The sequence below is a fragment of the Psychrobacter sp. ANT_H56B genome (assembly GCF_008369245.1).
GTDB lineage: Bacteria > Pseudomonadota > Gammaproteobacteria > Pseudomonadales > Moraxellaceae > Psychrobacter > Psychrobacter cryohalolentis.
This window is the reverse complement of sequence record NZ_VOBF01000003.1, coordinates 346,029-403,699: the sequence shown is the minus strand read 5'-3', so window position 1 is coordinate 403,699 and position 57,671 is coordinate 346,029. Positions and strand designations below refer to the sequence as shown.

Genomic DNA, 57,671 nt, shown 5'->3' with positions numbered 1-57,671 from the left:
TAGATAGTAAAGCCGTTGTTACTATTAATGGCACACAAGTTGAGATTGGCGATGCGCCTATTGAGATTGTTTTATCGCGTCAAATCGCAACCATTACTAAGGACACTTACGTCGTCCAAGAAATAGCCATTGAAAAAACCACACACACGCATACTGACAGCATTGAAGTCGAACTCAAACATGAAGAACTCGATGTTACTGAAGAAGGGTTTTTGGCACATGAGCAAAATACGGCTCATAAGAGATAAGCTGTCGAGTTTCGAATTTTGTGGAAATCAAAAGCAAAAAAGCAACGCGAACGTTGCTTTTTTTATATTAACTTATCTATCAACGTTATAATTATTATTGGGTCTTTTTACATTCATAAGTAGTGACATTACTGGTGTCAGTGCCAGCAGTACGCATCACACCCGTTTCACGATCTTGATGGGCAACGCGCCACTGTACAAAGCCTGTCGTACCATCGCTAGCCGTTGCGCCCTCAAATACTTCAGGATTGCTGGCTTCATTGGTTTTTGTCAAAGTGACGGTGCCTTTAGCAGTCGCAAGTACCACCTGGTTGTTGTCTTTATAGGTGGCTTCGACTTCTAGTTCAGGAGAGCATAAGTACGTCATTTGATTGACGCCAGTATTTACTGTAGCTACGGTATCGTCTGCGACTTCGCTAGCGGGGGCATCTACGACCACATCACTTGGCTCTGCAGGTTCAGCAGACATAGGCACTGCCTGCTCTTCACTGATACTCTCTTCTAGACTTGGCTCTGTTTCTTGCTTTGGCTGACAGGCTGTTATAGACAAGGCTCCTGCCAATAATGCCGTAACAACCAAAGAGTGATGCCACTGTTTTAATAATGCTACATTCATCATGCTCTCCCAAATAATTATGCTAGACACTATAGCCTGTCCACAAATGCGCGCCTACATTGAATTTGTAAGTAATCAATACAATGTAGATGATATTTTTATTCAACCATCACTCCTCAGGGCATAAAAAAAGTCACTATCTATTCGATAAGGACTTTTTAATCAAGGAATATTAGCTAGGTTTAGATTTTGCCATGACATTGTTTATACTTAAGTGCTGAACCACATGGGCATGGGGCGTTACGGCTGATATTCATACCAGCATATGGGTCTGTGTCATTACCACTTCCAGCCATAGCACCTGCTACGCTAGTACTCGTATTACCACCAACGACATTGCGGCTTTGCACTGCAGCTATTTCAACGCCACCATCCATATTATCGATATCACTATGCTCAAACTGCATTTGCATATGGGCGGCATTTTCACGTTGCTGAATCTCTAATGCTTCTAGCTCTTCTTTGGTCGGGATATGTACACGTGATAAGTCTTGAACCGTCTCAGACTTGATCGCGCCTAGCATCATCTGAAACAGCTCAAATGACTCACGCTTATATTCCTGCTCAGGGTTTTTCTGTGCATAACCACGTAGATGAATACCTTTACGCAGCTGATCCATTTGGGTTAAATGCTCTTTCCAGTGCTTATCTAAACTTTGCAGCATAAAATGACGCTCAAGCTGGGCAGCATCTTTTTCGCCCATTTGCTCTCGGCGACTGTGATAACGGTCTAAGGCTGTTTCGATGATCTTAGCTCGTAAGCCTTCTTCATCTAGGCGGCGATCTTCATCAAGCCAATCGTTAATGGGCATTGCAATCTTAAATTCGTTCTCGAGCTCATCCTCTAACCCATCAATATTCCACTGGTCATCGATAGAGCCTGGCGGAATAAACTGGTTAATCATGGCATTATAAACTTCTTGATGCATGATTTTAATGGCCTCTAACAAATCCATCTCTGCCAGTAAATCATCACGCTGACCATAGATGACTTTACGTTGGTCATTGGCCACATCATCGTATTTCAGTAGGTTTTTACGCGCATCAAAATCGCGACTTTCTACTTTACCTTGGGCGTTTTCAATCGACTTTGAAACCATTTTATGTTCAATGGCTTCATCTTCTTTGAGACCCATGGCGCGCATCATGTTTACGACGCGATCACCAGCAAAGATACGCATCAAGTCATCTTCAAGCGATAAGAAGAAACGTGACATCCCAGGGTCACCTTGACGACCCGCGCGACCACGCAGCTGATTATCAATACGGCGTGATTCATGACGCTCAGAACCAATAATATGTAAACCACCAGCCGCAACGACTTGGTCATGCTTAATTTGCCACTCGGCTTTTAGACGCGCCATTTCTTCGGGACTAACCGAATCAATATCTTCGATAAATGACTGCCAGTTACCACCCAAGATAATATCGGTACCACGACCTGCCATGTTAGTCGCGATAGTAACTGATTTTGGGCTACCTGCTTGAGCGATAATTTCTGCTTCACGCTCATGCTGCTTAGCGTTTAGCACATTATGCTTAACGCCTTCTTGATCGAGCAGATAAGACAATTCTTCACTGGCTTCAATCGTTGCCGTACCAACCAATACTGGCGCGCCTTTTGCCTGAATCTCTTGAATCTCGCGGATAATGCCTTTATATTTTCCTAACTTGGTTAAGAAAATTTGGTCATCCATATCGACACGAGCAATCGGCTCATGCGTTGGAATCACAATGACGTCTAAATCATAAGTTGATTTAAATTCTGCCGCTTCAGTATCAGCGGTACCCGTCATACCAGACAGTTTGTCATACAGACGGAAAAAATTCTGGAATGTGGTGGTTGCAAGGGTTTGGTTTTCGGCTTGGATCTCAACATTTTCTTTGGCTTCAACGGCTTGATGCAGACCTTCTGACCAACGACGACCCGGCATAGTACGACCGGTGTTTTCATCAACGATAACCACTTCGCCATCATCAACAATATAATGGATATTTTTGACAAAGACATGGTGGGCACGAATCGCCGCTTGTACGTGAGCCAATAATGGCAAACGGCTTGGGCTATAAAGACTTTCGTTTTCGCCAAGCTCACCGACTTGGATTAAGAAGCGCTCAATCTTCTCATAGCCTTTTTCACTAATCTCAATCTGGCGATTTTTCTCATCAATCCAAAAATCTTCTTCTTCATTATTTTTATTGGCTTCTTCGTCTTTTGAGCGAATAAGCACGGGAATAATGGTATTAATCAGCGCATACATGCGTGATGAATCTTCAGCTTGACCCGAGATAATCAACGGCGTACGAGCTTCATCGATCAAAATAGAGTCAATTTCATCGATAATACAGAAGTTTAGCGGGCGCTGCTTTTTCTCTTTTAAACTAAAGACCATGTTATCGCGCAAATAATCAAAACCGTACTCGTTATTGGTACCGTAAGTGATATCCGCTTGATAAGCATCGACTTTTTCTTGTGGTGGTTGCTGCGAGTAAATCACGCCGACCGTCATGCCCAAAAAGCCAAATAAGGGACGGTTTAATTCCGCATCACGTGCCGCCAAATAATCGTTGACCGTCACCAAATGTACGCCTTTGCCACTGATGGCATTGAGGTACATGGCCAAGGTGCCCATCAATGTTTTACCCTCACCGGTCTTCATCTCAGCGATTTTACCTTCGTGCAAGGTAATACCACCGATCAGCTGCACGTCATAGTGGCGCATACCGTTAACCCGTAAAGACGCTTCACGACAAACCGCAAACGCTTCTGGCAATAAGGCATCTAGACTTTCGCCGCCTTGGTGTCTTACTTTAAATTCTTCAGTTTTTTGTTGTAATTGCTCATCAGACAGGGCTTGTATCGCAGCCTCGTATGCGTTGATTTTGCTGACCACTTTGCGCATGCGTTTAAGCTCACGCTCATTTTTGGTGCCAACGACACTGCCTATAATCTTTGATAACATAATTTTTTGACCTATGGAAATATTCGATAATTAGTGCGCATGACAACGCTTTACTCGCTGTTTTTTTAATTATTTGGCTGGTTACTGTCCAATTTAAGACAGTCCAATAAAATATCGCCCAATTAAGTGTGACGTCATTATATATGGTTATGACGGCGATGGATACAAGGGCAGTTAGCAGATATTTGCCGACGTAAAAAGGTGATAGGACGTGTTAAAATAACACTTATAAACCTATGTTTTTCAATTTTTTTGCTTATTGCCAGCACACTTTTTAGATGATCTATTTTATTTTGAACCGATTATTATTAGCCTTTATATCTAAAGCCTTTATATCTAAAGCCTTCTATCTAGCCAAACTTATTTAAACACCCCTATTTAATAAATAAAAAAGACAACTTAAGAGATTCTGCATGCCAGTTAAACCTTCTGCTCAAAATAACAATCTTATTAAACCCACTTCAAAATCTGTGCCAGTTGACTCTGACTCATTGGTCATAGGCGATACAACCTACCACTTGGCAGATCATACGCCAATGATGGTGCAATATCTCAATATGAAGGTTAACTATCCTCAAGCTTTGCTGTTATATCGGATGGGTGATTTTTACGAGTTATTTTTTGATGATGCCAAACGCGCGGCACAGATATTGGACATTACTTTAACCCGTCGAGGTACCGATAAAGCAGGTAATACGATTGCGATGGCAGGTGTCCCTTTTCATGCTGCAGATAGTTATATGGCAAGATTGATAGCTGCTGGGCAAACCGTCGTTGTCTGTGAACAAATCGATGAATCAGCTACTGGCACTGACAATGCAAATAACCCGTCCAATGCTCCGACGATGGGCGATAAGCAGAAGAAAGATAAGAGCAAATCTACTGCTGGCACTATTATGCGCCGTGAAGTGGTCAAAACGCTGACCGCAGGGACTATTACTGACGATGCACTCATTGCGCCCAATCACACCCCGACTGTCGTCGCTATTGATATCGAGATTCCTAAATCGAACAGCAAACAACCTGTGCAAGCTGCCGTTAGCCAAATGGATTTAGCCGCTGGGACTTTGACGACGCAAACGATCAGCGCTAATCAAGATGATATTGAAGCTTTACAAACCCAAATGCTCACGGTGCTGGCACGTTTTGCGCCTAGCGAATGTATCGTTAGCGAAGCACTTAACGACCGTATCGGTGAAGATTGGACGCTATGGCTAAGGCAAAATCTCGACTGCCCTATTGTTGAAGTTGCGGGCAATGATTTCCACCGTGAGCATGCCAGCGAAACTCTATGCCAACAGTTTGAGGTTCAGCGTCTTGATGGGCTTGGTATTAGCGATGCACCACTTGCCCAGTCTAGCTGTGCGGCGCTAATACATTATGCGCGGCAAACTCAGCAGCGTCATGTGCCACAACTTAATCAGCTGATCGTTGAATATAATGATGACTATTTAATCATTGATGCCAATAGTCAGCAAAACCTTGAGCTATTTACGCCTGTTAGCAGTAATGGTACGTCATTGATATCTGTCCTCAATCATTGTCAAACGCCGATGGGTCGACGCTTACTCGTGCAGCAGATGAAACGCCCACTGCGTCAGCATTCGCGTATTAATTTGCGTTTAGATGCGATAACCAGTTTGTTAAATATAGATAATTACTTTGTCGAAAACAAAAATATTAATCGAAATCTAGAAAATGACTCATTAATTACAAGCTTACGTGAGACTTTAAATGCTATCGGCGATATTGAGCGTATTAGTAGCCGTATCGGTCTGTTAAGCGCCAAGCCACGCGATTTACGTAAGCTTGCAGACGGTATTGCAAGTAGCACCCAGCTTACTAGTTTGCTAACTGAATCAGGTATCAGCCATGAGGATACTGGCTTATTACCCATGCTCATGCAGCAATTGCCTGCGCAGTTACCTGCCGTACAATCCGTCGCCGAGCTTATTGAGCGAGCTATTATCGTAGAGCCACCGGCGCATATTCGTGATGGTGGCATGTTAGCCGCAGGCTATGATGCAGAGTTTGATCGCCTGACTCATCTGCATGACAATATCCAAGTGACATTGGATGAAATGGTAGAGCGTGCGCGTCAAGAGAGCCAATTACCCAGTCTAAAAGTAGGCTTTAATAAAGTGAGCGGCTTTTATTTCGAGTTGCCTAAAATGCAGGCAAAAAATGCACCAGCGCATTTTATCCGTCGGCAAACGCTGAAAAGTAGCGAGCGATTCATCACTGACGAGCTAAAAACAGTCGAAACTGAATATCTAAGCGCGCAAAGCTTAGCATTGACTCGCGAAAAGCAGCTGTATCACGAAATCTTAACTGAACTCAGCGACCATCTAGCCGAACTGCAACAACTGAGTGCTGCTATCGCCCAGATAGATGTACTCAGTAATTGGGCGCAACTTGCAACCATTTATAACTGGCAGCGTCCAGTCATGAGTAACGGCTCAAAAGAGAGCAGCATCTTAGATAATAGCTTAGAAAACAGTCACTCAGAAAATGGCTTGAATAATAACAGTCAAACCAGTATTGATATCAAAGCAGGTCGTCATGTTGTTGTAGAAGCTGTACTAAATCCTATTCACACTCATCAAAATAATCCTGCCAAACACAGCAGTCATTTTGTCGCCAATGATTGTGCATTGGGCAGTCATGCAAACCCTGAGCGATTATTAATGATTACTGGCCCTAATATGGGTGGCAAATCGACCTATATGCGTCAAACCGCGCTGATTGTTCTACTGGCGCATTGTGGTAGCTTTGTGCCAGCAGCTAGCGCTCATATTGGTGATATCGACCGTATCTTTACCCGTATTGGTTCGGCTGATGATTTGGCAGGTGGCAAATCAACCTTTATGGTGGAGATGATTGAAACCGCTAATATTCTCAACGAAGCAACCAATAAATCGTTGGTGCTTATGGATGAAGTCGGACGCGGTACAGCCACCACTGATGGCTTGGCAATCGCTCATGCTTGCGTTAATCGATTGGTAGAGATTGGCTGCCTGACATTATTTGCCACCCATTATTTTGAGCTGACAAAATTGGCGCAAAATAACACAGAAAACAACATAGAAAATAATTCAAGCAATCATGCCAATATTCGTAATGTTCATGTCGCTGCTAGCGAAATCGACGGTCAACTGCTACTACTGCATCAAATTAAAGATGGTGCAGCAAGCTCCAGCTTTGGATTACATGTGGCAAAAATGGCGGGTATCCCAACTCAAGTGCTTAATGATGCCAAGCGTTATTTAGTAGATAACTTAAGCATAGACAATCTAAAACCAGATAACGAAAGTATTAATGATGACAAAAATGAATTAGCTAAGTCGGTAAAGGATAAACGCCAACAGACTTATGATAGTAATATAGAGAAATCAAACATCAGGAATCTTGATAAAAAACAAAGAAATACATATATTCCCCAACAAAATCAGCTATTTATCTTACAAGATGAGCTACAGGCTATCGACCCTGACAGCCTAACGCCAAAGCAGGCACATGATTTACTATATCATCTAAAGGAAATCATTAGTTATTAAAGGGAATTGTCAATTTGTCGTAAAGGCGCTAAAATACGCCTTATTTTCCAACTATTCTAGTTAGCCCTTCAAGCTAGACCAATAACAGGTAGACAGTACTATGACTTTTGTCGTTACAGAGAACTGCATTCTTTGCAAATACACCGACTGTGTGGAAGTCTGTCCTGTAGACTGCTTTTATGAAGGGCCGAATTTCCTTGTCATTGACCCTGATGAGTGCATCGACTGCGCGCTATGCGAGCCTGAATGTCCTGCTAATGCTATCTTCTCAGAAGATGAAGTACCGAAAGGGCAAGAGGTGTTTACCCAGCTAAACGAAGAGCTGGCGCAAAAGTGGCCCAACATCACTGAGATGAAAGGTCAATTGCCAGAAGCTGAAAAGTGGGATGGTGTCGAAGGTAAGATTCAGTATTTAGAGAAGTAACTGTTTAAATAAAGTTAACTTGAGTTGTCAAAAGAGCTAAACTTCATGTTTGGCTCTTTTAGTATTTATTGTCAGGTAAAATAATATTAATATATCTAGGGACACTATTTCAAATTTATTCCCAAGGACGTAAATCGACTATTTGTAACGGTGTTCCCGAATTGTCTAATAAAATAACCATATCTACCTTTTGAGCTCTTAGAGGAATATAACCATGAGCATCAGGATAAGAAGCTATTACTTTATCTACTTTAGATATTTCATTATATTTACTTAATTCTGCTAAGCTTTGTTGTTCTTTTAGCATTCTATCTTTCATTATATCTATACCAACGTATTGCTCTGGTCTTTGGGCTATCGATATTCCACCCAGCACTTCCTCTAATAGATGCTTTGAGCGGACCTCAGCATCTTCAGACAGCGTTGTTCCCACAAACTGAGGACCTGTCCAAGTAGGCGACTTAAAATCAGAATTTACACTATCTAAATCCGCAATGACAATTTCATTAGCTTTTACAAGCTCAAAGCGTTCAAACGTATATGCAACCCAGGCAGGTCGACCTTGTGCTAATCCATACAGACTAAACATCCAAAACCCCAGTTGCACTATAACAATAGATATTAAATCAAATCGCAAAGATTTTTTATTTTCTTTATATACAAATAAGCTTAACAAAGGCCAAAGCACGACCTGCACAATGATTATCGCTATAAAAATAGGTAGCACACCGGTAGCTTTAAAAAGTGATGAAGGATACCATTGTGTTTTTATAAATACAGCGATTGTTAAGGCTAGAAATAGCGATAATATAAAATGTACAAATGAATACTTAGTACGCTTTTTCATCTTCGCATAACCTTCATAATATTTGGCTGTATATAGTTTTTAGCAACCTAGACGTAAAAAAACCAAACATAATGTTTGGTTTTTTTATATGAGGCATTAGATAAAACATCAGTACTTATCTAGCACCCCTTACTTCAGCTGCAGTGATAGCAGCTTGACATGTACCTGGTAAGAACTTTTTAGGCATACCGTTATTACCATTTATAGGACCACATTTCCATTCGCTAATGGCAGTACCTGGTATCGCAGCTATACCAGGATCACCAGCTGTAACTGGTGCAGCCAAAGGTACCATTGCAATAGCTTTACTTGCCGCAGCTTTTAAACTTGGATCGGCAGAAGAAGTTACCACTATGCTACCAGCAGCAGTTGTTTGTACAGATGCAACATATTTAGTGGGGTTTGTTACTTCGCAACCCCAGTTACCTGCTGTAGGTAGTGTAGTAGTGCTTTGATAAACCTCAGACACGTTAGTACGACAGGCAGATGCTGCTAATAAAACTTCTGATACTCTAGCTTTAGTAGTATAGTCTTGATAAGCAGGTAATGCAACTGCTGCTAAGATACCAATAATCGCGATAACGATCATTAGTTCTATTAAGGTAAAACCTTTTTGGATAGTAGTGTTCATATGAACTCCTTTTGGGGTATATAAAGATAAGGGGCTATTAGCACGTTTTATCTTTAGGGATATAATGTATTTTTCTCTTAATATAAATATTGCATATAACATGCCAAAATCATTATCTATAGTATATAATTCCTGTAAGTACCTAATTACTTTCATTATTTATGCGTAATAAATTTCATTGGTATAATAATCGACACTTTATGTTACGCTTAACCTACTGAAAATTGTCAGTTTTACTGTATTTTAGGAGTAAAAAGTAAATACACATGACGTTTCTTGTCAGTTCCCTTCAAAAATTTGTTATTTATTCCATTCGCCATCTGTACCGCAAGTATTAATTGTTTTAATCACTCGACACTTAATCCCTACATAGTTGATCGTCATTGTGCCATCATTAGCCATCTGCGTTCCTGTTATTGGCGTTGCGGTAATGATCCATTTGGACGTAAGAGGATCTAGCGGAGGTGGTGGATCTGGTGGTGGCGAAACTGGTGCAACTATTGTTTCGACAGTGACGTTATAAAGCGCAGTGCCTTGCTTAGGATAATTACCAGTAAGCCCTGTTCTTAGCGCGTTGCTATAACTACCTTGTGCTAGCTTACGACTTTCTATGATTGAAGCAATATTCTGCATCTCACTCATCATATCGGTGCGTTTAGATTTGATGACGTATTGCTGATAGCTTGGGTAAGAGATAGCAGCCAGGATACCAATAATAGCGACGACGATCATCATCTCGATTAGAGTAAAACCACGCTGCGTTTCAGATATTCCACTTAACTGACGATTTGTTGATGTATTCATTACCAGCTCTCCCCATCTATACCGCAATCAGTTGCTGTAATCGCCATAGTAGTCTTGCTTTGACAACGTAGACCTGTACTTACCATTAGTATATTTTTCGCATTTTTAAATGTGCCTGTGCTATTAGGTGTCGCCAGCATCTTCCATGTACGACCCGTACTATTATCCAGCCCCGTACTTACCAATGACTTGGTTGGTGTTGCACCATCGACAAGGGTAATCTGATAACGATAGTTGGTCGCATCACTACCTTGCGGTACATAAATAGTCGTATTGGCAGTATCGTAGCCATAGCTTACATTATTACCACTACTGACAACTTGCGGCTGGAAGCCTTTATAAGTCAAAGCTGATGAACGCCAGCGCTCCAATTGAAGCTCTAGTTGGAGCATCTTTGCCTGCACATCATTTTCAGCATTTCTGATGACATACTGTCGATAGCTCGGTATCGCAATTGCTGCCAAAATAGCAATAATCATCACGACCACCATCAGCTCAATGAGCGTAAAACCTCTATTTTTGCTATTAGGTTTATTATCAGCAGGGGTAGCCATTAGTTGCTCTCATACCATTGCGTTGGTTTTAGCACATAACGCTCTTTGAATAGTATGCTTGCCATAGAGCCATCACCCTTGTCTTTTGTAATACCTGCATACGGGTCATTACCATTTGGATAGCCGCCTGCTGGTGGATTTTTAGGTGCCGTATCTTTCTTATTATCATTACCATAGCTGATAAGATCATTGGCACGATCTGTCAAGCTTTGCGTACCAATCAATACCGTAGTGTCTAAGTTATTGGCATTCACAGCACCAAGTGTCAGCTCCTGAATACCCTTACCTGCTGGTGTAAAGCCACCTGTCCCGGTTTTAGAAGTATTATCCATACAGACACCATAAGGTAGGCAATACATTTGCTGTTCTGAGCCACCAAGCGTCTGTGCCTCACAGAGGCTATTATTGCCATACGACATATTAGGGTCATATACTGACATAAATAGATAATTGTTCATGACGCGATAGTCGCCCATGGCTTTTACATGTGAGACATTCTCAAACCCTGCAAAACGTGTCAATGGGTAGTACCAACCTTGCTTCTTCTTATTTACTAAACTCTCAATCTCTTTAATTTTAGCCGCTTCATTTTCTAAATTTTTACCGCCTAGCTCTATCAAATCATCGATTTCTTTTAAGTCCTTAATCTTAAGTGTTGAGGTTGCACTGATTTCTAAAAGATCATTACGAGTAACATCAGTATCAATAATGCCATATAGACGATTGGCTAATGCCTTTGTATTGCGTCGCTTAGCTAATGGTGAGCTACGATCCCCAGAGGCAATGTTTACAAGGGCAAATATTTTACTTTGCTTGTCTCTATAAAAACTTACTACTGGACGAGCATAGAAGCGATATGGTAATGCAGTGACATTTTCAGAAGCATTGAGCACTCGAACAACGCGTACTTCTTTAAATGCTTTTTTCTTTTCGTTAATGAAGTCTGCACGAAATACGTTGCCACCTAAATCTGCAAAGTATAAATGATCAAATAAACCATCGTTATTACGATCCAGCGGCGTAACACCAGCAACGACACTATGATTATAGGGATTGTTCCAAGACCACAATTTTTCACCTGTTTTGGCATCACTCACATAGATAGAGCTGCCTTTTGCTACTGATGTTGGTACGAACTGTGGGTTTTCATACTGCATGTCATAACCACCACCAAATACGATGACGTCTTTGTATTTAGTGTCACTAGCGCCTTCATTTACTCGAGCCGTGGTGACTGTGTTCCAGATCTGCCCAACATTACTATAGTCATTGTTATTAACAGTGACCTGAGTACCATTGTCATTTCTATGCAATTTTGCTGTTGTACTAGTAATATCCGGCGTAATACTAAATAGTATTTTTGGCGCATTTTTGTCAGCTAAGTCTAAAGCATATAATCCATCAGCGCCCATACGGAAACCACCGTAAGCCGCCATTGACAAGAAATTGCTTGTATTAGTGACGTCATTTACGTTACTGCTATCAGGTTTATATAAGGAAACTTTGCGGGTTTTTTGATCTCCTAACGTAGTGCTGCTGTAACGATATTTGGCACTCACCAGCCATGGAGCATCAACCCCAAAGCTTAAACCGCCCATCGCTTCTTTTACTAAAGCTTCTGATTGTTTACGGAACATCTCATGTAATACCAATGCCCATTTTTCTTCGCCTGTATTGGCATCTACTAAGTGCAACGCACCATCCATCGAACCAAATAATAAATAGTCTTCTCGGTTATTGGCGGTGATGTTACCCGACTCATTAACTTCCGCACTATAAGAGACTAATGCAGGCTTTGAATGCACGACTCCACCGACTTGCCGAACTGCTTGAGTCGGAAAGTATTTTGACTGCCTCATATCCATTGTATCGATAAACGGGACATTAGTTTCAGTATAGTCAACATTGTAGCCTAAGAAATTGAGCATGATACGCTTGGATTGAAGAAGCGTTTTGCCGCCAGAACTATACACGCTATCGTTAATTTGAGGAAAACCGGTCGGCGTTCCATTATCACCAACGCCAATCTTTACCACACCCTCAGGGATTTTTGTATTATTAAGTCCTTGATAGTTTTCGAAGAATACATTGCGTGTGCTAGCAGGCGAGCTAAAATTTGGTGCTACTAAGCGAGCATAAAAACCCCCACTATTTACAGCAGAATTACCTGCTGTACTGGTAGGAGACTGGGCCCATAGATCAGCTGCGGCATCATTTAACGTCCCACCTGCATCATTATAGAGTCGTCTGTTTCCCTGACCATACAATGTACCGTTTTTAGTTTCATACTTTTTAAGGTTGCCCGGCCATACTTTAAACGTATCTCCTACTTTAGGTTCTAACATAGGCAGATAGGCATAGGGCAACGTCGTACTGGTTTGATAAGGGTCATCTGGAACAGTAATAGTACCAGCTGGTGTGGTATTAATGGTTTGATTTAAATCAGTGATAAATTTCTGCACACTATTAGCAATATCAAGTGAGGTTTCCGCGTAAAAGAAACCACCGTTGCCATAGTCAGGGCCACCCCACTTACAGGCGTTTTTTGCATCTTGATTGGTTGCCTGATCACACAGGTAGTTACCATACTTATCTTTTGGGATTCCTGCAAACGATGAGCCAAAGCCGGCAACTGCTGTTCTAATACTAGCTTTTGCGGGGTTTAGGTTAGGATCATATAAGCGCTTGGCATACTCACCAATATATTCCCAGCCGCCGGTTTCACCAGCAAAAAGATTAGACTGTAGTTTAGGAGACGCCAACCCTGTTGGTTTAGTTTGAATGCCATAATTGGTTGTCAATGAGTGATTAATAATGGTTTGTGCCATATCGTCTTTGGTCGAGTTGGGCGCGCCATCGGTTAAGAAATAGATACCATTACTGTCACACTGCTCGGTACTGCTACCCTGAATATAGGTATCGCCAGTTGCTTTTTTGGACTCAGCAACAGAATAGCGAAAGCCACCTATAAGATTGTCTTTTTGATCTTCAGTAAAGGTAAAGGGGTTAACGCGATAGGATACCAGTCCTGTGATGCCGTCACCATAACCCCAAACTGTTCCCACAATGGGTTCAATATCAAGCGGTTCTTGTGCCACTTTTAGCCAACCACCATAACGCCAACCGACAGGTAACTTTTCATAGGTATCCCACGAGCTTGTCATATTAACAGCTGTACCTGTGGCAGCTAAAAATTTAGCCTTAAAATCAGCTTGGTCAGCAACTCGACCCCAGCCGCCTGATGTTAAGGGATAATAAATACCGCCATTGACTGTGCCTTTAGCAATATTATTGCCATCTCGACTAGGCCAATTATTAATACACTGCTTTACAGGAATACCAAGAGCGTTAGCATTATGGACTGTCCCTAATTCAATACAAACAAAATAGATTTGCTTATCTTCAGTGGCTGACTTTTGTTTAACCATAGAACCGTCATAAATCACCCTTACTGAATTAACATTTAAAGACGGATCGACCCCCGTCCCAGTTCCCATCATGTACGCGCCTGCTTCGGCATAGGCGTGAGCGGTAGGCGTACCGCTAGATGACTTACTCACATCAGGATAGGTGCTACTGGATAGTTTTAAATCAGGATTTGGTGTACCGTCTTGGTTAGTAGTAGTATCCAGTGATTGAATTTCTGCAAGTGCCCGCGCAATTTTTTGACGTTGGGCAATGGATAGTGGCGCGGCTGGCACTACTATTCGACCCGAGTGACCATCGATCAGTTTATTCCTTGCCGTACCAATACTGATATTGGTTTTGGATGAAAACTGCCCAAGACCCATATAAACTTTATTATCAATTTGATCCCCAGCAAGCAGTGGTAATAGAGCATCCTTTAATCGAGAAAGTCTATCAAGTTCTGTTACCGTTCTCGATGCACTTCCAGATCCAAATGTTTTAATACAGCCGCGCACATAATAGGGAATAACTTGTCCACCGATAGTGACACTTCTTTTAATAGAAGTGTTACCGCCGGTCGAGGCATCAGTCAGGTTATACGCCCACTCAAAAATTTTATTGGTATTTGTACGGTTAGACTGATACTCACCAACATCTACTCGTTTACATAACGGCTCATCAACATCCCCTGGGCTACCGTAGAGATTGTTTTTAGGTAGCACTAAGGAGCTGATACCCATCGAACCTGAAGTATCAATCATCATCATCAAGTTAGTACGCGCAGCAGAAGCCGGCTGATAAATACTAAGATCTCCAATATTACTAACTACCCCGTCTTGATTCACAGCGGCTTGGGACATGGTCATACACATCATGCCAAGTACAGCAGCACTTAGGCTAGAGACGCGCCACCAAGAGTTAATGTGTTTTTGAGCGTCGGATTCGATAGCCGTCACTATGGGCGCGCGATAACGATTGAGATTTTTTATTTTCATAATGTTAGCTCCGAGACATGGCTGCAATAGATGTGATAATGCAAATACATTTAAATATCTCTACATAACGGATTTGTACTGTCTGTTTTGCCACCATTACCAAAGTAGTCACATAGCTCACTACTTTGAATATTGGCTAAATCAACCTGCTCTACAAGCATCTTAGTAGGAAGACTATTGTCTTTCATACACTTCACAACCCCATCTACATGGTCTGAAGCATTTTTTTCAAAGCATTCTTTTATCTTAGTGTCTTTTGCACTTCCATAAGCAGGCAATACTGACGTAGAATAAATATCGAACGTAAACATTTTTGCGGTTTTTTCGTCAGAATCTGTACCTAAATTCATATGCTCAAAATTGCCATTGTTTGCAGTGGCGCTAACATTCTTAATCATAACTTGAGTCATCGTTGTATTACGATTACTGGTATAGTCAGTAGCTTTAGTAGGGTCACAGTAACCTGTTGCATTATCGACCAACCTACCAGTATTACGACGTATAACCGCATCATCAATATTAAAAAAAGAAGAACGTGGACGATAACAAAAATCGATAATATCGTCGTTATTATTTTCTAAGATATAGTATCCAAATATCCCTGTAATGCCCGTGATTTGCTTATATTGATCACTAGCCGGAGAACCATTAACTGACATCTCAATCTTATTGTTCACGCTATCAGAAGACTGTAGAAGCAAGGTGTTTATCTGATCGCTGGTTGCCAGCTTTAAATCGGTGGTACTGTTGCGTACCGCTATGACTCCGACGAGCATAATCAGTATCAAAAATAGTAAAACTACGATCAACACTGCTCCGCGCTGGCTGGAAGCTAATGAAGGATAAGTATTAGAATGACTGATATTCATGGCAGATTTTCACCTTCATTTATACGCGTAGGATAGAGAGATTATCAATCGTATTTAACTAACACTGTTAATCACATTCACAATTCTAGCATTACGCAATAGAGTATTGGTTTCATAAACACGGCGTAAATATTTTGGTGCATTGGTTTCTGGTTTTAGCGTCTGTGTCGTACTAAATATATTGAATGTACTTGCACTATCATCAGGACTATTGGATTTACTTCGGGTTAATAGTGCGACTTTTATATTAGTAATATAGGGCTTTTCTGTCGTAAGGTTCATGTAATCTTTTACACTCGTTTCAGTATATCCATAACTTGCCACACCACTGTTAACTACTGAATTCTTGACACCTAAACGAATATTAAACTGATCGACATTTTTGACAATAGTTTGTCCTTCTTCCATAAAGTTAGTGAGCTCTCCATTACTTGCTATACGCCCAGCATCACAGTTGAGATTGAGGTTTTTTCTATCTTTATTGGTTTTGACAGTATCTTCAGTTAAAAAATAACGAGTAATGACATGTTCATTTAACTCAATTTTCTCACCTTCACAGTCATACAATATTTGACCGGTTATATTAGTATACTGGAATGTAAGCTGATCACTTTTTTCACCAGTATTCGATAAGGAACCATCCCATTTATGAATCCCACCCGCTGAATCCATGTCATGACTACGCGTTAAGTAACCTTTTTCTAATTGCGTACTTGTTACAACATTTACTGCATCAGCATTGGTTACGCTTGCCGTCAGCACCACACCACCCAAAGCAGTTTTATCATTAAGAGGCACGCCATCATTGCCAAGATTGGCAAGTCTTAATTGTTGTTCAATCGATTGGATCCCAAATACTGCTGAATCCTGAATCTCAGAGCCAGCATTTTGTATGCGATCTACACGTTGACTGGTCAAAAACACTTGTATCACAGCAGCCGATATTAAGAGTCCTAGCACCAGTGATATCATCAGCTCAATAAGCGTAAAGCCTTGCTGATAGTTGATATTTTGTTCCATGGTATGTTTCATTAGTAGGTCTCCACAATGACACAATTACTGCCACTTTTGTAGATACCACTTGCATCGGCACAAGCATTTGCATCTGTTGCATCCATCGCAGCAATAGTATCACCCCATGCTGCGATAATACATTTGACTTCAGAAAAATTGGCCGTTCCTGGACAAGTAACCATTTTTACGTTAATACCATAGCTGTATAATTGATCGAATGCGTCTTTAGACTCATTGATAGCGATTTGTTCAGCAGTACACTCCGTACAGTTTTCGCGAATTTTAGAAGCATCATTAATTGTGGTTTGATAAGTAGCAATTTGCTGAGAGTTGGCGCGCATATTTTCTGCTAGTCCACGAATAGCACTTAAAGCCTGAGTACGTATTAAGCTTTCATCGGTTGCACTAATGGCACGCATTTGTAGCGCACTAAAACCTAAAACGGCAACAGATAATAGTAAGACCGCAACAAGTACTTCTATTAGTCCAACACCAGCCTGTTGACTGATCCGACTCATTAGCAAGTTCCTCCAAGCTTACTGCTAATAACACCAAGTGCATTGACCGTTACTTGTCTTGGTGACACTGAATTATTGCCATCACAGATGTTATAAGTAAATGCTGCACCTTTATCAGTGCGTTTGCTAGGATAAAAAGTTATTTTTGTATCATCTGATTCTATCAATGTTTTTGCAGCGTATTTATATGTTGCAATACTAACTAAATTTGAAGCTTGAACGTCACCACCTGTTTCGCCACCACCTGTTTCGCCACCACCTGTTTCGCCACCACCTGCTTCGCCACCACCTGCTTCGCCACCACCTGCTTCGCCACCACCTGCTTCGCCACCACCTGTTCCGCCACCACCTGCTTCGCCACCACCTGTTTCGCCACCCCCTGTTCCGCCACCACCTGTTTCGCCACCATCTGTTTCGCCACCATCTGTTTCGCCACCATCTGTTTCGCCACCACCTGTTTCACCACCACCTGTTTCACCACCAAAACATTTCTTACATTGTCCCGGAGCCCCCGTTTTCGCACATTTCTCACATGCATCTGCTTTTTCATTTGCATTTGGATTTGCAGCCATCGCTGAAGACATAAATAAGCTTGTCCAATCTCTAGCTACAGCTGCCGAGGAGAATAAAGTAGGACTCGAATATGCTGCTGATAAGGGGGCTGGAACTTGAATACTAACGTTACTTGACTCAGCATCATTAATATAACTTACAGTTACTGGCTGTCGACGAATAACGCTTTCTGCTTTGGCTTCTCTTAAGGCATTGATTAAGGTTGCAGTTGTTGATTTCACTCGTTGGTTAGCAAGCTGAGTACTAATACTAGGGGCAGCAATAGATACAATGACACCTAATACTACAATAGTAACCAACAGCTCAATCAGGGTAAAACCTGAGTTAGAGTCTGAGTGGTAACGTGAAGAGCTATTTATAGAGTTAGGCATATTATTATCCTATTTATGGTAATTACGAGTTGTTTTTGACAACAAATACAATCTTTAGTAAAGGTGATATTCAATATTCTTTAATAGTATACGTGCAATATTTATACCACTAAATTCAACTAGAGTCTAAAAGTAACTGCCATGAGCTAATGCATACGCAAACAGATGGTGAGCGCTATAGGATTTAGTAGTAGTTATAGATGGAAGTATAGGCTCTAAAAGAGGGATTGAAATTGTAGCGCGAGCTAAAGCCTGCAAACTCGCCCCTGTCGTCGCTACATCATCAAATAAGATAAGGCGTTTAACAGGAGAAGGCTCTAGTAAAGTAAAGGCATTGTCTAAATTACTCAAGCGTTCGGCACGGGTGAGTCCTTGCTGACTGACCGTATTATCAATACGCTTGATACCTTGCCATAAAGGAATATCCCAATGCTTAGATAAACACGCCCCCAAAATACTGACAGGATCGAAGCCTCGTTTAATGAGACGCTCATCGGTCGTTGGCATAGCGACAATCACACTGTTACCATGATGGCAACCTTGAGGTCGTGGTAGTTGACGTATCACATGTAACAATAACGGCAGCTTTGTCATATCCTCATGATGCTTAAAGGCTCTAATAGCTTGGCGCATGGGATAGTCATAGTAAGTGGCTGCTTGAATGGTGAGCGTCATGCCAGCAGTAATATCAACTTCAAATGGCTTAGGCAACCAGGCAATACTGCTATGGCAGCGGGTGCACAGCAATCCACTACTAAAACGGCTATAGAGTTGCTTTCGGATTTTGCTAAAAGAAGAATGGCTGCTTGATAAAGAGTACGATGTATTTTCAGCTAATGGGCTTTTTTGACTGAATAATGGAGTATTTGACGAGGAGGGATTTTGTAAAAGCTGTGATTGCGGAGTACTACGATAAACGGCACATAGCTGGCAGCGTATGTTTATATACTCTGCCAGCCATAGTCCGGTTTGATAAGGCGCTAAGGGACGCATGGCTTGCTGTCACTATAGGCACCGATATTTAAAGCGCTAATGTTACAGCCCTTTCCAATCATTGAGTACGATACCAAAGCCGATAGCCGTATTTTCATGGTTATAATCAACAATAGATTCGCCATACCCTTGGAATACCTGCACAAAACCATTGACGTTTTTAGATAACGGATAAACATAATCGATTTGCGCAGCGCCTTTATTGGTGCCTGGATTGTAGCGCAGTGTACCGCTTAGGCTTTGTTGATTTGGTAAATCATATAAGAACTTGATATCACCATAACCCATGAAATCTTCGATATCTGGATTGTCTTCACTGCTATCATTTTCATTGTTCACTCGTAACCAGAATCGCGGTATGACAGATAACTTGCCCCACTCTGCCCCTGCCATCACATAAGCACGGTTCCACGAGCGCGATAATGGATCATCTTGACCATTTGAGTGGTGAATAGCACCTGCTCCGAGCATACGTAGTCGTCCACCAAAAGGTAGATTTGCGGTCACAGGCTGGGTCAAAAATATCTCTGGCTGATAATCGGTTGCACGAAATGGTCGTGAATTGTCTTCATTATAAACTTGCCAATGCGACTCTTGAGTATAACCAAACCACAAATCAGCATTGGTATTGAATAAATCTTCTGCAACTTTAGTCTTTAATGATAGTTGAAACTTTAGATCCGTATTACGAGTGTCATTAGACGTAAAAGGTTTTTCCGGTTGAGGTCGAGTGGGTGTACTTGGGCTTAAATTAGGATCAAAGGTATAAAACAGTGGCATAACATAGGTTGGACGGTAAGGTCTGACTGTCCATGTACCACGTTCACTGTTTTTATCAAGATCATATGCTAAGCTTAGCGGCGTATATTTTTCAATATCTGCTTGAGTCACACCGACACTTTCCAATACCTCTGCTTCTCTTTGCGTCAGTCCAACCGTATCCAAACTTTCAGTCTCAGCGGGCGGGTTTGTTTCAATATCTTGAGGATAATTGCTCGAAACCTTTTTAGCAATGACATTGCCATTGGCAGTAATAATACTGGTTTCTTCAGCCAGTATGACCTGAGGGTTGCCTGACAGCGTACTGATAACCGTTTTTGCCAAATCTACTGGCTGTTTGGTTGTGACATAACTTGGCGTTTTGCCTTGCTCTGCAACCTTATCAAAGCACGCCAAACGGGCAGAACTGGTCTGTACTTGAGTACATTCAAAGAACAGAGCAGCCTGCTGAGCGATAAAATCTTCGCTTACTGCATTGCTATTTTGCATAGCGATATTGGCATTTATAGGCTGTAAGCTCTTAGTCTGAGCTGTATCAGCAGCCTGAGCTTGTACTGTGAAACAAGTGAGCGCTATACCAACGGCAATATGTAGAGAGCATTTAGTCGTTCGAAGCATCATTTTTTTTGGCGTTTCAAGTTTATTTACAGAGGGGCGCTGTGAAGTAATATGGGAAAACATAAGTATCCTTTATTCAACTGATCATTACTGTCAATAGAATATATGAGGTGATTGATATAACAATTAGCATCGACGCTAAACTGGCATAAAAATCAATATAACTTGGAGATAAAGGGTTGCTGTTACGCTGAATAATGCGCATTTAGCAATGTTGCTTTATTGTAATGAAAACGTACACACTATACTAGCTTTATTGCTGCATAATATAGCGCTAAATAGATATAAGTAGCATAAAACCAAATGCTTATAATGAGTATAGAATAAAAAAAGGACCCTTTAACCAGTGTCTTACTAATGACGCTTTCAAAGTAATGTTGATTTATTTAGCACGAAATACAACTAATCGAGTGCTGCAAGCCTTCTTTTGATAAAAAATAAAAAAACCAACATACTATGACAGTACGTTGGCTCTTTTATAGGAATTATATTAAGGCATTTAAGAGGATAAAAAAATATTTCCGATACGACTATTATTTATTTAATGCCGTCAAAGTCTGCTCAAACTCTGCACGACCAATCTCACCCACTTGTTTTTGTACCAATTGACCATCTTGGTAATACAATAAAGTTGGTGGTCCAAATAATTTATAACGCGCTAAAATTGCCTTAGAATCTGCCGTGGTTTCAGTAATATCAAGTCGTACCAATTGCCAGTCTTGCATTTGTGCGGGACGATTGGTAAATAAATTCTTATCCATAATGCGACATTCAATACACCAATCAGCGGTCAAATCGACCAAAACTTTAGGATTGGCGGCAGTGATAACATCCAATTCTGCCAACGTAGTGATATGCTCATCTGAGTTATTCGTCGCATTATTTTGAGCGCCAGCTTGACCGTTAGCTGACTGCACTAACATAGGGGCGACACTTAATGAAGCTAACGGATGTAAGCTATCATCATTACCAAGTGCGGCGCCAATCACTAACGTAGCAGCCCAAATACCAGCTATCAAACCGATGGCTTGCGATAGCATTCGACCTTTCCCACGCCAGCTCCATGCCCATGTTGCCACAACCATAAACCATAATGCCCATACCAGTAACATTAGTGATGATATAAAGACGCGCTCTATTAATAGTAACGCTACGGCAAATAACAATAAGGCAAAACCTTGCTTGACCCAGTTCATCCACTCGCCCGCTTTTGGCATAATTTTGCCTTGGGTAGCACCAATCAAAATCAGTGGCGCTGACAAGCCAAAGCCTAGCATAAATAGGGCAGCAAAACCTAATAGCGGATTACCAATCGTTGAGACAGCAAGTAAAGCGCCAAATAATGGTGCAGAAACACAAGGCGATACTACCAATGCTGATAAAAATCCAGCAGCTAAACTGCCACCAGCGCTACCGAGCTTACTATCGCCTGCTTGGCTTAAGCCCTGCATCTTACTACTGATAAAATGCGGCAAACGAATGGTAAATACTTCAAGCATGTAAAGGGCTAACAAAACGAATATTACTGCAAAACTGATCAGGATGATTGGGTTTTGTAGCCAGCCGATGATGCCGAGTGACTCACCAAATACAGCAATGACAGCACCAAGTATCCCGTAAGCAATCGACACCCCAATCGCATAACTTGTCGTTAAAATGACACCTTTTTTAACCGTTGGATTTTGCTGACGGGCGACAATATTTGCGACGATAGGTAACATAGGTAATACGCACGGCGTAAGCGCTAAGCCAAGCCCTGCCAAAAACAATAATCCTAATGCCAACCAAGGATGCTTGGCTAAGCCAAACGGATCGCCATCAGCCAAATTATCTGCGGTAGCTAGCGTATCATTTGTCGGAGCAGCATTATCTGCTAATGGTGTATCAGCGCCAGAAATCGTATTGGTGGCGCCAAGCTCTCCATCTAAAGCCTCATCATCCAACAACGCATAATCAGTGACTTCATCTTCTTCTGCAAGTGCTTGCTCTGCTTCAGAACCTAGCGCTTCACTACCCTCTATACTTGTGGCATTTGGCGCCTCTGATGTTGTGACGCTATTGCTATTATTTACCGAATTTGCATTAGTAGTAGTCTCTTGATTGACATCGCCTTTAGCAACACCAGTGACATTACTTGTCGTATTAACCACAGCTTGCGGCGAGCTTGCAACGATATCGACAGTAGTTTTTATTTTCTCAGGCGGGTAGCAAAGTCCTGCTTTGGCGCAGCCTTGCCAACCAATCACCACCGCTGCTTTGTCAATGCTCTTGCCATTAGTACTCAAAGTAGTAGTGGCTACCATATTTTTTTGATCAAATACTGGCACTTTACCAAAAGTTGGATCATCAATTAAGACAGGCGTTTGACTAAAAGTAAACGGTGCCGCCGTAACCCCAGCAGGCAAAGTGAGTTTAAGCTGATTCTTATAAACATAATGTTCTGGAGTGATATCAAAATTAATCGATAACTGAGTGCCAGCTTTGACAGCTTTACTGCTACTCGTAACTTGGAAGGCTTTATCCACTGACAGAAATTTCGATTGTCCAGCGCTTTGATTGCTACTAAAAAGATCGCCCAATCCTGCTGCCTGCGTCGTCATAGTCGTCGCAGTCAATCCTGCAAATAACGAGCTACTCGCTATAGTCAATGCCAGCAGATATGACTTCTTTGGCACTTTATTTACAACTGATGGCAAATTTTTTGAAGACTGATTTCTGGTGGATACCGCTTTAAATGACGAAATGCTTTTTGCTGTCTTAATGGACATAAAGGACTACCTGTTATAACGACTATATAAATCAACCTACTTGCGCTATCTATTAATGACTAACGTTTGACTGCAATGTTTAACGTGGTTTTGATCTTTTCTGGCGGATAGCATAGTCCAGCTTGAGCACAACCTTGCCAGCCAATCACAACCGGCACATTCTTTGCCGCTTTACCGTTTTTGGTCGTCATCATAGTCGTTGCTATCACAGTTTTTTGCGTAAATACGGGTACCTTGCCAAAGGTTGGATCATCAATAGAAACCGGCGATTGGCTAAAGGTAAATGGCGCGGCACTGATACCTTTTGGAAAACTTAAGGTCAGCTTATCTTTATACACGTAATGACCTGGTGTGATATCAAAAGCGATCGATAACTGCGTGCCTTTAGCCGTCGCTTTGGTACTGCTAGTCACTTGAAATGCCTTGTCAACGGGCAAAAATTTTGATTGCTGAGCACTATTATTACTAAACAATTCCCCCAGACCTGCAGCTTGAGTCGCAACAGACGTCATTGACAAAGTAGTCATCAAAGCAGTGGCTGTTATAGCAAGCAAATAAGGCTTTTTAGTTGATTGTTTATTCATGATAATTGATTTCGATTTTGATGTTTCAATAGACATATGATTACCTCGGATTACTAGAAGAACAGCTGTTTTTTTACAATCAATAGAAAATAGTCAATCGTTTTAATAATAAATAGCAGGGTTAAGATTCCGCTTATCTGGATTTAAAGTTATAGTTAAAATATCTCAAAAGCGCTACAGTGCTGCTGATATAAATTTTTTGCAGCCTCTGTCTGCGTAGGCACAGCAAGCAAGAAAAATGAATATCAGCAGTACTTGATGTATCGATGTAACTTTTCCCTGACTATAGTGATATTTATAGTTAGCGATAGTCATAAAAAATATCAACCAATAACGTCTTATTGGTTGATATATTAGTCTCATTAAAGATGCTTTTAGCGCCAAGGTATTTATCATGGTATCGCTTGCAAACAATACCTAAATAACTGAGTAGGCTAGAGCTTATAGCTGAGCATAAAGATCAGCATCCTGCCCTTCTCCGCCCTGTTCGCCATCAGCCCCTAGAGAAAATAAATCATAAGGTCGACCTTCACTACCCGGGGCAACATATTGCAGCTCGTTTTCCCAACCATCCGTTGGATACCCGCCTTTAATATAACCACCGTCAGGATAGTTCTTAGCTTCCGCTGGTGGCGTGGTGAGTGCTTCTAAGCCTTGAGCCGTCGTTGGATAGCGCGAATTATCTACTTTATACATATCTAACGCATTTGATACTGTTGATAGCGCTGTTTCAGTGGTTTTAACCCGTGCTTTATCACTTTGTCCGACCACCTTTGGCACCACTAGACCGGCAAGAATGGCCAAAATCACAATCACCACCATGATTTCAATCAAGGTAAATCCTGATTGGAGATTGCTTACGCGCTGAGTGCTTGATAAAGCAACAGCTTTCTGACTTTGCGCTGCTACTAAACACTCTGGCGTATCATCCATATTACTTGGTGAAATCGTACTTACTCGAATATTATCAGTCATAGTCATCGCTTCTGGCATCGCTTTTCGCGTCAAGGTTATATAAATAATGAAAATGGCGTTTAAGTTACCTTTATCGTCATATTCATAATAGGCATATTTACAGTGTCTTAAGAAGCACTGAAACGATTATTACTATAAACCATGATTTTACTTTTATCCACCATTGAAGGCAGATTGTCATTTGGGTCAATGTGTTATTAATAATCTATGATAGCGAACCTTTTGAAATAGCGTTTGACTGTTACTTACAACTGATACTTACTATAACGCAAGGTTAGATTTGACAACAGGAAAAGCGTTGGTCGGTCAATAATATACAACAGTAAGCAAAACTTAAGAAACGTAACCGCATTTGAAGTCAAATTATTAGAATATAAGTAAAAAATGAACCAAAGTATTAGAAGTATAGAAGCTGTATTTGAAAATAGAAAATATGGAAACAGAAATGCCGTTAAGTATACGGGTGATAAAACAACTAGTACTAACAGGACGGTATATTTAAGGTTAATAAAAACTAGCCAGCCAAGTCATTCATATTCACAATTGGCAGCATCACCGCCATTACGATAATCATGACGACCACACCCATCAACACTAGCATTAAAGGCTCAAGTAATGACAATAAGGTACTGATAAAATTGGTGGCTTCTGCCTCTTGCATATTGGCAGCACGGCTAAGCATGTTTTCAAGCTCGCCCGAGTTTTCACCACTTTTAATCATTTGCACCATCATCGGCGGAAAATAGGGCGATTTGTCTAATTGACTCGACAGACTTGAACCCTCTGTCACTCTATCTGCAGCGGTAATGATGGTTTTTTGAATATGCAAATTGGTGGTGACCGCAGCGCCAATATGGAGCGCCTCAATCAATGGCACACCAGAGCGCACCAATATCGCAAGCGTACTGGCAAAGCGCGCCGCATTCAACCCTTTCGATAAGCGTGCCAGTATAGGCAATCTTAGCACGGTACTATCTATAGCTAGCTTGCCCGCTTGCGTCTGAGCGAAGCGATAGAATAAAAACGCTATTCCTGCCAACACCAGCAGCATCAGCCACCACCACTGGGTAATGATATTTGATAAGCTAAGGACAATTTGGGTAATTAAAGGCAGGGCTTGTTCGGACTGCTCAAACACTTTGACAATTTTTGGTACTACAAAGCTCATTAGCCCCATAATTACGCCAACTGCCATCACCATCAGCACGATGGGATAAACCATAGCGCCTTGTATTTTTTTCTGTAGGGCAAAGCGATTTTCAGTGTAATCGGCAAGCTGATTTAAGATCAAATCCAAATGACCAGATTTTTCTCCAGCTGCAATGGTAGCGATATATAGTGGCGGAAAGCTCGCTGCTTGCTGCAGAGCGCGCGCCAAACTGAGACCTTCTAGAACATGCGAGCGCACGGCAAGCATTAAAGATTTGATATGGGTTTTTGGCGATTGTTTGGCGACAGCTGCCAAGGTTTCCTCTAACGGAATACCAGCAGCAAGTAACACAGATAGCTGGCGGGTAAGCAGTGCCAGCTCATAAGCAGAGGGTTTTTTATAGCGGCTTTTATGCTGACTTTGCCTATCATTGACGGCGTTGACTTCGACAGGCGTCCATTGTTTATCACGCAGCTGCTGGCGTACTTGCCGCGCAGAATCCCCTTCAAGCAAGCCTTTTTGGATGCCGCCGCGATCGTCAAGCGCTTTATAATGATAAGCGGGCATAGCAGCGGATATCCTAAGACGGTCAAGAGTAAAAGAGGATGGATCAAGATTTGAAAAGTTGGCTTATTAAAAGAATAGACGACTTAAAGAAGCGGCGTAGAATCGTTACTATCCGGCATCAAGCCTTGCAATAATAGAACATCTAAATGCTGTTGTTGTAGCTTTTTATCAAAATCATTGACTTCAGCGATCAGCATACGCTCAATGCGCTTATCACTGGCAAACACACTGAGACGTGCACAAATGACCGCCAATTGATAAATACGTTTTTTACAATAACCGTCTAAACCTTGTAGCAATCTGACCATGTGCGGGGTTTCAAGGCTGGCATAATCATAGTCACTCACAACATCCTGACCAAGTGCTGTCACGCCATAGGCAATAGATAAATGGGCGCAAAAATAACAGCTGAATAAATAGCCAACCACATGTCCTATATAATAACCACGATCGTAAGTAAAGCTACTGACGCCAAAGTGCCCGAGCACATAGCTGTTCAAACTACCTTGGTCAAAGATAGGTTTATTATGCTTTAGCTTACCGACGGTGGCAAAGCATAATGGATTATGTCCATCCTGTATTGTCAACTGCCAACCTGCAGGTTGCTGAGCTGGCATATGGCGTACAATATCTTCGATAATGTCATCGACCACATGCAGCTGCTGCCATAAGCGCTCAATGGCATCCGTATCCATCAAACCGCGTTTATCAAGCTGCTGTGCAAGCAAATATTGCTGGTATTCGGCAAATTGTGTTTTGAGGGTATGTACAAGGTAAGTCGGACGGATAGCAGCAGAAGCCAAATATAATTGCTGCGTGCGCTCATGCTGCGCCCGATAAAGTGCCACGCGCTGAGTAGCAATACTACTGTCACTTGCAGAGAGAGATAAGCTTTGGTTTATCAGAGTATGATTAGCAATATTTATATTAGCGGAACTAGTCTCTGTCAAGCTGCCATCAGCATTTGGCAAAACAAATAATGCTAATAATGCCGCTTTATCAAGCCGAGTAGCCATACCTGCCTGTGCGCTATTTTCCTGCTGAAGATTTGAGTCATGCTGATTATTGTTAGCTTTGACTCTGCTATTAAGTTTGTCTTTATGATTAATAGACGCAGAAGAATCTTGTAGATCATTTGATTTTACGCTTGGTTTTGCGGTCGGTTCAGTCATAAAACACCATCAGCTGCAAAAATAAACATCACCTAAGTCATACTATATTCTGGATAGACCGTAATATATAAGCATAAAAGATAGGTCGCTAAAACACTGTCGCAACTAGGCGACTTATTACTTTATTGTCATTCCATAGTACCTGAACCTACACTCATTGTCAGCTGTGCAAGATCGAAATGCTAATGATGAAAAATTATTATCAGATAGACGCTATTATATCACTGACTCAGTTTAGAAAATATCACACAGCTTGGATGACTATTTATGTGTGAAGTAGCAGCTAAGCAAGGTTTTGTTTTTGATATTGCTGGCGGTACGCTTTTGGCGATATGCCATATACACGCTTAAAGGCTTGGCTAAAAGTTGAGTCTGAGGCATAACCCACTAGCTCACTAATACGGCTGATACTATTTTGCTGCAAACGCAAATAACGTGCCGCCAAACGCAAACGGTAGTCAATCAGGTAGGTCAACGGCGGCATACCAACCACGTCTTTGAAACGCTGCGCAAAACTCGAGCGTGACATACCTGCAACTTCAGCAAGCTCATGAATGCTCCAGTTTTGGCTTGGATTTTCGTGCATGGCGACCAATGCCTTGGTTAAAAACGGGTCTTTCATGGCTTTTAGCCAACTGTCCGTGGCTTCGGGCAAACTTTCGATATAAACCCGCAAACACTCAATCATCATAATACTTGCCCAATGATTGATAATCGCCGTCTTACCCATCCGCTCATGCTCAGATTCTAACGTCAGCAGTCGAATCTCAACATCAATCACCTCGAACCGACCATCAGATTCATCGTTAATTTCAGGCAATATCGTTGGTAGCACTGATAATAAAGGACGAATCATCTCTTTATCGTACTTGCATTCAATCAGTATCAAAGATGATTGGGCATCACCATCGCCCTGAATATCAAGCACTTGTTCCGTGCAATTAGTAAGCAACTCATCCAAAGGTTTGGCACTCTCACCATGATGGTTGAGCGCGTAACTGACATGATTGTGCGAGCTAGGAATCATAATAATGTCGCCAGCATGCGCTTCTCTGAGTCCACTGCCCATATCAATACAAAAGCTACCGGACATCACCAAATAAAACACAATCGTATCTTGTCTAGTGAGTGAGTAAGACCAATTGCCTGTACCATTTAAGCGATAGTATTTCGTATCGAATAAATGCACATTTTGTAGTAACACGCTTAATGCGTCCATTAACCATTTCCTCAATAACAGCTGCTCAATAACGCGCCATTTTAATAAAAAAATCGCATTAATATGAGGATCGATTTTATTTAAAATTATAGTGCTACTGAGATAAACTTTTCTTTGACAGTACAGCTAATGTACCTTTATAAAGCCCTTACTACACAATAGGTATCATAAGAAAAAATGATAAAAAACGCCAGTAGACTGTTAGATCATGAGCGATTTAAAAGGTTTAGGACTATCACAGAGGCAAAAAGATATAAAATAGACAGGTACAAAAAAATGCCAAAAATGGCAGCGGCTTTTTTTAAATGATTTTAATATAGAATATAAACAGAAGGGATACAGCAAAAAAATGGGGCGACTGATGGGACTCGAACCCACGACAACCGAGATCACAACCCGGGGCTCTACCAACTGAGCTACAACCGCCATAACTGTTGCCAGAATTCGGCAATATATGCAGGCTAAATGGTGCGCCTGGCAGGATTCGAACCTGCGGCCACCTCCTTAGAAGGGAGATGCTCTATCCAACTGAGCTACAGGCGCTCTTAGAGGACTTTTACATATTTTGGTCCGCTTGATATACAAGAAACCAAACCATTATACATAAAAAAAAGCCTGTAAGGCTCTTAAATAGATGGTCGGAGTGATAGGATTCGAACCTACGACCCTCTGGTCCCAAACCAGATGCGCTACCAAACTGCGCCACACTCCGAAATTCTCTATTAACACGATAGTTTGTTGATTAACTGGTTGTTGGCAATGCCACTAACTGGCTAACGTTCCTTGCTATCGAGGTGCATATATTAAGGGGAAACGCCGATGGTGTCAACACCTATTTTTAATTAATTTGAAATAACTGCTAAATTATTTAAAAAAGGCTTATTTCTTATAAACTAAGCGTCGACAACAAGCGCTACTTAACATAGTGCCTCATGAGCTAAGCGCATATTATACTAAATCTTATATCGGAAGCAAGTCAGCGTTTATCGTACCTGTAAGCACATTAAAAGGTATCAGCCATAACTGAGCATAGGATGCATTTTCACTATTGTATATGTCTTGAATATCTTGCTTTAATACAACCGCTCGTCTCTGATTGTCTTGTACTGGATATACCAGCCAGACTTGCTCTGCTTGATACGCCTGCGCATAGCTGCTCAGTTGATAAGCGTCGCTGGCACTAATGGCGCTGGCATGCGCTAAAGGCTTCCATTTAATATCGATCACGTGACTATATTGACCTGCTTGCTTTTCTGATGATGGATTTGCTCCTAAATTCTTTATTGGTAAAGCATCATCATGCTTCTCTTTATTTTTAGTATTCGAACGCATCTGGCGGTAAATCAATAAATCAGGACGAATAGACAAACACGCCTGCCCTTCTGCATCATTAAGCCAAACACGCTGCGTTTGAAACAGTGGTTGATAATCTTTGCTTTGCTGTTGAAAAATCAACGCGATACGCTGGCTTGCCCATTGCTCAAACGCTTGATTCATATCTATCAGTAAGCATAAGCGTGGCGGTGTAGACCTACTACCAAATGGTTTTGGTGCATTAATACTATGACCGATTTCCATATTTGATTGACTAAGCAGCCAATAAGCGAAATCTACAAGCTGCTGAGCGGCTTGTAATTGCTTTACTTGTAGCGGCTGAATGGCAAGTTCACGCTTTGCTTGAAGGTATATCGACTCTAGCTGGCGTATTTCATGCTGATGTAGGACAGACACTTGCTGCCACGGCTGTAAATGTAAAAGCAGATTTGATTGGGGCAACAAAGGCCTCAGCAGTGTTAATGCGCTCTTAATGACTCGATTGCCTAGCATGTCTTGGTTCAGCACACTGCGCTCACACACAAATTTATGTGGCTGCATACTGTTATGACGTAATTGCTCTTTTATGAGTAAACGTCCTTGCAGTACTGCTTGGTTATGGATTTGTGTCTGATACTGCATGGTTGGCTGATAATTCGTTAAACGCTGCCAAAACTGCGTAATGAGCCAATCTGATAAAGGCAATGCGGTGACTGGCAGCGCTGTTAACTGGCGGCTGAATTGCCCAAAATTTTTGCTGTGTGGCGATTTGTTATCGTTACTATTCATTAGGTCTGACAGCATATTTTGTACCCAGTGACGGGTTTGTAAAACATCCGCATCTACTGGTGATTCATTTGACTGATATGGCTGCTTAATAGAGTTGCTAGCAGTGTTTGCGATAAATTTTGGCAGTATCTCAAGAGTCATGCCACTAGGCAGTATAATAACGCCAATATAATGTCCAACCTTGAGTTGCCACTGACCTTGCTTGCGTTTAATACTAAATACTGACAGCTCTTGGGTTATCAGCCACTGAAAATCAGAGTCGTACAAGAAATTAGACGCTATTAAACGCTGATGTTCAAATACCGTCATGATATTCATTTCAGAGCTTTGAGTTTGTTTATCTTTATTTATCACCGATTAACATCCTCATGGATATAAGCGCTGATAGACGGCAAGCTGGGTGAACTTGCCAGTATTGGCAATAAGGTCAGTATTAATTGCATAACTGCCAGCATTTATAGATTGAGTAAAATAGGATTGCTGTCCTGCAAACATGGAGTTCTGAGAAGCTATACCATTCTCACTAGCCATTTGAGTGGACATACCTTTATGTATTAACGTTTGACTATCATGAATAAATTGCGCCGATATTGGCTGCTGTTCATCTCTAAAAATATACTGCAAGACAGCCACTTGCCCACCAGCTGCTTGGGCTAATTGTGGAATAATTTGCTCAGTAAGTGCCATTTGTAACTGCTCAAGACTATGTACGGAGAATAAAAACGCGTGACCCAATTGCGCCTCAATCCCTAACGTTTGGCTAATACGATGATTTAAACCCGTTAATAATTTGGCTAAATCGATAGACTCAGCTTCGTCGACTATTTCTAATCCTTCATTCGGGTTGATAATCGGTAATAGCTCAGGCTGCGGCGGACAGTTAATAAAGCGAAAACGACGACGCAGTGCCATATCTAGTGGCGCTAACGAATGATCTTGGGTATTCATGGTCGCATAGATATCAACATTGGCAGGCACGCTAAACGCTCGCCCAGAGTATGCCAAACTTACTGTCATCGCATTGGGCGTACCCGCTCGTTTATCAGGTTCAATAAGGCTGAGCAATTCACCAAAAACCCGTGAGACGTTGGCACGATTAATCTCGTCAATCAGCATCGCATAACGCTGCTGAGGATCATTTGCCGCGCGCTGACAGAGCTTTAAAAAGGCGCCATCAGTAATGGCGTAGCTCATTTGAGATGAGCTGTTATTCGACTGATTAGACGCTGCCATTACCGGGCGAATGCCCTCGACAAACTCTTCATAGCCATATGCCTGATGGAAACTGACCATACTAAAGCGCTGTTGGCTAAAGCGTTGGTTTTGGCTGGCACTATTATCACGTTGCGCCTGCTGAAATTCTGACAATTGCTCTGACAATTCGCTTAATAGCATCAGGCTGTCAGGCAGTAAATACCACGCACCGCTAGGGTCTTTATCAAAGTACGCTTGGCTGGCTCTATTTTTATACCCAACCGTCTGTGAGCTGGTTGGACTGTGCATTTGCAGTACAGACCACGCTGTATTACTTAAATTTTTCTCACGTGCGTTTTGTAATGCTTTGGCGATAAAAAATTCATGATTAACGATTTCAGGTACTTTTACTAAGTCCTGTTTTTGCGATTGAAAATCTAAAAATATTAAACACACCACATCACGCCAGTTCAATTCTTGCAATAACTGCTTGAGTAAATCCTCATTATTGGATTTAGGCAGATAGTCCGTATATTCTTTAGCAATTTGGAGCAATCGGTAGGTTTTACCAGTACCCGCGACGCCCGTATAAATAATATTGGTCGGCTTATCATCACACATATCAGGCATAACATTATCCAGCAAAAAAGTATAAAAAAGCGCTAACATTTTATCATTATAGCTACTCACTCTACAGGGTATCAGTACTTAAATTACTAACGCCTAAGATGCCGTTACGTCACTGTTATTTTGTAAGCGCAGCAGTACATGGTAATAATAGTAGCGACTGAGCAGTTAATGTACCATAACTAGAATAGCTGCTAGCATAAAGCCTATTCGGTGACTCATTTATGACATGAGCCTTTTAACCCTAGTATCATTAGCATTGTAAATCCCACTTAAATGAGGAATATTTTATGTCAGGATTATTAAAAAAACTCCCGATCAAACGGACCAATAAACTGCCAGCCAAAGTCTCTGAGAACACAAAACCTGCAGTCGAAAAAACCAATAGCACGCTTAAACCAATCAGCAATCAATTTACCAAACTGTTATCTATCACCAAATATTTACCTGCTGGTGCACGTTCGAGCATTTTATCGAAAGCATTTGGTAAAGTAGTACCTTATGTGGGCACAACGGGTATCTACTATGAAACGGTCGAGCCAAACCAAGTGGTGGTCAGTTTAAATAATACCAAAGCGGTGCAAAACCATATCGGCTCCGTGCATGCAGTTGCCATTACTTTACTTGCTGAAACGGCAACGGGATTCATTTTAGGCTTAAACTTACCTGCTGATCGCGTACTATTGATTAAGTCTTATTCGGTGAATTTCTATCGACCGATTAAAAAAGGACAAATGGCTGCCATCGCAAGCTTATCTGATGAGCAGCGTTTAGATATTTTAAATACTCCGAAAGGCGAAATGATTATTCCATGTGTCATTCATGACCGTGAGTCGGACAGTGATCGCGACCCAATCGTAGTCGAGATGACATGGGCTTGGATACCTAAGTCTGAGTTAGAAGCGCGTCGTCAAGGCAAAGCTAATGAAAAGTCGGCAGAGGCTGATACTGAGTCTCATACCAAAGTAGTAGAAACAGACGCAAAAGTAGAAACTGAGTAAGACAATCAATCAGCTGATAATGATGAGGCTGTTTAAGATAACTAATATATTAAGAATACGTAAAGTAGTGCGCTATCCATGTTAAAGCATTTTTATAGCGCACTTCGTATAGCAGTGATTTATAAACTTATAATAAGGAGACAACGATGTCCAAAATGATTTCTAAAGCTATTTCTAAAACAGCGCTTACTAATTTATCCAAGGCTTTTCTTATCAGTATCTGTGCATTAGGATTTACCGTTAGTGCCACTGCTGCACCCGAAAAAACTTCAACTCATACACATCATGCAGCAACTATCACTAAGTCTAGCCCTGTGTTTTTAGGTGACGGCGGCAATTATCCTTTTTCAGAAGCAGTCCGTGTCGGCGATACTTTGTATATGTCTGGTCAGATTGGCTTTAAAGATGGCAAGCTGGTCAAAGGCGGTGTTAAAGCCGAAGCCAAACAGACAATGGATAATATCAATACCACGTTATTGAAATATGGTTACCAAAAGTCAGATATCGTTAAGTGTATGGTGATGCTCACCGATATGGACGATTTTAATGACTTTAATAAAATCTATAAAGCTGAACTGGCAAAGCCTTATCCGGTACGTTCAGCCTTTGGCGTAGCTGAATTGGCGGCAGGTGCCAGCGTTGAAGTTGAATGTATCGCTGTCAAATAAAAATGTCTCTGAAAATATTACTCTAAACAATCAAAGCGTCCTCTAGTAGGGCGCTTTCTTTGGTCACGCGTAGCACTTCTTCTAATGTCGTACGTCCCGCGATTACCTTACGCAAACCATCAGCACGAATCGATGGTGTCTTTTGGCGTGCGTATTCCTCTAGCTCATACTCGGCGGTATTGCTATGAATCATGCGTCGCAGCGCATCATCAACGGGCACCACTTCATATATCGCTGTTCGCCCTTTGAAGCCTGATTGGTTACACTTATCGCAGCCGACTGCTCTAGGTAGCTTGATAGCTTTATCTGTCAGATTATCAGCAGCATTGTTAGCTGCAATATTGTCAGACATTGATTGAATACCAATCTCAGTAAACAATTTGGCTTGTTCAGAGTCAGCCAGCTGCCAATCATGACAATGTGTACATAACGTACGTACCAAACGCTGGGCGACCACGCCTATCAATGATGATGATAATAAAAACGGCTCAACGCCCATATCTTGCAAGCGCGTAACCGCTCCAATAGCGGTGTTGGTATGTAGGGTTGATAAGACCAAATGCCCTGTTAAAGACGCTTGTACAGCGATTTCTGCTGTCTCTAAATCGCGAATTTCACCCACCATGACCACATCTGGATCTTGACGCAACATTGCACGCAAGCTCTTAGCAAAGGTCATATCGACTTTATTATTGACCTGCGTTTGCCCAATACCATCAAGCTGGAACTCGATCGGATCTTCAGCGGTCAAGATATTACGGGTTTGATCATTTAAATCAGTCAATGCCGAATATAGCGTGGTGGTTTTACCCGAGCCTGTCGGTCCTGTCACTAATATAATGCCATGCGGACGATGGATTAAGCGCTTAAGCTCACTATAATCATTATCAGATAGACCCAAATAGGTCATATTCAGGCGACCTGCTTGCTTATCTAGTAAGCGCATGACCACACGCTCACCAAAACTTGACGGCAATGTCGATACCCGCACATCAACCTCGCGCCCCGCTAAGCGCAAGCTAATACGCCCATCTTGCGGCACGCGCTTTTCGGCGATATCCAGTTTTGCCATCACTTTAATACGCGATACTAATAACGGCGCTAATTGACGTTTTGGTGTGATGATTTCTTTAAGCTCACCATCGACGCGGAAGCGAACGACCAAGCGTTTTTCAAAGGTTTCAATATGGATATCTGAGGCGTTTAGACGTATCGCTTCGGACAATAATGCATTAATCAGACGGATAATAGGTGCATCGTCTTGTTGGTCCATCAAGTCTTCAGTTTCAGGCACGCTATCTGCCAAGCTATCAAGATCAGGATGGTCTTCAAGGCCAGCGGCGATATGCTGTGACTCGCCAGTGTTACCTGCATAAGCGGCATTCATGCGTTTCTCAAAATCGTCCGAGCTGACACTTTCATATATTGGCACACCGCGTATGCCTTGCTGCTGTAAAAATCGCACCGCTTCATTGATTGCTGAAAGCGGCGTCACCTTGGTCAATAGCAATGTCGGTGGCAGCTCAGGATCAATGGCTAGAATAACCAAAATCTGATGGCGTTTTGCAAAACTGTACGGCAATTGCATCATAAAAACGACCTAATAGATAAAGAAAAACTCAGAAAAAAACTTGTATCAAAGCATGGTAAATGTATTATTCTTAACTGGCTCAACTCAAAAAGACTGCAAGTAAGATTGCATGATTTTGTTATAATAGCATTTTGTTTTACTCGCCATTAGGATTTTCAGTTATGTCAGATAACACTAGCACTGCTACTCAATCGACACCCCTTTTGCAAGATACTTTTACGGTAGGCAGTCGGACTTTTTCTTCTCGATTATTGGTCGGTACGGGTAAGTATAAAGATATGACTGAAACGGGTGCCGCCATCGGCGCGTCAGCAGCAGAGATAGTGACGGTCGCTATTCGTCGTACCAATATCGGTCAAAATAGCAATGAGCCCAATTTGCTTGATGTCATTTCACCAGATAAATACACTATTTTGCCAAATACAGCGGGTTGTTTTGATGCAGAAACGGCGATTCGTACTTGTAAGCTTGCTCGCGAGCTATTAGGCGGGCATAATCTGGTTAAGCTTGAAGTATTGGGCGATGAAAAAACCCTCTATCCGAATGTGATGGAAACGCTAAAAGCTGCCAAAGTATTGATTGATGATGGCTTTGAAGTGATGGTTTATACCTCAGATGACCCTATCGTTGCTCAAGAATTAGAGAGTATGGGCTGCGTGGCAATTATGCCACTTGGTAGTCTGATTGGCTCTGGTCTTGGTTTGCTCAATCGCCATACATTAAGCTTGATTATTGAAAATGCGAAAGTACCCGTATTGGTTGATGCTGGTGTCGGTACAGCTTCTGATGCCGCGATTGCCATGGAACTTGGCTGTGATGGCGTACTGATGAATTCAGCCATTGCCAATGCGCAAAATCCTGTGATGATGGCTCAAGCAATGAAACATGCGGTATGGGCAGGTCGTCAGGCTTTCTTGGCGGGTCGTATGCCGATGCGCAAAATGGCAACTGCCAGCTCGCCACAGACGGGATACTTTTTTCAGTAGTATTAAAGGTTAGGTGATTATATTTTTCATTATAAAAGGATTTATTATGCGACTTCTTACAGCAGTCGACCAGTTGTTTTTACTTCTTGAGTCGCGTAAACAACCCATGCATGTTGGAGGTCTATTTTTATTTGAATTACCAGAAGATGCCGATATCAGTTTTGTTCATCAGCTTGTAAAGCAGATGCAAGACTCTGATGTACCGCCAACGTTTCCGTTCAACCAAGTGCTTGAGCATATGGTATTTTGGAAAAAAGACAAAAATTTTGATGTTGAGCACCACTTGCATCATGTCGCCCTACCCAAGCCCGCTCGTGTGCGCGAACTTTTGATGTATGTTTCAAGAGAGCATGGTCGTCTATTGGACCGTGCTATGCCCCTGTGGGAATGCCATGTGATTGAAGGCATTCAGCCAGAGAGCGAAGGTAGCCCAGAGCGCTTTGCGCTGTATTTCAAAATCCATCACTCGCTGGTTGATGGTATCGCTGCCATGCGTTTGGTCAAAAAATCCTTATCACAATCGCCCAATGAGCCGGTTACTTTGCCTATTTGGTCATTAATGGCACGCCATCGCAATCAGATCGATGCTATCTTGCCCAAAGAGCGCTCCGCTTTACGCATCCTAAAAGAGCAAGTATCTACCATTAAGCCTGTGTTCACAGAATTACTGGATAATTTTAAAAATTATAATGACGACAGCTATGTCAGTACCTTTGATGCCCCGAGAAGTATTCTAAACAGACGCATCTCAGCATCGAGGCGCATAGCGGCACAATCTTATGATATTAAGCGCTTCAATGATATTGCTGAGCGTATTAATATTAGCAAAAACGATGTAGTACTAGCCGTTTGTGCTGGTGCTATCCGGCGTTATTTGATTTCGATGGATGCACTACCTAGCAAGCCTCTGATTGCGTTCGTGCCCATGTCTTTACGAACTGACGATAGTGTCGCGGGCAATCAGCTGTCATTTGTCCTTGCCAATCTGGGTACTCATCTGGATGATCCATTGAGTAGAATCAAGCTAATTCATCGCAGTATGAACAATGGCAAACGCCGTTTTAGACGTATGAATCAAGCGCAAGTTATTAACTACAGTGTGGTGTCTTATGCATGGGAAGGGATTAATCTGGCGACTGGTTTGTTTCCTAAAAAACAAGCCTTTAACCTGATTATCTCAAATGTACCAGGCTCCGAAAAATCATTGTATTGGAATGGCGCGCGCCTACAATCTTTGTACCCTGCCTCGATTGTCTTCAACGGGCAAGCGATGAATATTACGCTGGCAAGTTATTTGGATAAGATTGAATTTGGTATTACTGCCTGTAGCAAGGCCTTACCTCATGTGCAAGATATGCTGATGCTAATAGAAGAAGAGTTGCAGCTGCTTGAAAAGGTTAGTAAAGAGCTTGAATTCAATGGTATTACAGTTGAAGATAAAAGCGGCTATAAAGATAATGGTAAAACAAAAAAGCTGGCTCCATAACGGAACCAGCTTTTTGTTTGTCATACTTAGCTATCTAAAAGGGGACGATTAAAGCGCATCGCCCCATGCTGGCACAACCACTTGCATCAAAGGTTTTAGCAGTTTTATATTACAAGCAAAGATAGAGCCTGATGTCATCGAATTGTGTGCGCCGGTATGATCAACGACCACGCCACGTGCTTCAGTGACAATAAGCTCGCCTGCTGCGATATCCCAAGGCTTGATTGACATCTCAAAGTAGCCATCAAAACGACCAGCAGCCACATAACATAAATCAAGAGCAGCTGAGCCTAAACGACGGATTTGGCCGCCCGCTTCAGTGATTTTTTGTAGGCTTTCATAGTGCTCTTTGGCATATGAGATAACTTCGCCATTGCGCTTACGCTCAAGAGGATGCCCAGTAGTAAATAAACCACCATCGATCGTTTTACGCTCACTGACACTGATACGGCGTTGGTTTAAACGCGCGCCTTTACCACGGCTAGCAGAGAACATCTCATCACGGACAGGATCATAGATAACACCATGCTGAGTCACACCTTTATGCTGTACGGCAATAGACACACAGAACTGTGGTACGCCATGAACGAAGTTTTTAGTGCCATCTAGTGGATCGATAATCCAGCACCAGTCAGCATCTTCGCCGCGACCTTCCTGCATACCAAACTCTTCACCCAAATACGAATGATTTGGATAGCTGGCTTTTAGCGTCTCAATCGTCAGCTCTTCACTAAAGCGATCAATACGAGTAACCAGACCATCTAGTCCTTTTGACTCGATATCCAACTCAATTTTGTGACGGTTTTGATGCGCGTACAAAATTTCTTTACCGACTTTTTCAGCAGCACGCGCTGCGATGACGACCATGGGTTCCATACAATAACCTGCTTGTTTGATAAATGGATATTACTAGATAAATATTAATTTATAAGTACCAATCGATAGATACTTATTAATAAAAAAAATATGTAAAGTAAGAGATACTTATAGCACCAACACTACTTATAAAATCAATGAAAAATAAAGCCACATAGCAAACCACAATATTTGGTTGCTATTAGTCGCACCGCTCAAGTTGTCAAATAGTTCACACCTACGGCAAGCAGGCGATATCTTGGCACAAAAATACAGCTTTATTTTTTACACAGCTTTATTTTTTACACAGCTATTTTATCAACTTTTTACGGACTATGGGTATTTATTATTTTTATAATTTAGCAGATAGATGATTAATCGTCTTTTAAACCTTAAGCCACAGCAGTTAAGATAATAAGTTTTGGAGCTGATTGAACACACCTTCCACATCTAGACCACAATCTGCTAGCTGTTCTGCTTGAGAGCCATGCGCTACAAACCGATCAGGGATACCTATATTGCAGATAGCTGGACGATGGATTTTAAAAGCAGCCGATTCATTTAATAGGTATTCATTGACCGCACTACCCGCGCCGCCCATGATCATATGCTCTTCTAAAGTCGCTATATGAGTAATACCTTGCTCGACTAGGGTTTCAAGCAAGTTTGTATCTAAAGGCTTCACCCAACGCATATTGACCACATGCAGCTGACAGCTTGATGCTAATAAAGGGGATTTCGCAATCATTTCTGCGGCTTTCTCAGCCGTTTCGACCATCGTACCAAATGCCAATAATGCCAGTTTCTTGGGTGCATCGTCTGTACCAAGTACCGACTCTATAACCGCCTCACCAATATTATAAATTTGCGCAGGCTGCATAATAGTCGCGCCAGTGCCGACACCGCGCGGATAGCGCACTGCGGTACAACCTTGGTATTCATAACAAGTATTGAGCAAATGATAGCATTCGTTTTCATCTTTTGGCGCTGCAATCAGCATATTGGGCACGCAGCGTAAAAAGGCAAAATCAAATACGCCCGCATGCGTAGCACCATCTTCACCAACTAGGCCGGCGCGATCAATGGCGAACATCACATCAAGATTTTGCAAAGCAACATCATGTATCAGCTGATCGTACCCACGCTGTAAAAACGTCGAATAAATCGCCACAATTGGCTTCACACCTTGTGTTGCCATGCCACCCGCCAACGTCACAGCGTGTTGCTCAGCAATCGCTACATCAAAGAAACGCTCTGGAAATTGACGAGCAAACTCAATCATCCCTGAGCCTTCTTCCATCGCTGGGGTAATGGCGAGCAGCTTATTATCTTGTACCGCTTTGTCACATAAAAACTGTCCAAATACTTGCGAGTACTTTAAGGAAGGTTTAATCGCTATTATTTCTGGTTTCTCAGTTTTTGGTACGTTATCTTCAGCAGGTTCAGCAGGTTCAGCAGGTAAGCTACTAATAGCATGATAGCCGACTGGGTCTAATTCAGCAGGCGCAAAGCCTTTACCTTTGGTGGTATAAATATGGACTAAAACTGGACCTTTGACTTGCTTGGCAAGCGACAATACACGTAGTAGCTCAGGAATATTATGACCATCAAAAGGACCAAAATAGGTAAAGCCTATTGCCTTAAATAGATTGTCTTCTAGTTGCGGTACATCGCGCTGCTCTTTATGACGCTTACGTCGGTCAAATGCTTGCATATCAGGGCGTTGACATAATATTGGCTCGCCTGCATCAGAGATATCAACCTGATACCCTGACTCCCAAAGCATTGCTAAATGCCGTGAAAAGCCACCAATCGAGCAGGATATAGACATGTCATTGTCATTCAAAATCACCATCAAATCAGCGTCTTGTTGCACCGCGTCATTCATCGCTTCAAACGCCATGCCACCTGTCATCGCCCCATCACCGATAATACAGGCAACCGTCTGCGCGCGCCCTTGATAGCGTAGCGCTAAGCTCATGCCTAAACCGGCTGAGATGGACGTTGATGAATGACCAACCCCAAAGGTATCATAGACAGATTCGGCGCGTTCTGGAAAAGCCGTTAAGCCAGTTTTAGATCGGATAGTACCTAACTGATCACGGCGACCTGTCAGTACTTTGTGCGCATACGCTTGGTGACCCACATCCCAAACGATCTGATCTTGCGGGGTGTCTAGCAAATAATGTAGCGCAATAGTCAATTCAATCACGCCTAAATTGGCACCGAAATGACCACCGCTTTGACCCGCTGAATACAATACAAACAGCCTTAGCTCATCGGCTAAAGTAATCAGCTCAGCACTGCTAAAAGTCTTGAGATCAGCAGGACTATCCACACTGTCGAGCAATGGCGTCTGCGGACGCTCACGTGGAATCACTGCATACGTTTGTTGCAGTTTTGATAGCGGTACAGCAGAATCAACAGCTGACGCAGATAATGACTGAGACTGTGGGGAATGAGGTGACTGCTGCATAAAACGTACGATACCTACCAATCTGCTGACCAGATGCTACCTTAGACAAGGTCTAGCAATAGCAATAGTCTAAGTGGCGTTAATAATAGCCATGCCATCATTTGTATCATTGCTAATACAAGGGATGGCATCGACTATACAATTAGTGATACAGCTTTTATCGCTGCAATAACCCAAAATACGCTATTTGATATAAAGATAATAACGTTCAATGACAACCCTAAAGACTGCTCTAATAGCTGTCTCAAAGGTAATAATAATGGCTATTATGCCTTATTATTTTGTATTCATACCGGACGTTAGTGACGACATAGTAATGTAAGGGCAAAGACTTGTCACTGTATCCGTCAAAATAGTATGGCATAATAGCATTTATTTTTAATTGTCGCTTTAATCATCGTGCGCCGTCTGTGAACTTTGTGTGTTTTTATAATTTGTGGTTTTTATAATAAATATAATTAGCATACTATCTTGCAAACCCGCTAGCTTACAAGAACTTAGCTATTATAATAAAGCTATGTCAGACAGTGAGCGCCACGATGATCAGCTTATGCAGGGCATTAATGTCATATCAATTTATTACTAGCGCCAAATTGCCTACTCGTCACGGCGAGTTTGATATTCATATCTTTGAGAATGATGAGGGTCAAGAGCATGTGATGCTGACGGTAGGTCTGCCTGTGTTTGATCAAACGGATATTGCCGATAGCATCTTAAATCAAAAAGATGATGCTTTATTGGAACGTCCTATTCCGTTAATAAGAATTCATTCTGAGTGCTTAACTGGTGACGCTTTTAGCTCCTTAAAATGTGATTGCGGACCACAGCTAAATACCGCTATGGATGCGATACAAAAAACGGGCTGCGGGGCGATTTTATATCTGCGTCAAGAAGGACGCGGCATCGGTCTGACCAATAAAATCCGCGCTTACGCCTTACAAGATCAAGGTCACGACACTCTAGATGCCAACCTTATGTTGGGATTGCCTGCTGATGCGCGTATCTATGATATGTGTGGACCGATGCTTGCTCATGTAGGTGTTAATGCTGTGCGCCTTATCACCAATAATCCTAGTAAAGTCGCTTACTTAACCGAGCATGGTATCGATGTCATTGAGCGGGTGCCATTGGTCGTTGGGGTGAATGATATGAATGCTGAATATCTAGCGACCAAGCGCGATCGTATGGGTCATCTATTAGACACAGATTTTAATACCATCCTACACCTTAATAAATAGCAAATAATCAGATACTTTATGAGCATCCCAAATATAGATAACGATATCAATGTGTCAGCGACCGATGCAACAACGACACCAAGCCATCATGACATCATGCGCGTGCGTGAGTTTCTAGTCGATTTACAAGCGCGTATCTGCCAAGCCCTAGAAGCGCAAGAAAGCGATGGCTGTACTGATGCGCAGAAAGCCGCTACCTTTGTCCCTGACGATTGGGAGCGCCCTGAAGGTGGTGGTGGTCGCTCGTGCGTATTGGCAGACGGCGAAGTGATAGAAAAAGCCGGCGTTATGTTTAGTCATATACACGTCCAAAATTTGCCTGCTTCAGCAACCGCTCGCCATCCTGACATTGCTGGTCGTAAAGCACAGGCAATGGGCGTATCTCTTGTTGTGCACCCCAAAAACCCTAACGTTCCCACTAGCCATGCCAATGTACGCTTGTTTATTGCCGAAGCAGAAGGCAAAGACCCTATTTGGTGGTTTGGTGGCGGTTTTGATTTAACGCCATTTTATCCTGTGCTCGCTGACTGCGTGCATTGGCATCAGGTTTGTCATGACCTCTGTGCACCTTTCGGCGACAATATCTATCCTGATTTCAAGCAATGGTGCGACGAGTATTTCCATTTACGTCATCGTGATGAGCAGCGCGGTATCGGCGGCTTATTTTATGATGACGTCAATACTGAAAGTCGCGGTTGGGATTTTGAAACCTGCTTTAAATTTATGCAAGCAGTCGGTAATGGCTACCTTGAAGGTATGCTGCCAATTTTTGAGCAGCGTAAACATGTGCCCTATACTGAATCAGAGCGTGAATTTCAGCTCTATCGTCGAGGTCGCTATGTTGAATACAACCTTGTTTATGACCGCGGCACTCTATTTGGTCTGCAAAGTAATGGGCGTATTGAATCCATCTTGGTCAGTATGCCACCGCTCGCTAGCTGGCATTATCGCTTTGAGCCAGATCAGGGCACGCCTGAGTTTGAGTTGACTGACTTCTATCTAAAACCGCGTGATTGGTTGACTCTATAATCGGGATTAGCATAATAACTTACTAGTATTTATTGGTTTTGATATAAATCATTTTATTGTTAAAAAGGTCAGCTAATCATGCTGACCTTTTTTATTTTAAATAAAGTGTTATTCAAAATAAGTAATGATAATTTTTAGGGCGGCAATTTATATAGTCAGTCTTGAATAAAAGAAATACAAAAATTATAAGGTACTACTGGTATCAATTTTTCTTGCTTACTGTGCCTACGCAGACAGAGACTGCGAATAATTAATCCCAGTAGCACTGTATTCTTTTAAAAGTGTATCTACTAAGCTTAGCGAAAGCGATTATTTAAAACCAATTTATGAGAATATTTAATCTATTTTACAAAAACTCACGGTTTCGCCCTATGCTACTTAAGCCGCTTGCTGTTTAATATAGGATAGTACGTAATTTAAGCATCATGAAAAACAGTATTTTCGAATGTTAATAAAGAAAATATATTAAAAATATCGGATAAAATTTATTTTAATAGTAGCCATTTAATCAGGTGACGAGCATGCATATGCTACGCCACCTTTTTATTAGCAACGTAAAAAGGAGCACTACTCATGACTCAGGTATCGAATCAAAAATCATTAAAATCTATTTGTGCTATCACTTTGATGGCAGCCACTTTAGGACTGACGGCTTGTAGTACACCAGTAGACCCTGATGTCAAAGCTCGTCAGGACATCATGAAGAACTTCGGTGATGCAATGAAGGTTATGGGTGGCATGGCAAAAGAGCCGGATACTTTTGATGCTGACGTTTTCAAAGAGCAGGCGGCATTTTTAGCAGAAGAGTCTAAAAATCCTTGGAGCCATTTTAATAATAAAGACGCCGCTGGCAATGCCAAAGCAGAGGTTTGGTCAAATGTTGATGGCTTTAAAGCTGAAGCAGAGAATTTCCAAAAGGTCACTGCTGAGCTAAGCGCTGCTGCACAGACAGCAACTAGCATTGACGATGTGATGCCAGCTTTTAAACCTGTTGGCGACAGCTGTAAATCTTGCCATACGGATTTCCAAGTCGAAAAAGACTAAATAAGAATCCTTTAGCAATATAAAAAGCCACCCTATTAAACAATAAGGTGGCTTTTTTATTCGCTTAACTTATGAATCAATTAAGCCATCAAGTCTGCTTGTACGATTTCAATCCAATAACCATCAACATCTTTAATAAAGACAATATTTTTCATGCTGCCTTCATCTGGACGTTTTTTGAATTCGACATTGTTTTCATCAAACCAAGCTACCGCTGCATTGAGATCAGGTACATTAAAACAAATATGACCAAACCCTTGTGGTTCTTGATTGCCATCATGATAGCTAAAGTCCGCTTTTGTCTCGGTACCATAGTTATGAGTCAATTCCAAAATGCCACGCTGACGGAAGGCAAAAATCTCTAAATCATTACCTGACGGCAAGTTTTCACGTTCACTCTCAGTCAGCTTAGCTAAAAAGTACAAATCAAAACCCATGGCTGGGAATTTTTTGACTGCCAGTAACGTCATACCTAAGACACCAGTATAAAACGCTAAAGACTTCACAGGATCTTTGACACGCAGCATCGTATGGTTAAAGGTATAACCTGTCGTCTGCGCTGAGATAGGCTGTACGCCATCAGCCTTTACGCTGCTTTCAGGTTGCTCTTGTATTGAATGGTCGTTGTTAAAAGTATTATTACTCATGATTATTCCTATATTTAAATATTTTTAATCACTAATAGATTAAATAGTCATACCTATAACACTTAGTCTTTCTAGCACAGCCTTTACAGAACACTATTAAGCATCTAAAAACCGCACTTTACCTGTTTCTAAGTCGTACTCGGCACCAACGATCAATAGCTGACCACTACTGGTTAAATCCTCTAACGCACGCGAGCCATGCTTTAATTGACTGACCGACATACGCACATTTGCACGTATAGAGCGATCAACCAGCTCGTCTGCATCCACATCTTGCCCATTGGCGGTCGCAAGTTCATGCAGATTATAGACACTTGGACGGATACGGTCGACGATAGATTGTAGATTGGGTGAGTAGTTTTGCTCAGGATTGATTAATGTTTCAACACAGGCGGTGACAGCGCCGCAGTGCGAATGTCCAAGCACCACGACCAGTTTAGTATTGAATTTTTCAGCAGCAAATTCGATCGAACCAATTTGTGAAGGAGCTACCACGTTACCTGCAACGCGTATGACAAATAAATCGCCTAAACCTTGATCAAAAACGATCTCAACCGGTACCCGTGCGTCCGAGCAACCCAAAATAATCGCTAAAGGGTCTTGATCTTTGATTAATTCTGGACGCCTTTGCATACAGGGATCGGTATTGGTCAAGCTGTCCACATAGCGTATATTACCTTGCTTAAGCAGCTCCAGTGCTTCCTGACCTGTTTTAGGGCGTGTATTGTTAGGCATAAGGAATCCTTGATAATTTAACGGGTTAACATAGTAAATTGCTCTATAACTATCCTGTCATAGAGTCTAAGTCTTCGATATCGTTTGGCGCTTTAAGCAAACCTCACTTAAGTTCTTACTTTTATAAGTCACTCTATATTTATCATACGCAAACCAATTGTATAGGAATAAATTCAAAAAAATGGTAAAAATTATTTAATTTAAGGGTGGTTACTTAGTCTATTTAACAAAGCGTAGACTCATCTTTAATTGCTATTCCAAGATCACTATAGGGGTCAACCAACCTGTAAAGAACTTGCGCTGACTTATAGTGAAGGTTTGTTATAATAGCCTGCGACCAACCCTCGTTAAACTCATCGCTTTAACATACTAAATCATCATGTCTAACGTATACAGCGCTCAGACTGCCACTGATATTTTAGTATGTATGTCGGAAATCTAGGAATCATTATGACCGAATCACTTTTAACGCCGCCGACTACTCCTGCATCAGCAAACACTGATAAGGTATTGCTACAACTGACCGGTCTAAAGAAAACCTATGATAATACTGAGGTCTTAAAAGACATCAATCTTGATATCCAGCATGGCGAGTTTATTACCTTACTCGGTCCTTCAGGCTGCGGTAAAACTACCTTACTGCGACTGATTGCAGGATTTGAGCAGCCAAGTGCAGGGGCGATTTATTTGGATGGTGTACAGATGGCAGGCTTGCCCGCTGATAAACGTCCGGTCAATACGGTGTTTCAGCAATATGCGCTATTTCCGCATATGACTGTCGCGCAAAATGTGGCGTATGGTCTAAAGCTAAGAAAAATCCCTAAAGATGAGATTCAAACGCGGGTACGTGAGATGCTAACGATGGTGCAGCTAGAACATTTAGCCAATCGTCGCCCGCAGGATTTATCCGGTGGGCAGCAGCAGCGCGTTGCGATTGCACGTGCAGTCATCAATCGTCCCAAATTACTATTGCTCGATGAGCCTTTATCGGCGCTCGATCATAAGCTGCGTCTACAAATGCAGTCTGAGCTTAAACGCCTGCAACGTGAGCTTGGCATTACCTTTGTCTTTGTCACCCATGATCAAGAAGAAGCGCTGTCGATGTCAGACCGCATTGCAGTAATGAAAGACGGCAAGTTTCAGCAAATTGGCACGCCTATTGAGATTTATGAAACCCCTGCCAATTTATTCACTGCTAAGTTTATTGGCGAGACCAATTTATTTAAAGCGGAAGTCAAAGGTGTCTATCCTGAGCAACCCGATCGTGATGGTCGCGTGACTAATGGTCGTATTGAGGTTGAAGTCTGCGAAGCACAAGTTCAAGACGGACCAACGCCTGTGCGTAATCTGCGTCGACCCGATTTTGCCAACGATGTCCAAGTCGGTGATATCGTCAATTTATTGCTACGTCCTGAAGATTTACGGATTTATGATCCGACTGACAACACCCATGGTGGTTTATTAGGGCGCGTCATCGAAAGCAATTATAAAGGCAGTACCTTAGACTCGATTATTGAGCTAACGAACGGTCATATTATTAAAGCCTCGGAATTTTTTGATGAAGATGATCCAAGTTTTGACTATAAGCTTAATGAAGGTGTAAAAGTGTCGTGGGTCGATGGTTGGGAATGGGTATTGCCAGAAGAGGATATCCACTAATGGCACATACTGGCATCAGCAATAAAAGCCCTTTTCGTACCGCAACGCTATGGCTGATTTGGGGCTGGCTTCTTATTTTTGCGCTATTACCCAATATATTGGTGATTGCAGTTAGCTTTTTGACCCGTGATAGCACAGCTTTTATCAGCCTACCTGTCAGCATAGACAGCTACGTGCGCATGATTGACCCGCTTTATTTTGATGTCTTCGTGCACTCATTATGGATGGCAGGCATTACTACGATAATCTGCTTATTACTCGGTTATCCTTTTGCTTGGTTTGTCTCACGCGTGAGCAAACGCTGGCAGCCTTTGTTAATGCTCATGCTGATATTGCCATTTTGGACCAATTCTTTGGTACGAACTTATGCGCTAAAACTATTGTTTGCCAGCAATGGTTTGATTAATAAATCCTTATTAGCCATAGGCGTTATTGATGCGCCCATTGATATCTTATATACCCAAGGCGCTGTGATTGCTGGTTTAACCTATTTATTATTTCCATTTATGGTGCTGCCGCTATATGCCGTCTTTAGCGATTTGCGCAATGATATGCTGCTTGCCTCGCAGGATTTGGGCGCATCAAAACCGCAAACCTTTTGGCATGTGGTACTACCATTAACGACACCTGGTATTATCTCAGGGGTGCTGTTGGTACTATTACCAGCAATGGGTATGTTTTATGTTGCCGATATTTTGGGCGGTTCACGCAATCTACTCGTTGGAAATATTATCAAGAACCAATTTTTAGATGCCCGTGATTGGCCATTTGGCGCGGCCGCCAGTGTGCTATTGACGCTTGCTATGGCGGTATTATTGCTTGCCTATCGCGCTAGTAGTCGCCGTATCGGCAAGACTGACTTTAGCGAGGTGGCTTAATGTCTGGTAATTCATCTAATAACTCGTCAATCAATAGCTCACCTATAAAAACCAAACGCTCTATCAAGCCATCTAGCATCGGCAGTATCGCCGCCAAAGGCTATCTTGGTCTGATTTATACTTTATTATATCTACCCATCATAGTATTGATGGTGATGTCATTTAATAAGTCAAAAATCGGTTATAACTGGGGCGGCTTTAGTTTAAAGTGGTACGAGTCGCTATTTAACAATCAGGCGATGCTTGATGCCTTTTGGCATTCTATTGTGCTGGGCTTGGTTGCCGCCACGGTTTCGACCATTATCGGCACCCTGACCGCACTGGCGCTGCATCGCTATGACTTTCGTGGTAAAGGGCTGCTAAATGGCTTGTTATTTGTGCTGATGATGTCACCTGAGATTGTCCTAGCGATATCGCTATTGGCACTGTTTTTATTAATCGGCCTGCAGCTCGGTTTTGTCTCGCTATTATTGGCTCATATAACTTTTTGCCTGCCTTTTGTGGTCATTACTGTCTTTGCGCGCTTAAGTAGTTTGGATGAACGTTTAATGGAAGCAGCGCGAGATTTGGGTGCTAGCGAATCAATGATGGTGCGTACGGTCTTGATTCCAGTAATTTTCCCGGCGGTGATGGCAGGTTGGCTACTTGCTTTTACCTTATCGCTTGATGATGTGGTGGTATCGACCTTTGTCACCGGCCCTAGCTATGAGATTTTGCCGCTACGTATTTATTCTATGGTACGCGTGGGACTTAAACCCGAGGTCAATGCGATTGGGACGATATTGCTGGTTGCTTCCTTAATTCTGGTTGTGATTTCACAGTTATTGCTACGTCGACGTTAATATTAATATTGCTCTAATCAGTTTCGCTTATCGGTATAACAGGTGTAATGCTCCTATCTGCTATACCTTATTTCTTTTTCACTTTGGTGGTTAGGTTGTTTTATGTTAGAGCTTCGTCATCTTAATACCCTAACTGCGCTGCGAGCACACGGCTCATTGGCCGCTGCTGCCGATGAGCTGCATGTCACCGCCTCTGCCGTCTCGCATCAGTTAAAAGAGCTAGAGAACTATTACGATATTAGTTTGGTCAATCGGCGCACGCGTCCGTTGACCTTTACGCCAGCTGGCAAGACGGTATTGGCACTCGCTGACAGCATTTTACCTCAGGTCACGCGCACCAAAGCCAACTTAAAACGCTTAGCCCATGGTCAAGCAGGCAGATTGCGCTTAGCTTCTGAATGTCATAGCTGTTTTGATTGGCTGATGCCTATTCTCAATCATTATCGCCGTGAGTGGTCAGATGTGGAGCTAGATTTTGCTACTGGTTTTGAGCCCGAGCCGCATCATTTATTGATAGAAGGTGATATTGATTTATTGATTACTACCAGTAATTTACCGATAGAAGGTATCAGCTATCAGCCATTATTTGAGTATGAAAGTCGTTTGGTACTGTCGCCGACTCATGACTTGGCTGAGCAACAATTTATTCATGCCAAAGACTTAGTCGATGAAACCTTGATTGCTTATCCAGTAGAGGCTAAGCGCCTTGATATTATTGCCAATTTTATGACCCCAGCACAGGTCAGCTTTAAAAGTATGCGTACCACCGAGCTAACCGCTATGCTTATTCAGTTGGTTGCTAGTGAACGCGGGGTGGCAGCACTCCCCGACTGGGTGGTCGCTGAATATGAGAGAAAAGGTTGGGTAGTTTCGCGTCCATTAGGTAGCGGCGTCTACTGTCAGCTCTATGCGGCAACGCGCACCTCGAGCCAAGATACTGCTTATATGCAAGGGTTTGCCAGTTTATTAGAAGGTATCGTAAAACCTGTCTAGAAGTAATTATCACTAAAAAAAGAGCCGTATTAAAAAATTAATATGGCTCTTTTTTATTGCTGAATTTTTATTATTATAAAATCAACTTAAAGAAATAAAATCCAAGTGCCGTTGCTAATAACGTCAGCCCCACATGTAGCCCAATTAGCCCTAAGCCCGCAAGCAGTTTGCCATTATGGATAAAGGTAAATACCTCAACGCTAAAGGTACTAAAAGTCGTCAGTCCACCCAAGAAGCCAGTTATCACAAACAGTCTAATATTGGGAGACAAACCGCTGCCCACACGTTCGAACCACACCAAGGCCAGCCCTATCAATAGCCCACCTAAAACATTGGCTCCAAGCGTCCCAAGTGGTATCCAGTGGTGCATCGGGTTAAAACGCGCTAGCCACCCTCGCAGGCAAGCGCCAATGGCAGCACCTAATCCAATCGCAAGCCACTGCATAAGTTATCCTTGAGTGATATAAAGTTTAATAAATTGGATACAAGCGACTTTCTAGCGCTTATACCGCTGGCAACTCGGTCATTGGCCAACGTGGCACGCAGCTGACAGCCAAATCATCTGCTTGACCCGCTTGCAAACGCTCGTAACCCGCATACGCAATCATCGCACCATTATCGGTACATAAAGCAGGAGGTGCATAATGTACGGTGGCATTTATTTTAGCAAGCTCCCGCTCGAGAGTTTCACGCAAATGACTATTGGCACTGACGCCGCCTGCAATAACCAATCGGCTCATATCGACTTGCTTAAGCGCTTTAACACATTTTTTCACCAAGGTATCAACGACGGCATGCTGAAAACTGGCGGCAATATCAGCACGGACTTGCGGGTCGCTATCAGAGCTATTTCCTGAGCCCCCTGAACCATTGGTATCTTTAATCAGATTATGCACTGCCGTTTTCATACCGCTAAAAGAGAAATCCAAACCACGATGTAACATTGGTCTTGGTAAACTATAAGCGTCCGAATTGCCACTTTCCGCTAATTTAGCGATATTAGGACCACCCGGATATGGCAAGCCCAACATCTTCGCCGCTTTGTCAAAACACTCACCTGCCGCATCATCAATGGATTCGCCAAGGATTTCATATTGACCAATACCATGCGCAGCAATGAGTAGCGTATGCCCACCAGAAACCAGTAAGGAGACAAACGGAAACGCTGGTGGATTCGCACCCATCAGCGGTGCTAATAGATGCCCTTCCATATGATGAACACCAATCGCTGGAATATCTAACCCATAAGCCAAGCTACGACCAAACAATGCACCCGTCATCAAGGCGCCGATAAGCCCCGGACCCTTGGTATAAGCGATGGCATCAATCTCATCTTTAGTGATATCACATTGCTCTAGCAATTCATTAAATAAAGGCACTAACTTACGGATATGATCGCGACTAGCAAGCTCAGGCACCACGCCGCCATAAAGGGCATGCAGCTCTATTTGTGAATACAGTACCTGTCCTAGCAGACCTTTATTATCGCTCGTTATCTGTTCGCTATCAAAAATCGCTAGCCCCGTCTCATCGCAAGAGGTCTCTAAACCCAATACTTTCATCTATGTGCCTTTATATTTTGCCTTGTAGCGTGAATAAAAAACCGCCACTGTAAGCTTACAATGGCGGTCAGTTTAGCAAATTTCAATCAATAATATTTAGCTAGCTGCAGCAACCATATAATCAACAGCCGCATGAACTTGTGCCTCACTGACTTCAGCGCTTGCCTGCGCAGGCATTTTGTTAAAGCCCTTGGCAGAGTGCATATGTAGTGTATCGATACCTTTGGCGATTCGTGGTGCCCATGCTTCTTTATTACCGAATAATGGGGCGGCTAATAAACCTTTTTCATGACAGACTTTACATTGTTTTTCATACAATGCAGCACCTGTATCAGCAGCCAACACTTCAGGCTCAGCAGCGGCAGCACTTACTTCGTCCGCTTTTACTTCTTCCGCTTTTACTTCTGACACCTCAACTGTTTCTACCTCAACGACAGGCTCAGCTTCAGCAGGCGCTGCTGGCTCCACAACCACAGCTTCGGTTTCATTAACCACCGCAGGCTCATCAGTGGGAGTGTTATCACCACCGCTACAGGCGCTAAGTGTCAATAACACACTAAGACTTAGACCAGACAGCGCTAACTTAACAACTGATTTTTTCTTTATTACAGCTTGTTTAACAGTCATGGTTGTTTCCTCATCTATAGATGGTTAGTGACACCGCTCATTATTGAATACTGCTTTCAAGCAGGATTAATCGGTTGCAGGTTTAGCTGAATTCGTCGCTGGCACTTCAGTATTATTGGCAGTATCGGCAGTCGCCACAGCGGTATCAGAACTATCGGCGCTTACCGTTGCATCAGCTGCTGTTCCCTCTACTGCGACAGCCCCTTCTTCAGTACTCATCGTCGCATCTGTTGTCGCATCAGCTGCTGGCATTGGCGCTGCTGCTGGGAAATCCATCTTTTCTGCTGCAGGTGCATTCGCGCGAGCAATCTCTGCTGCCTCATCAACACGATCGACGGCTAAAATGTGATCTGACTCTTCACCTTCTTTCTCACTACTACAAGCACTGACACCAAAACCAAGGGCGACGATAAATGCTGTACTTAGCGCCGTATTGAGTACTGATTTTTTCATTCCAACATCCTTAATAAAGTGCACATAAAACGATTGATATTATGCAAATTATCATAGCATAAACTTGGCCCAAACCGTTATAGACAGGAGGGGTTTTATTTATACTGATGCTATTTAGTAAATAACCCGTTTATCCTTCCTAAAGAACGTTTAGCTATAAATGACTTACGACCCTTATTGCCGGCAGCAGTTTGCAACTTAATGATAGTTATAGATTAATAAGTAAAAGCCTTTGACTTTATTGCGATTTTTTATTAAAATAGGCGCCCTTGTGCTATTGCGCAAGATTGTCCTAGTTTGAGCTGATGCCAGTAATCTTGAGATATTACGGCTAAATACTAATACACAGCCAAACTAATGCCCTTATATCTCATCCTAATCGAGGAGTCTTCATGCCTGCAGTTAAGGTTAAAGAAAACGAACCAGTTGATATCGCTATCCGTCGTTTTAAACGTGCTTGTGAAAAAGCTGGCGTATTGTCAGATGTACGTAAGCGTGAATTTTATGAAAAACCAACGCAAGTACGCAAGCGCAAAAAAGCTGCTGCAGTAAAGCGTTATAAAAAGAAATTACAACGCGAAACTATTCGTACCACTCGTATGTACTAATCGATAAGTCGATTAGCTAAGTACCAGCGCTACACTAACGCCACTGTTATCCGATGATATCAGTGGCGTTTTTTATGCTACAATTTTTGTTATTACTATCATTGGTTCTAACACTTTCTATTATAAAGCTTGTTCTGATTAGTAGACTTTTTACACAAACTTTTTACCTATAATCATAAGGAATAACAACAATGAGCCAAATTAAACAGACGCTAACTGACACCATCAAAGTCTCTATGAAAGCACGTGAGATTGAACGGGTCAAAGTACTGCGTAACGTACAAGCAGTTATCAAACAAATTGAGATCGACCGTCAAATAGAGCTTGATGATGCCGAAGTTTTGGAGATATTACAAAAACAGCTCAAACAGCGCCATGAGTCATTGACTATTTTTACCGAAAACGGTCGTGATGACTTGGCAACCAAAGAGCAGTTTGAGATTGATATTATCAATGAATATATGCCAAAACAGATGGATGATGCGGAGATGACTGCCTTGGTAAACGCAGAAATCGCCGAACAAGGCGCAACGTCAATGCGTGATATGGGTAGCGTGATGGGGATATTAAAAACGAAAACCGCGGGTCGTGCTGACCCTGCTTTAATCTCAAAGCTGGTCAAAGACGCGCTACAAGGTTAATCGCTACAGCATATTGATAAAATCAACGCTTTTTCTATATAGTGCTTTATAGCAGTTAGTTATCAAAGAACCGCCTAAGGCTTAAAGTCTTTGGCGGTTTTTACGGCTTTGATTTCGGCATTGATATTGGCAAGTAGTGGACGAGCGCTATTGGCTTGAGCCGTATTTTGCAAATTTTCTGTCAATTTTTTGGCTTGCGTTAAAGAAGTCAGCGCGCGCTCGTAGCTTCCACTCCATAGTTGGTCATGACTGCGGTAGCGTAGTGCATTAATAGTAGCAATACTTTTTAGCGGTGCAGAATTGGTGGTCTTTGCCAATTTTTCATTGGCCAATTGCAAACTTTGCCACGCATAGCGATCACTTGGTTGCTGCTCGGTTAACGGCTTGAGTAAGGCTTGGGCTTTGGTTGGCTGATTACTATTGGTCAAGGCTTCTGCCAGATAAAGTCGTAAGTCACGGCGCTCAGGATAGAGCCGCTGCTGACTCTCTAGAATTTCAGCAGCTTGTTGCCATTTATTTTGTTCAGTCAAAATCTGGCTTTGGGTAATGGACAATAATGGCTCGAGTACTTGGCGCTTTGCTATCGGCAATGCCGACAGCTCGGCAAATAAATCATTTGCCTCTTTAAAGCGCTGCTGCTCGCCATACCAATGCATTAGTGCAAGCTTTGCCCCGATGCTGTTCTTTGCCGCAGTCGTTAATGCAGTCTCTGAAGCATGCTTTCCGGTACTTTGTACCCGCCAATAAAGTAAATCAAACAAAGCTTGATGGCGCTGCTGTTGATTTAACGGCAGCGTATTATAACGCTGCGCGCGGCTTTGAGATTCACTCAAGCGCTCATTACTCAGTGGATGAGAGCGGATAAAGCTTGGCAAAAACTGATTGGCGGTTTGATTCATCTGGCTTTTTTGATTCATGGTCGCAAAGAAGCGCGGCATCGCCCGTGGGTCATAGCCAGCTTGGTTCATGATTTGCATACCGACCCGATCAGCATCACGTTCATTATTACGACTAAACGCCATACTACTATTCATCGTGGCGGTTTGGCTACCCATCATCACTGCAGCTGCCGCATCACCATCGACGGTCGATGCAGCAATCGCGGCGAGCATGCCACCTATTTGCATCAGCAAGGCTTTTTTACGCTCATCAGCGCCGCTTTCATAATGACGCTGACTGATGTGCGCAACCTCATGAGCTACAACGCTTGCCAGCTCATCCATGCTGTTTGCGGCCAATATAGTGCCAGTATTAAGACCAATTACGCCGCCTGGAGCCGCAAATGCATTAATACTTGGGTTATCGATAATGACCAAACCAAGCGGTGCTTGCTGGCGTGCTTGGGCATTGAGCCGCCATGTTAGTTCTTTGACCGTTTCTTGAATCCAAGGGTCATGCTCCATCTTTACATGACCATTGATGTTTCTTAATGACCATTCACCAAGCAATTTATTTTGATATTGCTCATCAAAGTTCAGCCCTTGCCCGCGTAAACTGGGCAAACTTAGCTCTTCTGTGTTAGTGGTTTGCCATGAATCATAGCTCAATGGCACCGTTTGGCTTTTGCTATAGGCGGCGCTTGTACAGGCCAATAGTATCGTTGACAGTGCTAATTTTAGTGCAAGCATTGGCGACAGATGATGGTTTACCTGCTTAGAGAATAACCCTGTCTGTATGCTTGCATAGTGAGTGATAGCACGTTTATTCCGTGCATTTATTAGCGGCTTATCAAGCATTGATTGTCTTTTAGAATAATCCAAGTGCGTACCCTATATGCATAATCATAACGTGCTTTGACTATACGAGCTTGTCTATTGAAGGTCAATTGCCGTCTGCCTATCGCTACTAATAACTCCGCAGAGCGTCACTATTGCGCAACATGGTTATGTGAACCTATTAGATAAGTCTAATATAAAAATATGAAGATCAATACTACTCAGTTGTTCTGATTGATCAAACGCGATGATGACTATATTCAACTGCAATTGAATACAGGCAATTTGCTATAATGGTTGCTTATAAAACCGTCGGCGTCACAGCACAATCGCCATGTTGTATTAAGATAGTATTATCCATAAATATTGTAATGCTAAGCATTAGACTGAAACACAAGGTTTAATATTAGCCATGTTAAAGGTTTATTTTATGTCTGCTGATAGTCCATCCATCATGGTACGAGCCTCTTATCCAATATGTTTGGGAGAGACTGTGTCTAAGAGCGAGCAGCAATCAATCAGGCAGCTCCTAGACTTATTACCAACAGATGACATCAACTTAAATGATAAAACAGATTTGAGTAAACCAGTACTTGTTATCAAAGATATGGTCGATGGTCGCGGACTTGCCTGCCCGATGCCACTGTTAAAAACTAAGGTCGCATTACGCAGTGTCGTCTCTGGGGAGTCATTGTACGTTGTGGCAACTGACCCAAATTCTCAAGCTGACATTATGGCTTTTTGTCAGCAAAGCTTACAAACAAAAGCCACGAACCCGCTATTGCTTAGTATTAA

48 protein-coding genes, 3 tRNA genes and 1 pseudogene (2 of these 52 cut by a window edge) are annotated in these 57,671 nt (G+C 42.3%); 17 read left to right on the top strand and 35 right to left on the bottom strand.

Annotated features, from left to right (window positions below; all coding sequences use genetic code 11):
* Positions 1-248, top strand: the 3' end of a protein-coding gene (locus FQ082_RS06540; protein ID WP_149492493.1) for a YsnF/AvaK domain-containing protein. It extends 418 nt beyond the left edge of the window; 248 of the gene's 666 nt are visible here — the last part of the coding sequence; its start codon lies off the left edge, out of view; its stop codon occupies positions 246-248.
* Positions 249-342: 94 nt separating this feature from the next.
* On the opposite strand, the gene FQ082_RS06535 is transcribed toward FQ082_RS06540, so the two are convergent.
* The gene (locus FQ082_RS06535; protein WP_149492492.1) at positions 343-864 is read right to left on the bottom strand and encodes a hypothetical protein; all 522 of its coding nucleotides are present in this window, start codon (positions 862-864) and stop codon (positions 343-345) included.
* 182 nt (positions 865-1,046) lie between these two features.
* Positions 1,047-3,827, bottom strand: a complete 2,781-nt coding sequence (gene secA / locus FQ082_RS06530; protein WP_149492491.1) for a preprotein translocase subunit SecA — start codon at positions 3,825-3,827, stop codon at positions 1,047-1,049.
* Between the two features lie 413 nt (positions 3,828-4,240).
* Between secA and mutS the strand changes: the two genes are divergently transcribed.
* Together mutS and fdxA are read left to right on the top strand one after the other, a co-directional pair.
* A complete protein-coding gene (mutS, locus tag FQ082_RS06525; protein ID WP_149492490.1) occupies positions 4,241-7,384 on the top strand; it encodes a DNA mismatch repair protein MutS in 3,144 nt (1,047 codons plus the stop codon).
* Positions 7,385-7,484: 100 nt separating this feature from the next.
* Positions 7,485-7,808 (top strand): ferredoxin FdxA, encoded by a 324-nt coding sequence (gene fdxA, locus FQ082_RS06520; RefSeq protein WP_149492489.1) that lies wholly within the window; start codon positions 7,485-7,487, stop codon positions 7,806-7,808.
* A gap of 115 nt (positions 7,809-7,923) precedes the next feature.
* Here the strand turns inward: fdxA and tfpZ are convergent, their stop codons facing one another.
* From tfpZ to FQ082_RS06405, 23 genes and pseudogenes are all read right to left on the bottom strand, one after another.
* Positions 7,924-8,655 carry a TfpX/TfpZ family type IV pilin accessory protein gene (gene tfpZ, locus FQ082_RS06515; protein WP_149492488.1) on the bottom strand — a complete coding sequence of 244 codons (732 nt, stop codon included), beginning with the start codon at positions 8,653-8,655 and terminating at the stop codon, positions 7,924-7,926.
* Between the two features lie 115 nt (positions 8,656-8,770).
* Positions 8,771-9,286 carry a pilin gene (locus FQ082_RS06510; RefSeq protein ID WP_149492487.1) on the bottom strand — a complete coding sequence of 172 codons (516 nt, stop codon included), beginning with the start codon at positions 9,284-9,286 and terminating at the stop codon, positions 8,771-8,773.
* Positions 9,287-9,586: 300 nt separating this feature from the next.
* A complete protein-coding gene (locus FQ082_RS06505; RefSeq protein WP_149492486.1) occupies positions 9,587-10,090 on the bottom strand; it encodes a type IV pilin protein in 504 nt (167 codons plus the stop codon).
* Complete coding sequence (locus FQ082_RS06500; RefSeq protein ID WP_149492485.1) at positions 10,090-10,644, bottom strand: type IV pilin protein; 555 nt, start codon at positions 10,642-10,644, stop codon at positions 10,090-10,092. Before FQ082_RS06500 ends, FQ082_RS06505 begins: the two co-directional genes overlap by 1 nt.
* On the bottom strand, positions 10,644-15,047 hold the full coding sequence (locus FQ082_RS06495; RefSeq protein ID WP_149492484.1) for a pilus assembly protein PilC: 4,404 nt from the start codon (positions 15,045-15,047) through the stop codon (positions 10,644-10,646). The genes FQ082_RS06500 and FQ082_RS06495 overlap by 1 nt, the downstream gene beginning before the upstream one ends.
* Positions 15,048-15,097: 50 nt before the next feature.
* Complete coding sequence (locus FQ082_RS06490) at positions 15,098-15,916, bottom strand: PilX N-terminal domain-containing pilus assembly protein (RefSeq protein ID WP_149492483.1); 819 nt, start codon at positions 15,914-15,916, stop codon at positions 15,098-15,100.
* A gap of 54 nt (positions 15,917-15,970) precedes the next feature.
* Positions 15,971-16,948 (bottom strand): PilW family protein, encoded by a 978-nt coding sequence (locus tag FQ082_RS06485; protein ID WP_149492518.1) that lies wholly within the window; start codon positions 16,946-16,948, stop codon positions 15,971-15,973.
* Entirely contained in the window at positions 16,948-17,448 is a 501-nt protein-coding gene (gene pilV / locus FQ082_RS06480; RefSeq protein ID WP_149492482.1) for a type IV pilus modification protein PilV, read from the bottom strand. The genes FQ082_RS06485 and pilV overlap by 1 nt, the downstream gene beginning before the upstream one ends.
* Before the next feature lie 202 nt (positions 17,449-17,650).
* The gene (locus FQ082_RS13215; RefSeq protein ID WP_410477381.1) at positions 17,651-17,887 is read right to left on the bottom strand and encodes a hypothetical protein; all 237 of its coding nucleotides are present in this window, start codon (positions 17,885-17,887) and stop codon (positions 17,651-17,653) included.
* 418 nt (positions 17,888-18,305) lie between these two features.
* A pseudogene (locus FQ082_RS13210) lies at positions 18,306-18,392 on the bottom strand (type II secretion system protein); the annotation flags it as partial.
* Between the two features lie 126 nt (positions 18,393-18,518).
* On the bottom strand, positions 18,519-19,385 hold the full coding sequence (locus FQ082_RS06465) for a ComF family protein (protein ID WP_149492481.1): 867 nt from the start codon (positions 19,383-19,385) through the stop codon (positions 18,519-18,521).
* A gap of 42 nt (positions 19,386-19,427) precedes the next feature.
* Positions 19,428-20,846, bottom strand: a complete 1,419-nt coding sequence (locus tag FQ082_RS06460; RefSeq protein ID WP_149492480.1) for a phospholipase A — start codon at positions 20,844-20,846, stop codon at positions 19,428-19,430.
* Between the two features lie 470 nt (positions 20,847-21,316).
* On the bottom strand, positions 21,317-23,551 hold the full coding sequence (locus tag FQ082_RS06455) for a protein-disulfide reductase DsbD domain-containing protein (protein ID WP_149492479.1): 2,235 nt from the start codon (positions 23,549-23,551) through the stop codon (positions 21,317-21,319).
* Between the two features lie 59 nt (positions 23,552-23,610).
* Complete coding sequence (locus FQ082_RS06450; RefSeq protein ID WP_262498168.1) at positions 23,611-24,135, bottom strand: protein-disulfide reductase DsbD N-terminal domain-containing protein; 525 nt, start codon at positions 24,133-24,135, stop codon at positions 23,611-23,613.
* A 441-nt stretch (positions 24,136-24,576) separates the two neighbouring features.
* Entirely contained in the window at positions 24,577-25,110 is a 534-nt protein-coding gene (gene gspG / locus FQ082_RS06445) for a type II secretion system major pseudopilin GspG (RefSeq protein ID WP_262498167.1), read from the bottom strand.
* A gap of 514 nt (positions 25,111-25,624) precedes the next feature.
* Complete coding sequence (gspF, locus tag FQ082_RS06440) at positions 25,625-26,827, bottom strand: type II secretion system inner membrane protein GspF (protein ID WP_149492476.1); 1,203 nt, start codon at positions 26,825-26,827, stop codon at positions 25,625-25,627.
* Positions 26,828-26,910: 83 nt separating this feature from the next.
* Positions 26,911-27,999 carry a hypothetical protein gene (locus FQ082_RS06435; protein WP_149492475.1) on the bottom strand — a complete coding sequence of 363 codons (1,089 nt, stop codon included), beginning with the start codon at positions 27,997-27,999 and terminating at the stop codon, positions 26,911-26,913.
* A 283-nt stretch (positions 28,000-28,282) separates the two neighbouring features.
* Positions 28,283-29,218, bottom strand: a complete 936-nt coding sequence (locus FQ082_RS06430) for a helix-turn-helix domain-containing protein (RefSeq protein ID WP_149492474.1) — start codon at positions 29,216-29,218, stop codon at positions 28,283-28,285.
* A gap of 350 nt (positions 29,219-29,568) precedes the next feature.
* A tRNA-His gene (locus FQ082_RS06425) sits at positions 29,569-29,644 on the bottom strand.
* A gap of 40 nt (positions 29,645-29,684) precedes the next feature.
* A tRNA-Arg gene (locus FQ082_RS06420) sits at positions 29,685-29,761 on the bottom strand.
* A 92-nt stretch (positions 29,762-29,853) separates the two neighbouring features.
* Positions 29,854-29,930, bottom strand: a tRNA-Pro gene (locus FQ082_RS06415).
* A gap of 248 nt (positions 29,931-30,178) precedes the next feature.
* Positions 30,179-31,675 (bottom strand): McrC family protein, encoded by a 1,497-nt coding sequence (locus tag FQ082_RS06410; protein WP_149492473.1) that lies wholly within the window; start codon positions 31,673-31,675, stop codon positions 30,179-30,181.
* A gap of 12 nt (positions 31,676-31,687) precedes the next feature.
* The gene (locus FQ082_RS06405) at positions 31,688-33,145 is read right to left on the bottom strand and encodes an McrB family protein (protein ID WP_262498166.1); all 1,458 of its coding nucleotides are present in this window, start codon (positions 33,143-33,145) and stop codon (positions 31,688-31,690) included.
* Between the two features lie 287 nt (positions 33,146-33,432).
* On the opposite strand from FQ082_RS06405, the gene FQ082_RS06400 reads away from it, so the two are divergent.
* Both FQ082_RS06400 and FQ082_RS06395 read left to right on the top strand, forming a co-directional pair.
* The gene (locus tag FQ082_RS06400) at positions 33,433-34,143 is read left to right on the top strand and encodes a DUF4442 domain-containing protein (protein WP_149492471.1); all 711 of its coding nucleotides are present in this window, start codon (positions 33,433-33,435) and stop codon (positions 34,141-34,143) included.
* 146 nt (positions 34,144-34,289) lie between these two features.
* On the top strand, positions 34,290-34,811 hold the full coding sequence (locus tag FQ082_RS06395) for a RidA family protein (protein ID WP_149492470.1): 522 nt from the start codon (positions 34,290-34,292) through the stop codon (positions 34,809-34,811).
* Positions 34,812-34,833: 22 nt separating this feature from the next.
* Here FQ082_RS06395 and gspE read toward each other — a convergent pair whose 3' ends face one another.
* A complete protein-coding gene (gene gspE / locus FQ082_RS06390; protein WP_149492469.1) occupies positions 34,834-36,402 on the bottom strand; it encodes a type II secretion system ATPase GspE in 1,569 nt (522 codons plus the stop codon).
* Positions 36,403-36,563: 161 nt separating this feature from the next.
* On the opposite strand from gspE, the gene FQ082_RS06385 reads away from it, so the two are divergent.
* Positions 36,564-37,388 (top strand): thiazole synthase, encoded by an 825-nt coding sequence (locus FQ082_RS06385; RefSeq protein WP_011512620.1) that lies wholly within the window; start codon positions 36,564-36,566, stop codon positions 37,386-37,388.
* A gap of 46 nt (positions 37,389-37,434) precedes the next feature.
* Entirely contained in the window at positions 37,435-38,874 is a 1,440-nt protein-coding gene (locus tag FQ082_RS06380; protein WP_020442606.1) for a WS/DGAT/MGAT family O-acyltransferase, read from the top strand.
* A 48-nt stretch (positions 38,875-38,922) separates the two neighbouring features.
* Here the strand turns inward: FQ082_RS06380 and FQ082_RS06375 are convergent, their stop codons facing one another.
* The gene (locus FQ082_RS06375) at positions 38,923-39,750 is read right to left on the bottom strand and encodes an inositol monophosphatase family protein (RefSeq protein WP_011512618.1); all 828 of its coding nucleotides are present in this window, start codon (positions 39,748-39,750) and stop codon (positions 38,923-38,925) included.
* A gap of 385 nt (positions 39,751-40,135) precedes the next feature.
* The gene (gene dxs, locus FQ082_RS06370) at positions 40,136-42,205 is read right to left on the bottom strand and encodes a 1-deoxy-D-xylulose-5-phosphate synthase (protein WP_149492468.1); all 2,070 of its coding nucleotides are present in this window, start codon (positions 42,203-42,205) and stop codon (positions 40,136-40,138) included.
* Positions 42,206-42,768: 563 nt separating this feature from the next.
* Here dxs and ribA point away from each other — a divergent pair.
* From ribA to FQ082_RS06355, 3 genes are all read left to right on the top strand, one after another.
* Complete coding sequence (gene ribA, locus FQ082_RS06365; RefSeq protein ID WP_149492467.1) at positions 42,769-43,443, top strand: GTP cyclohydrolase II; 675 nt, start codon at positions 42,769-42,771, stop codon at positions 43,441-43,443.
* Positions 43,444-43,461: 18 nt separating this feature from the next.
* On the top strand, positions 43,462-44,472 hold the full coding sequence (gene hemF / locus FQ082_RS06360) for an oxygen-dependent coproporphyrinogen oxidase (protein ID WP_149492466.1): 1,011 nt from the start codon (positions 43,462-43,464) through the stop codon (positions 44,470-44,472).
* A 573-nt stretch (positions 44,473-45,045) separates the two neighbouring features.
* Positions 45,046-45,516 (top strand): c-type cytochrome, encoded by a 471-nt coding sequence (locus FQ082_RS06355; protein ID WP_149492465.1) that lies wholly within the window; start codon positions 45,046-45,048, stop codon positions 45,514-45,516.
* A gap of 80 nt (positions 45,517-45,596) precedes the next feature.
* Here FQ082_RS06355 and gloA read toward each other — a convergent pair whose 3' ends face one another.
* Positions 45,597-46,163 carry a lactoylglutathione lyase gene (gloA, locus tag FQ082_RS06350; RefSeq protein ID WP_149408928.1) on the bottom strand — a complete coding sequence of 189 codons (567 nt, stop codon included), beginning with the start codon at positions 46,161-46,163 and terminating at the stop codon, positions 45,597-45,599.
* A gap of 96 nt (positions 46,164-46,259) precedes the next feature.
* Complete coding sequence (locus tag FQ082_RS06345) at positions 46,260-46,898, bottom strand: carbonic anhydrase (RefSeq protein ID WP_149408929.1); 639 nt, start codon at positions 46,896-46,898, stop codon at positions 46,260-46,262.
* Positions 46,899-47,348: 450 nt separating this feature from the next.
* Here FQ082_RS06345 and potA point away from each other — a divergent pair, with 450 nt between their 5' ends.
* The 4 genes from potA to FQ082_RS06325 all read left to right on the top strand — a co-directional run bounded on the left by potA (position 47,349) and on the right by FQ082_RS06325 (position 51,270).
* Positions 47,349-48,557, top strand: coding sequence for a spermidine/putrescine ABC transporter ATP-binding protein PotA (gene potA, locus FQ082_RS06340; protein ID WP_149492464.1), 1,209 nt, complete (start codon positions 47,349-47,351; stop codon positions 48,555-48,557).
* Positions 48,557-49,435 carry a spermidine/putrescine ABC transporter permease PotB gene (potB, locus tag FQ082_RS06335; protein ID WP_149492463.1) on the top strand — a complete coding sequence of 293 codons (879 nt, stop codon included), beginning with the start codon at positions 48,557-48,559 and terminating at the stop codon, positions 49,433-49,435. The genes potA and potB overlap by 1 nt, the downstream gene beginning before the upstream one ends.
* Positions 49,435-50,277, top strand: a complete 843-nt coding sequence (gene potC, locus FQ082_RS06330) for a spermidine/putrescine ABC transporter permease PotC (RefSeq protein WP_149492462.1) — start codon at positions 49,435-49,437, stop codon at positions 50,275-50,277. Before potB ends, potC begins: the two co-directional genes overlap by 1 nt.
* 102 nt (positions 50,278-50,379) lie before the next feature.
* Positions 50,380-51,270, top strand: coding sequence for a LysR family transcriptional regulator (locus FQ082_RS06325; protein ID WP_149492461.1), 891 nt, complete (start codon positions 50,380-50,382; stop codon positions 51,268-51,270).
* A gap of 73 nt (positions 51,271-51,343) precedes the next feature.
* Here the strand turns inward: FQ082_RS06325 and FQ082_RS06320 are convergent, their stop codons facing one another.
* The 4 genes from FQ082_RS06320 to FQ082_RS06305 form a co-directional block, all read right to left on the bottom strand.
* Positions 51,344-51,715, bottom strand: coding sequence for a CrcB family protein (locus FQ082_RS06320; RefSeq protein ID WP_133103859.1), 372 nt, complete (start codon positions 51,713-51,715; stop codon positions 51,344-51,346).
* A gap of 58 nt (positions 51,716-51,773) precedes the next feature.
* Complete coding sequence (tsaD, locus tag FQ082_RS06315) at positions 51,774-52,832, bottom strand: tRNA (adenosine(37)-N6)-threonylcarbamoyltransferase complex transferase subunit TsaD (RefSeq protein ID WP_149492460.1); 1,059 nt, start codon at positions 52,830-52,832, stop codon at positions 51,774-51,776.
* Positions 52,833-52,928: 96 nt separating this feature from the next.
* Positions 52,929-53,459 (bottom strand): c-type cytochrome, encoded by a 531-nt coding sequence (locus tag FQ082_RS06310; RefSeq protein WP_149492459.1) that lies wholly within the window; start codon positions 53,457-53,459, stop codon positions 52,929-52,931.
* Between the two features lie 66 nt (positions 53,460-53,525).
* A complete protein-coding gene (locus FQ082_RS06305; protein ID WP_149492458.1) occupies positions 53,526-53,912 on the bottom strand; it encodes a hypothetical protein in 387 nt (128 codons plus the stop codon).
* A 392-nt stretch (positions 53,913-54,304) separates the two neighbouring features.
* On the opposite strand from FQ082_RS06305, the gene rpsU reads away from it, so the two are divergent.
* Both rpsU and FQ082_RS06295 read left to right on the top strand, forming a co-directional pair.
* The gene (rpsU, locus tag FQ082_RS06300) at positions 54,305-54,520 is read left to right on the top strand and encodes a 30S ribosomal protein S21 (RefSeq protein ID WP_010195908.1); all 216 of its coding nucleotides are present in this window, start codon (positions 54,305-54,307) and stop codon (positions 54,518-54,520) included.
* Positions 54,521-54,711: 191 nt separating this feature from the next.
* On the top strand, positions 54,712-55,161 hold the full coding sequence (locus FQ082_RS06295; protein WP_149492457.1) for a GatB/YqeY domain-containing protein: 450 nt from the start codon (positions 54,712-54,714) through the stop codon (positions 55,159-55,161).
* A gap of 74 nt (positions 55,162-55,235) precedes the next feature.
* On the opposite strand, the gene FQ082_RS06290 is transcribed toward FQ082_RS06295, so the two are convergent.
* Positions 55,236-56,921: a M48 family metalloprotease gene (locus FQ082_RS06290; protein WP_262498165.1), complete on the bottom strand. Its 1,686-nt coding sequence runs from the start codon at positions 56,919-56,921 to the stop codon at positions 55,236-55,238.
* A 385-nt stretch (positions 56,922-57,306) separates the two neighbouring features.
* On the opposite strand from FQ082_RS06290, the gene FQ082_RS06285 reads away from it, so the two are divergent.
* Positions 57,307-57,671 carry the 5' portion of a sulfurtransferase TusA family protein gene (locus FQ082_RS06285; RefSeq protein WP_133103863.1) on the top strand. It continues 103 nt past the right edge of the window, so only the first 365 of its 468 coding nucleotides appear in the window; its start codon is at positions 57,307-57,309; its stop codon lies off the right edge, out of view.

Coding starts and splice junctions, on each gene's coding strand:
- FQ082_RS06535 (WP_149492492.1), bottom strand. CDS start 864: ATGAATGTAGCATTATTAAAACAGTGGCATCACTCTTTGGTTGTTACG.
- secA (WP_149492491.1), bottom strand. CDS start 3,827: ATGTTATCAAAGATTATAGGCAGTGTCGTTGGCACCAAAAATGAGCGT.
- mutS (WP_149492490.1), top strand. CDS start 4,241: ATGCCAGTTAAACCTTCTGCTCAAAATAACAATCTTATTAAACCCACT.
- fdxA (WP_149492489.1), top strand. CDS start 7,485: ATGACTTTTGTCGTTACAGAGAACTGCATTCTTTGCAAATACACCGAC.
- tfpZ (WP_149492488.1), bottom strand. CDS start 8,655: ATGAAAAAGCGTACTAAGTATTCATTTGTACATTTTATATTATCGCTA.
- FQ082_RS06510 (WP_149492487.1), bottom strand. CDS start 9,286: ATGAACACTACTATCCAAAAAGGTTTTACCTTAATAGAACTAATGATC.
- FQ082_RS06505 (WP_149492486.1), bottom strand. CDS start 10,090: ATGAATACATCAACAAATCGTCAGTTAAGTGGAATATCTGAAACGCAG.
- FQ082_RS06500 (WP_149492485.1), bottom strand. CDS start 10,644: ATGGCTACCCCTGCTGATAATAAACCTAATAGCAAAAATAGAGGTTTT.
- FQ082_RS06495 (WP_149492484.1), bottom strand. CDS start 15,047: ATGAAAATAAAAAATCTCAATCGTTATCGCGCGCCCATAGTGACGGCT.
- FQ082_RS06490 (WP_149492483.1), bottom strand. CDS start 15,916: ATGAATATCAGTCATTCTAATACTTATCCTTCATTAGCTTCCAGCCAG.
- FQ082_RS06485 (WP_149492518.1), bottom strand. CDS start 16,948: ATGAAACATACCATGGAACAAAATATCAACTATCAGCAAGGCTTTACG.
- pilV (WP_149492482.1), bottom strand. CDS start 17,448: ATGAGTCGGATCAGTCAACAGGCTGGTGTTGGACTAATAGAAGTACTT.
- FQ082_RS13215 (WP_410477381.1), bottom strand. CDS start 17,887: ATGGTGGCGAAACAGATGGTGGCGAAACAGATGGTGGCGAAACAGGTG.
- FQ082_RS06465 (WP_149492481.1), bottom strand. CDS start 19,385: ATGCGTCCCTTAGCGCCTTATCAAACCGGACTATGGCTGGCAGAGTAT.
- FQ082_RS06460 (WP_149492480.1), bottom strand. CDS start 20,846: ATGTTTTCCCATATTACTTCACAGCGCCCCTCTGTAAATAAACTTGAA.
- FQ082_RS06455 (WP_149492479.1), bottom strand. CDS start 23,551: ATGTCCATTAAGACAGCAAAAAGCATTTCGTCATTTAAAGCGGTATCC.
- FQ082_RS06450 (WP_262498168.1), bottom strand. CDS start 24,135: ATGAATAAACAATCAACTAAAAAGCCTTATTTGCTTGCTATAACAGCC.
- gspG (WP_262498167.1), bottom strand. CDS start 25,110: ATGACTGATAATATTCGAGTAAGTACGATTTCACCAAGTAATATGGAT.
- gspF (WP_149492476.1), bottom strand. CDS start 26,827: ATGCCCGCTTATCATTATAAAGCGCTTGACGATCGCGGCGGCATCCAA.
- FQ082_RS06435 (WP_149492475.1), bottom strand. CDS start 27,999: ATGACTGAACCGACCGCAAAACCAAGCGTAAAATCAAATGATCTACAA.
- FQ082_RS06430 (WP_149492474.1), bottom strand. CDS start 29,218: ATGGACGCATTAAGCGTGTTACTACAAAATGTGCATTTATTCGATACG.
- FQ082_RS06405 (WP_262498166.1), bottom strand. CDS start 33,145: ATGCCTGATATGTGTGATGATAAGCCGACCAATATTATTTATACGGGC.
- FQ082_RS06400 (WP_149492471.1), top strand. CDS start 33,433: ATGTCAGGATTATTAAAAAAACTCCCGATCAAACGGACCAATAAACTG.
- FQ082_RS06395 (WP_149492470.1), top strand. CDS start 34,290: ATGTCCAAAATGATTTCTAAAGCTATTTCTAAAACAGCGCTTACTAAT.
- gspE (WP_149492469.1), bottom strand. CDS start 36,402: ATGATGCAATTGCCGTACAGTTTTGCAAAACGCCATCAGATTTTGGTT.
- FQ082_RS06385 (WP_011512620.1), top strand. CDS start 36,564: ATGTCAGATAACACTAGCACTGCTACTCAATCGACACCCCTTTTGCAA.
- FQ082_RS06380 (WP_020442606.1), top strand. CDS start 37,435: ATGCGACTTCTTACAGCAGTCGACCAGTTGTTTTTACTTCTTGAGTCG.
- FQ082_RS06375 (WP_011512618.1), bottom strand. CDS start 39,750: ATGGAACCCATGGTCGTCATCGCAGCGCGTGCTGCTGAAAAAGTCGGT.
- dxs (WP_149492468.1), bottom strand. CDS start 42,205: ATGCAGCAGTCACCTCATTCCCCACAGTCTCAGTCATTATCTGCGTCA.
- ribA (WP_149492467.1), top strand. CDS start 42,769: ATGTCATATCAATTTATTACTAGCGCCAAATTGCCTACTCGTCACGGC.
- hemF (WP_149492466.1), top strand. CDS start 43,462: ATGAGCATCCCAAATATAGATAACGATATCAATGTGTCAGCGACCGAT.
- FQ082_RS06355 (WP_149492465.1), top strand. CDS start 45,046: ATGACTCAGGTATCGAATCAAAAATCATTAAAATCTATTTGTGCTATC.
- gloA (WP_149408928.1), bottom strand. CDS start 46,163: ATGAGTAATAATACTTTTAACAACGACCATTCAATACAAGAGCAACCT.
- FQ082_RS06345 (WP_149408929.1), bottom strand. CDS start 46,898: ATGCCTAACAATACACGCCCTAAAACAGGTCAGGAAGCACTGGAGCTG.
- potA (WP_149492464.1), top strand. CDS start 47,349: ATGACCGAATCACTTTTAACGCCGCCGACTACTCCTGCATCAGCAAAC.
- potB (WP_149492463.1), top strand. CDS start 48,557: ATGGCACATACTGGCATCAGCAATAAAAGCCCTTTTCGTACCGCAACG.
- potC (WP_149492462.1), top strand. CDS start 49,435: ATGTCTGGTAATTCATCTAATAACTCGTCAATCAATAGCTCACCTATA.
- FQ082_RS06325 (WP_149492461.1), top strand. CDS start 50,380: ATGTTAGAGCTTCGTCATCTTAATACCCTAACTGCGCTGCGAGCACAC.
- FQ082_RS06320 (WP_133103859.1), bottom strand. CDS start 51,715: ATGCAGTGGCTTGCGATTGGATTAGGTGCTGCCATTGGCGCTTGCCTG.
- tsaD (WP_149492460.1), bottom strand. CDS start 52,832: ATGAAAGTATTGGGTTTAGAGACCTCTTGCGATGAGACGGGGCTAGCG.
- FQ082_RS06310 (WP_149492459.1), bottom strand. CDS start 53,459: ATGACTGTTAAACAAGCTGTAATAAAGAAAAAATCAGTTGTTAAGTTA.
- FQ082_RS06305 (WP_149492458.1), bottom strand. CDS start 53,912: ATGAAAAAATCAGTACTCAATACGGCGCTAAGTACAGCATTTATCGTC.
- rpsU (WP_010195908.1), top strand. CDS start 54,305: ATGCCTGCAGTTAAGGTTAAAGAAAACGAACCAGTTGATATCGCTATC.
- FQ082_RS06295 (WP_149492457.1), top strand. CDS start 54,712: ATGAGCCAAATTAAACAGACGCTAACTGACACCATCAAAGTCTCTATG.